The organism is Micrococcus sp. 093350064-1 (genome assembly GCF_053627955.1).
In genome coordinates, this window is record NZ_JBSEYU010000001.1 from 341,644 (window position 1) to 398,393 (window position 56,750).

Here is a 56,750-nt window from a genome sequence, read left to right on the forward strand (position 1 = left end):
GCCGGCATCGCCCCGCGTGAGGGACAGGTCCGCGATGTTGCCGGCCGCCTTGAGGTCCGCCAGGCCGCCGCGCAGCTTCTCGAGCCACTCGGCCGGCCCGGTCACCACGGCGGAGCGCACCTGGGTCCGCTGCTTCACCTTGGCCTCGGACTTCGCCTTGCGGACGCCGCCGAGGACCTGCGCCACGGTGGGCAGGACCTCGGCGTCACCGGCGGAGGCGGCGAAGGACAGGGACGCCACCTCGTCCGCGGCGCCCGGCCACGCGGCGGTGTGCACGGAGCCGGCGCGCCACCAGCTCCACACCTCCTCGGTGGCGAACGGCTGGAACGGGGCCAGCAGACGCAGCAGGGCGTCCAGGGTGGTGGCCAGCGTGGTCACCACAGAGGCCTGCTCGGCCTCGCCGTGGCCGCCGTAGGCACGGTCCTTCACGAGCTCCACGTAGTCGTCCGTGAAGGCCCAGAAGAACTGCTCGGTCACGTTGAGGGCCCGTGCGTAGTCATAGGCCTCGAACGCGCGGGTCGCCTGCTCCACGGTGGCCGCCAGGCGCGCCAGCAGGGAGGCGTCCAGCGGGTTGGTGACGGCCGCGGCGTCATCGGCCGTGCGGATGACGGCGTCCTGCGTGGCGCCCAGGTTCAGCACGAACTTGGCGGCGTTGAGCAGCTTGATGGCCAGGCGGCGGCCGATCTTCATCTGCGCCACCTCGTAGGCGGTGTCTGCGCCGAGGCGGGCCGAGGCGGCCCAGTAGCGGACGGCGTCCGAGCCGAACTGGTCCAGGATGTCGGTCGGGACCACCACGTTGCCCTTGGACTTGGACATCTTCTTGCGGTCCGGGTCGAGGATCCAGCCGGAGAGCGCGGTGTCCGTCCACGGCACGGAGCCGTTGAGGGCGTGGGCGCGCACCACGGTGGAGAACAGCCAGGTGCGGATGATGTCGTGGCCCTGCGGGCGCAGATCGAACGGGAAGACGTTGTTGAAGAACGCCTCGTCACGGGACCAGCGGCCCACGATCTGCGGGGTCAGGGAGGAGGTGGCCCAGGTGTCCAGGACGTCCGGGTCGCCGGTGAAGCCGCCGGGGACGTCGCGCTGGTCCTCGGCGTAGCCCGGGGCGGCCTCGGCGGCCGGGTCCACGGGCAGCTGCTCGTCGGCCGGGAGGATCGGGTTCTCATAGTCGGGCTCACCCTCCGCATCCAGCGGGTACCAGACCGGGATCGGCACCCCGAAGAAGCGCTGGCGGGAGACGAGCCAGTCGCCGTTGAGGCCCTCGACCCAGTTCTCGTAGCGGTGGCGCATGTGCTCCGGGTGCCAGGAGATCTCGCGGCCACGCTCGATCAGCTCCGCGCGGCGGTCGGCGTCGCGGCCGCCGTTGCGGATGTACCACTGGCGGGAGGTGACGACCTCGAGCGGCTTGTCGCCCTTCTCGTAGAAGTTCACGGCGTGCATGATCTTCTTCGGCTCCCCGTCCAGCAGGCCGGCCGCGGTGAGGGCGTCCACCACACCCTGCTTGGCGGAGAAGACGGTCCGGCCGGCCACGGTGTCCGCATAGGCCTGTCGGCCGGCGTCCGTGGTGATCCACTCGGGGGTGTCGGCGGCGAAGCGGCCGTCACGGCCGATCAGGGTGCGGGTCGGCAGCTGCAGTTCGCGCCACCAGGTGACGTCGTTGAGATCGCCGAAGGTGCAGACCATGGCGATGCCGGAGCCCTTGTCCGGCTTGGCCAGCGGGTGCGGGAAGACCTCGACCTCCACGCCGTACAGCGGGGAGGTGACGGTCGTGCCGAACAGGTGCTGGTAGCGCTCGTCGTCCGGGTGGGCGACCAGGCCGGAGCAGGAGGCCAGCAGCTCGGGGCGGGTGGTCTCGATGAAGACCTGCTCGCCGTCCGCAGCGGTGAAGGCGTAGCGGTGGTAGGCGCCGGGGACCTCGCGGTCCTCGAGCTCGGCCTGGGCCACGGCGGTGCGGAAGGTCACGTCCCACATGGTGGGGGCCTCGGCCAGATAGGCGTCGCCCGAGGCGATGCCGGCCAGGAAGGCGCGCTGGGAGACGGCGCGGGAGACGTCGTCGATGGTCCGGTAGGTCATGTCCCAGTCGACGGACAGGCCGAGACGGGTGAAGAGGTCCTCGAAGACCTTCTCGTCCTCGACGGCGAGCTCCTCGCAGAGCTCGATGAAGTTCTTGCGGGAGATCACGTCCCAGTCGCGCTGGTTCTTCGCCGGCTTCTCCGGCGGGCGGTAGCCCTCCACGTACGGCTTGGCGGGGTCGCAGCGGACGCCGTAGTAGTTCTGCACGCGGCGCTCGGTGGGCAGGCCGTTGTCGTCCCAGCCCATCGGGTAGAACACGTTCTTGCCGTTCATGCGCTGGTAGCGGGCGAGCACGTCGGTCTGCGTGTAGGAGAAGACGTGGCCCACGTGCAGCGAGCCGGAGGCGGTCGGCGGGGGAGTGTCGATCGAGTAGACCTGCTCGCGGGTGGTCTGCGTGTCGAACGCGTAGGTGCGCTCGTCGGCCCAGCGGGCGGTCAGCTTCTCCTCGAGGCCCTCGAGGGCCGGCTTGTCCGGCACGGCCACGGCGCCGGCGGCGGGGGTGGACGGGGTCGATGCGTCGATGGGCGTGTCTGTGCCCTGCGTGTTCTCAGCCATGCCCGCCATCCTCCCATGACCGGGGCGGCGGGCCGGGCCTGCGACGACGCCCGGGACGTCCCGCCCTTTCAGTCGCTCGACCTGGCGGAGGTGATCCGGGCGGTGCTCCGAACGGCGCGGCTCGGCTACGGTCGGAGGCGTGAGCCACACCCATGAACCTGCGAAGAACCCCGCCCGCGCCGCCGTCGTGACGGGGGCCACGAGCGGCATCGGCCGCGCCACGGCCCTCGAGCTCGCCCGCCGCGGCTGGCGCGTGTACGCGGTCGGCCGCCGGGCCGAGCGCCTCGAGACCCTCGCTGCCGACGCCCGGGCCGAGGGCGTGAGCGGCGACGTCGTCCCCGCCGCCCTGGACGTCACGGACGAGGCCGCCGTCGCCGCGCTGGCCTCGCGCGTCGAGGCCGACGGCGGCGCCGACACCCTCGTCAACATCGCCGGCGGCGCGCTCGGCACGGACGCGGTGGGCGACGGCGACCGCGCCGACTGGGAGTGGATGTACCGCGTCAACGTGCTCGGCACCCTCACGATGTGCCAGGCGTTCCTGCCCATGCTCCGCGCCCACGGCGAGGGCACCGTGCTCAACCTGACCTCGACCGCCGCCGTCACCGCCTACGAGGGCGGCGCCGGCTACAACGCCGCGAAGATGGGCCAGCACGGGCTCACCGGCGCGCTGCGCCTGGAGGAGGCCGAGCACAACGTGCGGGTGATCGAGGTGCTGCCGGGCATGGTCCACACCGAGGAGTTCTCCCGCAACCGCCTGGGCGGCGACCAGTCCGCCGCGGACGCCGTGTATGCGGGCGTGGAGAAGCCGCTCACCGCCGAGGACGTCGCCGAGGTGTGCGTCCACGCCGTCGAGCTGCCCCACCACGTGAACCTGGATCAGATCGTGATGCGGCCGGTCGCCCAGGCCGCCCAGCACAAGGTGATCCGCCGGTGAGCGGCGGGCCGCAGAACGTGTGGGCCGACGCGGTGGGCTCGGCATGAGCGCGCCCGTGCTGCACGTGATCGCCTGCGCCCACGGCACGCACGACGCGGCCGGCCGCGACGTGATCGACGGCCTCCGTGCCGACCTGGCGGCCCTCCTGGCCGCCGAGGGGCCGGGCGCCCAGGTCCACGAGGCCTACGTGGACGTGCAGAGCCCCTCCCTCGACGAGGTCGTGGCGGCCCTGCCCCCGGGGGAGCCGGCCGTGATCGTGCCGCTGCTGCTGTCCCTGGGCCATCACGTCCACCACGACATCCACCACGCCGCAGCCGCCCGACCCGGCACGATCGCCGCCGCACCGCTGGCCGGGGCCGGGGACGACGTCGAGCCGCGCCTGGTGACCGTTCTGGCCGAGCGGGTGGCCCGGGCGGTGCCGGCCGGTGAGGCCGCGACATCGGACGTCATCCTGGCGGCGGCCGGCACCCGCGCCGCGGACGGCCAGGCCCAGGTGCACGCCCTGGCCGGGGCCCTGGCCCGGGCCACGGGACTGCCCGTGACCGCGGCGTTCGGGGCGGCGGCGACCCCCCGTGTGCCCGACGCCGTCGCCCGGGTGCACGCCGCCGGCCGTCGCGCCGTGGTGGCCGCCCACCTGCTGGCCCCCGGGTACTTCCACGACCGGCTCGGCGAGGCCGGCGCGGACGCGGTCACCGACCCCCTGCTGCCGCATCCGCTGGTGGCGCGGATCGCCCTGGACCGGCTGCGGTCCGCCCTCGTAGAGGCCCCGAGGGGAGCCGCCGGAGGCCGCTGAGCCGTCCGTCACACGACCGGGGCCGGACCGGGTCCCCGCCGCGGCCCGGCCCCGGGAACGTGACGAACCGCGTCGACGATCTTGGGGCCGGCATGCCGGGTTCCTAGCGTGGCGGCCATGACCCAGGTGAACGAGACGTCGAGGCCGGCGCGCACTCCGCGCCGTCCCTCCGCCAAGCCGCACGGCCAGTGGAAGGTGGACGGGACCGCCCCCCTGAACCACAACGAGGAGTTCAAGCAGCAGGACGACGGCCTGAACGTCCGCGAGCGCATCGAGCAGGTCTACGCCCACGAGGGCTTCGACTCGATCCCCTCGGACGACCTGCACGGCCGCTTCCGCTGGTGGGGCCTGTACACCCAGCGTCGGCAGGGGATCGACGGCGGCAAGACCGCCACCCTGGAGCCCCACGAACTCGAGGACCGCTACTTCATGCTGCGCGTGCGCATCGACGGCGGCGACCTCACCACCGAGCAGCTGCGCGTGATCGGCGGGATCTCCACCGACTTCGGCCGTGACACCGCGGACATCACCGACCGGCAGAACGTCCAGCTGCACTGGATCCGCGTCGAGGACGTCCCCGAGATCTGGCGGCGCCTGGAGTCCGTGGGCCTGTCCACCACCGAGGCCTGCGGCGACGTGCCGCGCGTGATCCTCGGCTCACCGGTGGCCGGGATCGCCGCGGACGAGATCATCGACCCCACGCCCGTGATCCGGGAGATCGCGGACCGCTGGATCGGCGACCTCGAGATCTCCAACCTGCCCCGCAAGTTCAAGACCGCCATCACCGGACACCCCTCCCAGGACGTGGTCCACGAGATCAACGACGTCTCCCTGATCGGCGTGGTGCACCCCGAGCTGGGCCCCGGTTACGACCTGTGGGTCGGCGGCGGCCTGTCCACGAAGGCCCGCCTGGCCGACCGGATCGGTGCCTTCGTCTCGGCCGAGCGCGCCCCCGAGGTGTGGCACGCCGTCGTGAGCATCTTCCGTGACTACGGCTACCGGCGCCTGCGCAACAAGGCCCGCATGAAGTACCTGCTCGAGGACTGGGGGCCGGAGAGGTTCCGCACCGTGCTGGAGGAGGAGTACCTCGGCTACGCCCTGCCCGACGGACCCGCCCCGGCCCCGCCCACCCGTCCCGGCGACCACGTGGGGGTCCACGAGCAGAAGGACGGCCGCTTCTACATCGGCGCCGCTCCCGTCGTCGGCCGCTCCAGCGGCACCACCCTCACCGCCCTCGCGGACCTGCTCGAGGCCCACGGCTCCACGCGGCTGCGCACCACCCCCCACCAGAAGATCGTGGTGCTGGACGTGGAGCGGGACCGGGTGGACGCCGTCGTGGCCGGCTTGAAGGAGCTGGGACTGGACCCGGAGCCGTCCGTATTCCGCCGCTCCACCATCGCCTGCACGGGCCTGGAGTTCTGCAAGCTCGCCATCGTGGACACGAAGGACACCGCCACCGCCGCGATCGCCCAGCTCGAGGAGCGCCTGGCCGACCTCGCCGACCGCCTCCCCGAGCGGCTGAGCCTGCATGTGAACGGCTGCCCCAACTCCTGCGCCCGCATCCAGACCGCGGACATCGGCCTGAAGGGCCAGCTGCTCCCGGACGACGACGGCGGCCAGACGCCCGGCTTCCAGGTTCACCTGGGCGGCGGGCTGGCCTCCGTGGACCGCGCCGAGGCCGGCCTCGGACGCAGCGTCCGCGGCTTGAAGGTCCGCGCGGACGGGCTGGTCGACTACGTCGAGCGCGTCGTCCGCCGGTACGACGAGCAGCGTGAGCCGGGCGAGACCTTCGCCCGGTGGGCGCACCGAGTCGACGAGGAGGCCCTCCGATGAGCACCGTTCCCCCCACCCGTCCGACCGAGGACCTCGAGCGCCTGCAGGCGCTCGCGGAGTCCGGCGCCGCCGAGCTCGGCTGGGACGCCCCCGCCGAGGCGGTGGTCGACTGGGCCGCCCGCCATGTGGACCTCCGCCGGGCGGCCGTGGCCTGCTCCATGGCCGACGCCGTCCTGCCGCACCTGGTGGCGCAGCGGATGCCCGGCGTGGACGTCCTCTTCCTGGACACCGGCTACCACTTCACCGAGACCCTCGCGACGCGCGACGAGGTGGCCCGCCGCCTCGACGTCACCGTGGTGGACGTGCTCCCGGAGGTGACCGTGGCCGAGCAGGACGAGCGCCACGGCAAGGACCTGTTCGCCCGTGACCCGGGGCTGTGCTGCGCGATGCGCAAGGTCGAGCCCCTCAACCGGGCGCTGGCCGGATACGACCTGTGGTTCACCGGCGTCCGCCGGGACGAGGCGCCGACGCGCACGAACACCCCGCTGGTGGGCTGGGACGAGGCCCACGGCATGGTCAAGGTCAACCCCGTCGCCCCGTGGAGCTTCGACGACCTGGTCGGCTACGCCACGGACCACGACGTGCCCGTGAACCTGCTCCTGCAGAACGGCTACCCCTCGATCGGCTGCCGCCCCTGCACCCGCCCCGTCGCCCCCGGGGAGGACCCCCGTGCCGGGCGCTGGGCCGGGACCGCGAAGACCGAGTGCGGCATCCACGTCTGAGCGCCGCTCCCGAGACAGACCAAGGAGACACGATGACCCTCACCCATGCCCCCGACCCGGGGACCGTGAGCCCTGCCGGGCCCGACGTCCAGGACGCCCTGGAGGCCGAGGCGATCCACATCATCCGCGAGGTGGTGGCCGAGTTCGAGCGCCCCGCCATGCTCTTCTCGGGCGGCAAGGACTCCGTGGTGATGCTCCACCTGGCCGCGAAGGCCTTCTGGCCGGGCAGGATCCCCTTCCCGGTGGTCCACGTGGACACCGGCCACAACTTCCCCGAGGTCCTCGAGTTCCGCGACCGCACGGTGGAGCGGCTCGGCCTGCGGCTCGTGGTGGGCTCCGTGCAGGAGTACATCGACCGCGGCGAGCTGCGTGAGCGCGCCGACGGCACCCGCAACACCCTGCAGACCACCCCCCTGCTGGACACGATCCGGACCAACCGGTTCGACGCCGTCTTCGGGGGAGGCCGCCGTGACGAGGACAAGGCGCGGGCCAAGGAGCGGATCATCAGCCTGCGGGACGCGTTCGGCCAGTGGGACCCGCGCAACCAGCGCCCCGAGCTGTGGAACCTCTACAACGGCCGTCACACCCCCGGCCAGCACGTCCGCGCGTTCCCCATCAGCAACTGGACCGAGCTGGACGTGTGGCGGTACATCGCCCGCGAGGGCATCGAGCTGCCCTCCATCTACTACGCGCACGAGCGGGAGGTCTTCCGCCGCGACGGCATGTGGCGCGCCGTGGGGGAGCACTCCCGCCCGACCGAGGGCGAGGAGGTCACCACGCGGACGGTGCGCTACCGCACGGTGGGCGACATGTCCTGCACCGGCGCCGTCCTCTCGGAGGCCGCCACCGTCGAGGACGTCGTGCTCGAGGTCGCCGCCTCCACCCTGACCGAACGCGGGGCCACCCGCGCCGACGACCGCATCTCCGAGGCGGCCATGGAAGATCGCAAGAAGGACGGGTACTTCTGATGAGCACCGCACTGCTGGACCGGCACGCCCCCGCCGGGACCCTGTTCCGCCTGGCCACGGCCGGCTCGGTCGACGACGGCAAGTCCACCCTCGTGGGCCGCCTCCTGCACGACTCCAAGGCCGTCCTGGCCGACCAGCTCGAGGCCGTGGCCCGCACCTCCGCCGAGCGCGGCTTCGGCGGTGCCGAGGGCGGGCTGGACCTGGCGCTGCTGACCGACGGCCTGCGCGCCGAGCGGGAGCAGGGGATCACGATCGACGTCGCGTACCGGTACTTCGCCACGGACCGGCGCACCTTCGTGCTGGCCGACTGCCCCGGGCACGTGCAGTACACCCGGAACACCGTCACGGGCGCCTCGACGGCCGATGCGGTCGTGCTGCTCGTGGACGCCCGCAAGGGCGTGGTGGAGCAGACCCGGCGCCACCTCAGCGTGGTGGCCCTGCTGCGGGTGCCGCACGTGATCGTCGCCGTCAACAAGATCGATCTCGTGGACTACGCCGAGGAGGTCTTCACCGCGATCGCCGAGGACGTCCGGCGCGTGGCCCGGGAGCTCGGCCTCTCCGACGCGGTGAGCGTCCCGGTGTCCGCCCTGCAGGGCGACAACGTGGTCACCCGCTCCGAGCGGACGGACTGGTACACCGGCCCCACGCTCATGGAGCTGCTCGAGTCCCTGCCCGGGGCGGACGCCGAGGACGACGCCGCCGCCTCCTTCCGCTTCCCGGTGCAGCTCGTGGTGCGCCCCCAGGGCGCCCTGGCCCCCGGCCTCGACCCCGAGGTGTTCCGCGACTACCGCGGCTACGCCGGGCAGGTGGTCGCGGGCACCGTCCGGCCCGGGGACGCCGTCGCCGTCCTCACCCCGGGGCAGCCGGCGCGCACCACCACCGTGGTGGGCGTGGACGCCGCCGGGGAATCCCTCGAGGAGGCCTCCTCCCCGCAGTCGGTGGTCCTGCGCCTGGCCGACGAGGTGGACGTGGCCCGCGGGGACACGATCGCCGCCGCGGACACCGCCCCGCGCCCCACCGCGGAGGTGGCCGCCGCGCTGTGCTGGCTCTCCGCCGCACCGCTGCGCGTCGGGCAGCAGGTCCTCGTCAAGCACGGCACCGCCGTCGTCCGGGCGCTCGTCCAGGAGGTGGCCGGTCGGCTCGACCTCGACACCCTGCGGCTCGACCCGGCCGAGACCCTCGGGCTCAACGACATCGGACAGGTGCGCCTGCACCTGGCCGCGCCGCTGCCCGTGGAGCCCTACGCCGTGCATCGGCGCACCGGGGCGTTCCTCGTGATCGACCCCCACGACGGGGCCACGCTCGCCGCCGGCATGGTGCGCGGCGGCGACGAGGCCTGATCCGGATGACGACGGCGCGACGGGAGCGGTCATGACGGTGGTGATGGAGGACGTGGGCAAGAGCTTCGGCGGGCCCACGCCCGTGCTGGAGGACGTCTCCGTGCGGATCGAGCCGGGCGAGTTCGTCTGCCTGCTCGGTGCGTCCGGGTGCGGCAAGTCCACCCTGCTGAACCTCGTCGCCCGGCTCGAGGCGCCCACCGCGGGCGTCGTCAAGACCCCCCGGGAGGGGGCCGCGTTCATGTTCCAGGACGCCGCCCTCTTCCCGTGGCTCACCGCCCGCGGCAACATCGAGCTCGCCCTCCGCTTCGCCGGTGTGGCCGCGGGGGAGCGTCGGGAGCGTGCCGGGGAGCTGCTGCGCCTCGTCCACCTCGACGACGCCGCCGACCTGCGACCCCACCAGCTCTCCGGCGGCATGCGCCAGCGCGTCGCCCTGGCCCGGGCCCTCGCCCAGGACCGCCCCCTGCTGCTCATGGACGAGCCGTTCGCGGCCTTGGACGCGATCACCCGCGACCTGCTGCATGGGGAGCTCGAGCGCGTGTGGCGGCAGACCGGTCGGACGGTCGTGTTCGTCACCCACAACGTGGCCGAGGCCGTCCGCCTCGGCCAGCGGGTGCTGCTGCTGTCCTCACGTCCGGGTCGCGTCGTCGCCGAATGGGACGTGCCCGCGGCCGCCCGCCACGACGCGCCCGCCGCGGCCGCCCTCACGGCCGCCATCACCGCCCGACTCGGTCAGGAGATCCGTCGCCATGCGCACTGACACCCCCACCCTCGACGCCCCCGGCCGCGCGCCGGGGGCCGCCACCGACGACGAGCTGCGCGAGCTCGACAGCGGCCTCGACGCGCTCCAGGCCGTCGACTCGACCCGTCGGACGGGTCTGGCCGGGTGGGACTGGAGCCGGGTCCTGCTCCCGGTGGCCGCCGTCGTCCTGCTCGTGGCGATCTGGCAGGCCTTCGCGTGGCTGGCCGGTGCGCGCGGTGAGCCGATCACCGGTCCCGGCGACGTCGTCGGGGCCTTCGGGACGCTGTGGGCCCAGGGCCTCGTCCAGCAGGCAGTGGCGACGTCGGTGGGCCGCGCCGTCGTCGGCTTCGCACTCGCCGTGGTCGTCGGCGTCGGGCTGGGCCTGGTGCTCGGACAGGTCAGCGTCCTGCGGCGGGCGTTCGGCCCGCTGCTCACGGCCCTGATGGTGCTGCCGAACGTGGCCTGGGTGCCGCTCGCGGTGCTGTGGTTCGGCCTCAGCGACGCCACCGCGTACTTCGTGATGCTCACCGGCGCCGTCCCCGCCGTGGTCGCCGGCCTCACCACCGGCACGGACCAGGTGCCGCCGCAGCTGCGTCGCGCGGCCCGGGTGCTGGGCGCCTCGCGTCTCGAGACCGCCCTGCTGGTGGTCCTCCCGGCCGCCCTGCCCGCCTTCGTCTCCGGCCTGCGCCAGGGCTGGGCCTTCGCGTGGCGAGGCCTCATGGCCGCCGAGATCATCGCCGTCGGCGGGCCCATGGGCGTGGGACTCGGGACCCTGCTCCACGAGGGACGTGCCGCGTCCGACCTCGCCGTCGTCCTCTGCGCCGTCCTGACCATCCTGGCCGTCGGCGTCCTCGTCGAACTGGCCGTATTCGGCCCCGTCGAGCGGCGCATGCTGCGCCGCCGGGGGCTGCTGGAAGGGAGCACGCGATGACCGCGTCCGATCTGTACCCCACCTCCCTGCGTCTGCTCGGCCGGCCCGTCCTGATGGTGGGCGGCGGGCGCGTGGCCGGCCGCCGCATGGGCGCCCTCCTCGACGCCGGCGCGCTCGTCACCGTGGTGGCCCCGGAGCCGGGGGAGGAGGTGGAGCGGCTCGCGGCGGCCGGCCTGATCACCCTGCACCGCCGCCCCTACCGCCCGTCCGACCTCGACGGGGTCTGGTTCGCCCAGACCGCCACCGGCGACCGGGCCGTGGACGGGGCCGTGGCCTCCGACGCCGAGGCCCGCCGCGTCTGGTGCGTCGACGCCTCCGATGCCGAGTCCTCCGCCGCCTGGACGCCCGCCGTCGTCCGGGCCGGGGACGTGACCGTGGCCGTCAACGCCGGGGGAGACCCTCGCCGCGCCCGCGCCCTGAAGGATGCGATCACCCTCGCCCTGTCGACGGGGCGGCTGCCGCTGCGCCGGCGGCGCGCGTCCGCCGAGCCCGGCCGCGTGGCCCTCGTCGGCGGCGGCCCCGGCGACTCCGGGCTCATCACCGTGCGCGGCCGACAGCTGCTCGCGGAGGCCGACGTGGTGGTCGCCGACCGGCTGGGCCCGCGCGCCCTCCTGGCCGAGCTGGACCCGGCGGTGCCCGTGATCGAGGTCGGCAAGGCCCCCGGGAACCACCTGGCCACGCAGGACGAGATCAACGCCGTCCTGGTCCGGGAGGCCCGGGCCGGCCGCCTCGTCGTCCGGCTCAAGGGCGGCGACCCGTACGTGCTCGGCCGCGGCGGCGAGGAGGCAGCGCACTGCCGCGCCCATGGCGTCGACGTCGAGGTGGTCCCCGGTGTCACGAGCGCCGTCTCGGTGCCCGCCGCCGCGGGGATCCCGGTCACCCATCGCGGCGTCGCCACCGGCTTCACGCTGGTGACCGGCCACGAAGAGCTGGCCGAAGTGCCCACCCGGGCCGACCACACGCTCGTCCTGCTGATGGGCGTGCGCCGGCTCGCGGACACCGCGCGCCGACTGACGGAGCGCGGCCTCGACGGCGCGACGCCCGTGGCGATCATCGAGCGCGGCTGGATGCCGGACCAGCGGGTCACCGTGGGCACGGTGGAGACCATCGCCGCGCAGGCGGCCGCCGTCGGTGTGGAGAACCCCGCCGTGATCGTCGTGGGCGACGTCGTGCGCCTGAGCCCCTACGCCACCGGCGCGCCTGCAGCCGGTGTCCCTGCCCCGATCTTGACCCTGAACCCGACCTCCGAAGGAGCACGAGCATGACCCTGACCCCCTCGAGGCCTGACCGCCCGTTGCGCATCGCCATCATCGGTGCCGGACCCGCCGGGGTGTACACGGCGGACATCCTGACCAAGGAGGAACGGGACTTCCGTGTCAGCATCGACCTGTTCGACCGGTACCCGGCCCCGTTCGGCCTGATCCGCTACGGGGTGGCCCCGGACCATCCGCGCATCAAGGGCATCGTCACCGCGCTGCACAAGGTCATGGACCGCGGGGACATCCGTTTCCTGGGGAATGTGGACTACGGCACGGACCTGAGCCTGGCGGATCTGCGTCGGCATTACGACGCGATCGTGTTCTCCACCGGTGCGGTGCGGGACGCTGCCCTGGACGTGCCGGGGGTGGAGTTGGCCGGCTCGTTCGGTGGCGCGGACTTCGCGTCCTGGTATGACGGGCACCCGGATGTGCCGCGGCATTGGCCGTTGGAGGCCACGCAGGTGGCGGTGATCGGCAACGGGAACGTGGCCCTGGATGTGGCCCGGATCCTGTCCAAGCATGCCGAGGACCTGTTGCCCACCGAGATCCCGGACAACGTGTACCGGGATCTGGCCGCTTCCCCGGTCACGGATGTGCACGTGTTCGGCCGGCGTGGGCCGGCGCAGGTGAAGTTCACCCCGTTGGAGCTGCGGGAGCTGGCGCATTCCCGGGATGTGGACATCGTGTTGTACGAGGAGGACTTCGACTTCGATGAGGCCTCGGAGAAGGCGATCGAGGAGAACAATCAGGTCCGCACCATGGTGGGCACGTTGACGAACTGGCTCATGGAGCAGGAGGACCGTCAGCAGAGCGCCTCGCGTCGGCTGCACCTGCATTTCCTCCAGGCCCCGGAGGAGTTCCTGGACGAGGACGGCGACGGCCGGGTGGACGGCCTGCGGATGCGCCGGATGGAGTTGGACGGTTCCGGTGGGGTCCGTCCGACGGGGGAGACCGTGGACTACCCGGTGCAGGCGGTGTACCGGGCGGTGGGGTATTTCGGTTCGCCCGTGGAGGGGGTGGAGTTCGATGAGGTGCGCGGTGTGATCCCGAACGCGCAGGGCCGCGTGCTCGACGCGGACGGCGCCCCCGTCCCCGGCCTGTATGCCTCCGGCTGGATCAAGCGCGGCCCCGTGGGGTTGATCGGGCACACCAAGGGTGACTCCCTGGAGACGATCAAGCATCTGATCGAGGACGAGCCGGGGCTGTGGACGGCCCAGGAGCCCTCCGAGGAGTCGGTGATCGAGCTGCTCGAGTCCCGTGAGGTCCCGTACACCACGTGGGCCGGTTGGCATGCTCTGGATGACCATGAGAAGTCCCTGGGTGCGCGGGCCACGGAGGCCGGTCCGGTGGCGCGGGAGCGGGTGAAGGTCGTGGACCGGGAGGAGATGACCCGCATCTCCCGGGAGAGCGTCCTCCTCGGCGCCGGAGGCTGAGTCCTCCCGTCGGGCGGATTCGCGGCCGCGGCGCGGCCCACCCCTCGCCCGCGCCGCGGCCCGCTCCCTACCGTGGTGCCCATGACCACCTTCGCCGCAGCCGAACGCGCCCGTCTCGCTGACCTCCTGCTCGAGAAGGGCCCCCACGCGCCCACCCTGTGCGGCGGCTGGAGCACCCGCGACCTCGCCGCCCACCTCTGGCTGCGGGAGAGCCGGCCCGACGCCTTCGCCGCCCTGTTCATCCCGCCGCTGTCCCGCCACCTCGACCGCCTGACCGCGGACACCAAGCGCCGCGACTACGCCGAGGTCGTGCGGGAGTGGGCCGCGGGCCCGTCGGCGCTGAACCCCATGCGGGCGGCGGACAGGCACGTGAACGCGGCCGAGCACTTCATCCACCTCGAGGACGTCCGGCGCGGCGAGTCCGCGACCGGCGGCTCGCTGCCCGCCCCGCGCCCGTTCTCCCCGGACGAGGAGGACGCCCTCTACCGCTCGCTGCGTCGCATGGCCCCGCTGTTCCTGCGCACGTCCACGGCGCCGGTGGTCCTCCAGGGCCCGGGTCGCGCCCCGGTCACCGTCACCCGTGGGGCCGTGGCGCTGCGGGCGCCCGTCACGGTGACCGGCGAGGTCGGGGAGCTCCTCCTCTGGGCCTCGGGCCGGGACGCCGTGCACGTGGAGATCGACGGCGACGCGTCGGCGGCCGTGCGCACCGCCCTCTGACGCGCTCCGGCCCCGCGGCCCCGGGCCGGCGCAGCGTCCACTACACTGGCGGGCACAGGCGTCGACCCGGCCATCACCGGCGAGCCTCCGGAAGAACGGGCCGCACGGCCCCAGTAGAACCGGACGGGTAAGCCCGTCACAGCAGTCATCAAGCGGCCGGCACCCCGGGGACCTCCCGACGCCGGCAAGCAAGGTGGTACCGCGTCCGCGGCCGGCCGGAGGGTCGGGCCCTCGGGCGTCCTTGCACGGAACCGACGCCCCGGACGCAAAGGACCCCCGTGTACCCCCTCGCCTCCTCCGCCCCTGACGGCCGCACCCCCGCCTCCCCGCGCTTCCCGGAGATCGAGCGCCGCATCCTGGCGTACTGGGACGAGGACGGCACCTTCCAGGCCTCGATCGACCAGCGTCCCGCCTTCAACGAGGACGGCTCGCAGAACGAGTTCGTCTTCTACGACGGCCCGCCCTTCGCCAACGGCCTGCCGCACTACGGCCACCTGCTCACCGGGTACGTCAAGGACCTCGTGGCCCGCTACCAGACGCAGCAGGGCCGCCGCGTGGAGCGCCGCTTCGGCTGGGACACCCACGGCCTGCCCGCCGAGCTCGAGGCGATGAAGCAGCTGGGCATGACGGACAAGTCCGAGATCGAGGCCATGGGCATCGACAAGTTCAACGAGGCCTGCCGCTCCTCGGTCCTGAAGTACACGGACCAGTGGCAGGACTACGTGACCCGCCAGGCCCGCTGGGTCGACTTCGAGAACGACTACAAGACCCTCACCCCGGACTTCATGGAGTCCGTGATCTGGGCCTTCTCCGAGCTGCACCGCAAGGGCCTGACCTACCGCGGCTTCCGCGTCCTGCCCTACTGCTGGAACGACGAGACCCCGCTGTCCAACCACGAGCTGCGCATGGACGACGACGTCTACAAGATGCGCCAGGACCCCTCGGTCACCGTCACGTTCCCGATCACCGGCCTCCCGGCGGACCCCGCCCTCGTGCCCGACGGCGGCGCCGACGCGGCGCTCGCCGCGCACCTGGCCGGCGTCCACGTCCTGGCCTGGACCACCACGCCCTGGACGCTGCCGACCAACGCGGCCCTCGCCGTCGGCCCCCAGATCCAGTACGCCGTGGTGCCGGCCGGCCCCGAGGGCGCGACCGCGGACGGGGACCGCTTCCTCCTGGCCGTGGACCTCGTGGGCGCCCACGCCAAGGAGCTCGGCTACGCCGACGCCGACGCCGCCCGCGCCGCGGTCACCGAGACGATCCCCGGCGCCCGCCTCGGCGGCCTGGCCTACGCGCCGCTGTTCACGGACGTGTTCGACGCCCACCGCGGGGAGACCTTCACCGTCAACGGCCGTGACCTCGGCGTCGAGGGCGCCCACCGCATCCTCGTGGACGACTACGTCTCCACCGAGGACGGCACCGGCGTGGTCCACCAGGCGCCGGCCTACGGTGAGGACGATCAGCGCGTGTGCGAGGCCAACGGCATCCCCGTGCTGCTCTCCGTGGACTCCGGTGCCCGGTTCCTGCCGCTGTTCGCCCGCGAGGACGTCGGGCGCGGCGACCTGCGCGAGATCGCCGGCGTCCAGGTCTTCGAGGCCAACCGCACGATCATCCGCGCCCTGCGCTCGCTGGGCCGGCTCGCGCGGGAGGCCTCCTACGAGCACTCCTACCCGCACTGCTGGCGCTGCCGCACGCCGCTGATCTACCGCGCGGTGACGTCCTGGTACGTCAAGGTCACCCAGATCAAGGAGCGCATGCTCGAGCTGAACGAGGAGATCACCTGGATCCCCGGCAACGTGAAGCACGGGCAGTTCGGCACGTGGGTCGCCAACGCGCGCGACTGGTCCATCTCCCGCAACCGGTACTGGGGCTCGCCCATCCCGGTGTGGGAGTCCGACCACCCCGACTTCCCCCGCCAGGAGGTCTACGGCTCGCTCGCGGAGATCGAGGAGGCCTTCGGCCGCCTGCCGCGCAACGCCCAGGGCGAGGTGGACCTGCACCGCCCGTGGGTGGACGACCTCACCCGCCCCCACCCGGACCCCGAGGCCGCCGCGGCGGGTGCGGTCATGCGCCGGGTCGAGGACGTGCTGGACGTCTGGTTCGACTCCGGCTCCATGCCGTACGCCCAGGTGCACTACCCGTTCGAGCGCGCGGACTGGTTCCCCACGCACAACCCGGCGGACTTCATCGTGGAGTACATCGGCCAGACGCGCGGCTGGTTCTACACCATGCACATCCTGGCGACCGCCCTGTTCGACCGGCCGGCGTTCTCCAACGTGATCTCGCACGGCATCGTGCTCGGCTCGGACGGACAGAAGATGTCCAAGTCGCTGCGCAACTACCCGGACGTCACGGAGGTCCTGGACCGCGACGGCGCGGACGCCATGCGCTGGTTCCTCATGGCCAGCCCCATCCTGCGCGGCGGCAACCTGATCGTCACGGAGGAGGGCATCCGCGAGGGCGTCCGCCAGGTGCTGCTGCCGGCGTGGAACGCCTACCACTTCTTCACCCTGTACGCGAACACCGCGCACGACGGCGGCGCCCGCCCCGAGGGGTACCGCGCGCAGGAGCGGCACACCGCAGAGGACCCCCTGGACCAGTACATCCTGGCCGCCACGGGCCGCATGCTGCGGGAGGTCAAGACCAGCCTGGACGCCTACGAGGTCTCGGACGCCACGGACGCGCTGCGCGGCTTCATGGACACCCTGACCAACTGGTACATCCGCCGGTCCCGTGAGCGGTTCTTCGACGAGGACACCGTCGCCTTCGACGTCCTCTACACCGTCCTGGAGGCCTTCGCCCGGGCCGCCGCACCGCTGATGCCGCTGATCGCCGAGGAGATCTGGCGCGGTCTCACGGGCGGCCGCTCGGTCCACCTGACCGACTACCCGGACGCCGACCTGTTCCCGCACGGGCCCGAGGCGGACTCCCTCGTGGCCCGGATGGACGCGGTGCGCCGCATCAGCTCGGCCGGCTCGGCCCTGCGCAAGGGGGCCGGGCGCCGGGTGCGCCTGCCGCTGCCCCGCCTGTCCGTCGTCGTCCCGGACGCGGCGGGCCTCGAGGGCACCTACGCCCGCATCGTGGCGGACGAGCTGAACCTCAAGGACGTCGAGCTCACCGAGCTCTCGGAGGAGGCGATCGCCCGCTACGGCATCGGCACGGAGCTGAAGCTGAACTTCCGCGAGCTCGGCAAGGCGTTCGGCCGGCAGGTGCCGCTCGTGAAGCAGGCGGTCGACGCCGGCGCGTACGAGGAGACGGCCGAGGGCCTGGCGGTCACGCTCGCCGACGGCGAGACCGTGACCCTGGCCCCCGCGCTCTACGAGCTGCGCACCGTCTCCACCGGTGCCCCCGAGGGGACCGCGGTGGGCGTGCTGCCCGGCACCGCCGGCTTCCTCGTGCTGGACACCGAGGTCTCCGCGGAGCTGGCCGCCGAGGGCACCGCCCGGGACGTGGTCCGCGCCGTCCAGGCGGCCCGCAAGGCCGCCGGCCTGGACGTCTCCGACCGCGTGCGCACGCGGATCGAGGGCCCCACCACCGTCGTGGCGGCGCTCGAGGCCCACCGCGGTCTCGTCGCGGAGGAGACCCTCACGGTGGACCTGGAGCTCGTGGACTCCGGCGCGGCCGACCCGCGCAAGGACCCGGCCGACGACGCCATGAAGACCGTGGCCGTCACCGTCGCGAAGGCGGACGCGTGATGCGCGCGGACGCCCCGGGCACGGTCGAGGAGGTCTACCGGGACCTGCTCGCCCGCGCCCCGGAGAACAAGATGCAGCCGCGGCTCGAGCCGATGCGGCGCGTGCTCGCGCTGCTCGGCGACCCGCAGCACGCGGCCCCGGTGATCCACCTGACCGGCACCAACGGCAAGACGTCCACGGCGCGGATGGTCGAGGCTGTCCTGCGCGCCTACGGGCTGCGGACCGGGCGCTACACCTCGCCGCATCTGCAGCGCGTCACGGAGCGGATCAGCATCGACGGCGCCCCGGTGGCCGACGAGACCTTCGTGCGCGTGTGGGGGGAGATCCTCCCGATCGTGCAGACCGTGGACGCGGAGCTCGAAGCCGCGGGCGAGGTCCCGCTGACGTACTTCGAGGCGGTCACCACGCTGGGCTTCGCGGTGTTCGCGGACGAACCCGTCGAGGTCGTCGTCCTCGAGGTGGGCCTCGGGGGCGTGACGGACGCGACCAACGTCGCGGACGCCGTCGTCTCCGTGGTCACCCCCATCTCCCTGGACCACACGGACCTGCTGGGGGAGACCGAGGCCGAGATCGCCGAGGAGAAGGCCGGCATCATCAAGCCCGGCGGCGCCCTCGTCTCCGCCGCCCAGGAGCGCGACGCCGCCCAGGTGCTGCTCGAGGCGGCCCGAGCGGCCGACGTGCCGTTCCGCTTCGAGGGCGTCGAGTTCGGCGTGCTCGAGCGCTCCCTGGCCGTGGGCGGCCAGCAGGTGTCCGTGCGTGGCCTCGCGGCCGAGTACCGGGACCTGTTCCTGCCGCTGCTCGGGGAGCACCAGGCGCAGAACCTCGCGGTGGCCGTGGCGGCCCTGGAGATGTTCCTGGGCGGCGGCGAGCGACCGCTGGACGAGGAGCTGCTGCGCGAGGGGCTGTCCCAGGTCACCTCGCCCGGCCGGCTCGAGGTGCTGCGCACCGCCCCCACGCTCATCGTGGACGCCGCCCACAACCCGGACGGCGTGCGGGCCACGGCCCGCGCGGTGCAGGAGGCGTTCGGCTTCACCCGCCTCTCGCTGGTCGTCGGGATCCTCCAGGAGAAGGACGCGCCGGGCATGCTCGCGGCGCTCTACCGGGCGTTCGGCGACGACGTGGAGGACCTCGCGGTGACGCAGTCCTCCTCGGCCCGCGCCATCCCGGCCGGGGAGCTGGCCCGCATGGCCGTCGACGCCGGCTGGCCCGAGGATGACGTGTACGCCACCGAGTCCGTGCCGGACGCCCTGGAGTGGGCGGTCGGCCGCGCGGAGGCCCTGGAGACGAGTGCGGATGAACTGGCCTCCGGCACCGGCGGCGGCGTGCTCGTGCTCGGCTCGATCACCCTGGCCGCGGAGGTCCGCACCCTCGTGGGCGAGCCCCGCCACGCCGGCCCCGTCACCGTGGCCGCCCGCGGCCTCGACCCCGCCGACCTGCTCGACGCCGTCGGGCTGGCGGACGCCGACGAGGACGATCTGGATCCGGAGATCCTCGAGCTGCTCGAGGACCGCGACGACGCCGGCGCCCGCCGCCGGCCGGAGGAGGACCGATGACCCCCGACCAGCCGGAGACCGGAGGCGCCACGGAGCAGGGGCGCTTCGGCGACGAGTCCTGGCGCCCCGCGCGTGAGACGCGAGCCCAGCGGCAGTGGCGCCCCGGCACTCGTCGGCGCCGCCGCTCCGTGCGCGCCCTGTTCACCTCCACGATCCTCATGCTCGAGGCGGTGCTCATCTTCTTCCTCGGGCTCATGCTGTTCGGCATGCACCGGGACGAGCCGGGCGCCTGGTGGTTCGTGGCGGGCTACTCCGCGCTGGCCGTCGTCGCGGTGTTGACCTGCGCCCTGGTGCGCAGGCCCGTCGGCATCGCGATCGGCTGGGCGATCCAGGCCGTCCTGCTGGCCTCCGGCTTCTGGGAGTACTCGATGTTCGTGGTGGGGGCCCTCTTCGCGCTGACGTGGGCGTACGCCGTGATCAAGGGCGGGGCCATGGACGTCGAGAACGCCCAGCGCGACCGCCTCGAGGCCGCCTGGGAGGCCGAGCACGGACGCTGAGACCCGGGCCCCACTAGGGTGGGGCGGGAACCGGACCGCGCTCGCGGCCGTCCGACGACGCTAGGAGCACACCCCATGACGCACCAGACCGAAGAGACCCTCGTCCTCATCAAGCCGGACGGGGTGGCCCGCAACCTGGTCGGCGAGATCCTCGCGCGCATCGAGCGCAAGGGCTACGTGATCGCCGATCTGAAGATGCTCACGCCCACCCGTGCCATGCTGGAGCGCCACTACGAGGAGCACCAGGGCAAGCCGTTCTTCGAGCCGCTGGTCGCGTTCATGGCCTCCGGCCCCGTGGTGGCCGCGCGCGTCACGGGCGATTCGGTGATCGAGGGGTTCCGCTCGCTGGCCGGCAAGACCGACCCCACCGTGGCCGCCCCGGGCACCATCCGCGGCGACCTGGGCCGGGACTGGGGCGAGGCCGTCCAGAAGAACCTCGTCCACGGTTCGGACTCGACCCTTTCGGCCGAGCGCGAGCTCGCGATCTGGTTCGGCTGAGCCCGTTCCGGGCCCGCACGACGGCGGCCGGTCACCCTGGTGGGGTGACCGGCCGCCGTCGTCGTGCCCGGTGGGGGAGCGCGGGCTCAGTCGATCCCGACGACCCCGAGGCCCAGTTCCAGCAGGATCGAGGCGAACACCAGGACGTAGAGGAGCACGATCACGGGCCAGGCCAGCTCCCGGGCGAGGCGGACGAGACCGGCCGGGGCCGGCAGCGTGCCGGTCTGCAGGTTCCGGGACGTCACGAGCACGAGCTGGGCGATGACCATGGCCCACACGATCATGCAGTAGAGGCAGAGCGTGCCGATGCTGTAGACGGCCGAGTACCAGAGCCACACGCAGAACGCGAAGCCCGCCAGGATCCCCGCGTTCATCAGCAGCCAGTACCAGCGGGCGAAGCGGGCGCCGGCGAGCAGGGACATCCCCACGGTGATGAGCACGGAGAACGCGACCACGCCGATGTACGTGTTCGGGAAGCCGAAGGTGTGGGCCTGCCACGACTGCATCACCTGGCCGCAGGACACCCACGGGTTGAGGTCGCAGGACGTGCGGTGCGTCGGGTCCGCGGTGAGGAGGGCGCGCTCGACGATGATGATGATGGTGGCCGTCAGCGCCACGAGCGAGGTGATCAGGAGCAGCGCCGCCGTGCCCGCGGGCCGGGCGTACCAGGTGAGCCGGGCCTCCTCGGCGGGGATGTCGTCGGCGGGGGAGAGGCGGATGTCGTCCGTCAGCGGGGTCGCAGGCATGGACACGATTCTAGGCGCGTGCCCGGGGCGGATGTGAGACAATCGGCCCTGGCCGTCCCGTGGCCACACCGCGGGGCAGCCCGCTGCGCGCCCGACGTCGGGCCGCCGCCGAGGCGCCCCCGCGTCGAGCATCGTGCGGGAGGTGGACGCCGGGCTTCGCCCGTGCGCGTCCGTGCGCCGGCCGGCGGACGGCACGTGACGCCCAGGCCCCGATCTCGAGGGCGCAGCGGTTCCGCGCCGGGCCCTGACGGTCGACGCGGTCCACCCGATGACTTCTCGGAGTCCGCCTCCCGGCGCACCCGTGGCGCACGGCGCCCGGGGCAACGCGGCCGGCGGCGGACGCGGACACGCCGGGCGGCGGCGAGTGTGGCGTCGTCGGTCGGCGGGAGGTGCTGCCATGGCGGCCAACAACGAGGACACGACCCGCGCAGACGAACGCGTGGAGGAGACGGCCGAGCAGGCCGTGACGCAGACCGCGGCGGACACCGCCGCCGGGGCGGTTCAGCCGGAGCGGACCCCCGCGTCCGACGACGCCGCGGACGCGCCCGAGGAGCCGAGCGCGCCGACGCTGCAGGTCGACCCGACCGACCCGTTCGCCGTGCCGGCGAACCTGATCGAGGTCCTGCGCACCGAGACCACGTCCCGGCAGCGCTCCGAGGACGAGGACGCCGGAGAGTCCGAGGACCGGGCCGAGGGCGCCGTGGTCTCCCGCCGGCGCCGCCGACGCCGCCGCGGCGAGGTGGACATGGAGCTCGACGGCGGCGAGGCCGGCGATCCCGAGCACACCGTCACCCGCGTGCGCGCGCCGCGCCAGGCCGTGAGCACCGCCTCGGACACCGTCCAGAGCGTCAAGGGCTCCACCCGGCTCGAGGCGAAGCGCCAGCGCCGCCGCGACTCCCGCTCGGGCGGGCGTCGCCGCACCGTGATCACCGAGGCCGAGTTCCTGGCCCGCCGCGAGGCCGTGGACCGCAAGATGCTGGTGCGCCAGCGCGACCAGCGCATCCAGATCGCCGTGCTCGAGGACGGCGTGCTGGCCGAGCACTTCGTCTCGCACACCACGCAGGACTCGATGATCGGCAACGTGTACCTGGGCAAGGTCCAGAACGTGCTGCCGTCCATGGAGGCCGCGTTCGTGGACATCGGCCGCGGACGCAACGCCGTGCTCTACGCGGGCGAGGTCAACTGGGACGCCGCCCAGCTGGACGGCAAGCCGAGGAAGATCGAGAACGCGCTCAAGTCCGGCGACACCGTGCTCGTCCAGGTCACCAAGGACCCGGTGGGCCACAAGGGCGCCCGTCTGACCAGCCAGGTCTCCCTGCCCGGCCGCTACCTCGTGTACGTGCCGGGAGGCTCGATGACCGGCATCTCCCGCAAGCTGCCGGACGTGGAGCGCTCGCGTCTGAAGAAGATCCTCAAGGACCACCTGCCGCAGGACGCCGGCGTGATCGTGCGCACCGCGGCCGAGGGCACCTCCGAGCAGGAGCTGCAGAACGACATCAACCGTCTGCGCGCCCAGTGGGAGGGCATCCAGGAGAAGGCGTCCGGCACCAAGGTGCTCGCCCCCGAGCTGCTCTACGCCGAGCCGGACCTGACCATCAAGACGGTCCGCGACGTCTTCAACGAGGACTTCTCCGCCATGCTCGTGCAGGGCGAGGCCACGTGGGACAACATCGAGGCCTACGTGACCTACGTGGCCCCGCACCTGCTGGACCGGTTGCACCACTGGGTGCCGGAGGACCACGACGGCGAGGACCTGTACGCCACCCACCGCGTGGACGAGCAGCTCCACAAGGCGCTCGAGCGCAAGGTGTACCTGCCCTCCGGCGGCTCGCTCGTGATCGACCGCACCGAGGCCATGACCGTGGTGGACGTGAACACCGGCAAGTTCACGGGCTCCGGCGGCAACCTCGAGGAGACCGTCACCAAGAACAACCTCGAGGCCGCCGAGGAGATCGTCCGGCAGCTGCGCCTGCGGGACATCGGCGGCATCATCGTCATCGACTTCATCGACATGGTGCTCGAGGCCAACCGCGACCTCGTGCTGCGCCGTCTCGTGGAGTGCCTGGGCCGGGACCGCACGAAGCACCAGGTCGCCGAGGTGACCTCGCTCGGCCTGGTCCAGATGACGCGCAAGCGCATGGGCACCGGGCTCGTGGAGGTGTTCTCGGAGACCTGCGAGCACTGCGCCGGCCGCGGCATCATCATCAAGGACACCCCCGTCGAGCGGGGCCGCTCCGGCGGTGAGCAGCGCGGCGAAGCGGAGGGCCGCCGTCGTCGCCGGCGCCGGGGCAACGGCGAGGGCGAGCACGCCCACGCCGCCGCGGCCACGACGACGGGCGCCGAGCACGTCGACTCCGAGGACGAGCGGCAGCGCCGTGAGCGGGCCGAGGCCGCCCGGGTCGCCCTGCACTCGATCGCGAAGGCCTCCGGCAAGGTGGCCGAGGACGAGACCCCCGCGCAGGAGCCCGCCCCCGCCGAGCAGGCGGCGGACGCCGCCGAGGACTCAGTGGCCGAGGCCGTCGAGGCTGCGTCGGCCGGGCCCGCGAAGGCCGGGCAGCCGGCCGGGGCGGACGAGGAGGAGACGCCGCGTCGCCGGCGCCGTCGGGGCCGCCGCCGCGGCCGGGGCCGCACCGAGGAGTCGGGGGACACCGGCGCCGAGGTCGCGGGCTCTGAGGATGCCGCGCGGTCACACGACGACGGCCCCGCCGAGTCCGCCGATCAGCCCCGTCAGACGGAGGAGGAGGCCGAGCCGGCCGCCGCCGAGGCCCCCGAGCACCAGGACCCGGTCGCGCAGGCCGAGGAGGCCGAGTCCCCGGAGGACGCGGACGCGCAGGACGACCGTCCCCGCCGGTCCCGGCGTCGTCGGGGTGGCCGTGGGCGGTCCCGGCGGGACGGCGAGGCGGCCTCGACCGAGACCGACGCCGAGGACCAGGGCGCGGAGCGCGCGACGCCGTCGCGGCACGACGCCGCGGACGCCGAGTCCTCGGCGGCCGCGCCCGCGGAGGACGCATCGGAGCCGGTCGAGGATGCCTCGGCGCCCGTGCCCGCCGAGGATGCCCTGGCGCCCCGGCGCCGCCGGTCCCGCCGGGCCTCGAGCGACGGCGTCGTCCGTCCGGCCGCCGGTGCGGACGCGTCCGCCGAGCGGACGGCCGACCGCACGGACGCGGCTCCGGTGGAGGCCACCGAGCCCTCGCCCGAGGAGTCCACGGACGCCACCGAGGTCCACGAGCAGCCCGCCGCCCCGGCCGCCGTCGAGGAGGCCGTGATGGTGGAGCCTGCGGCGACCGAGCCGACGGCGGAGCCCACGGCGGACGCGGACCAGGCGTCCGCCGCGGACGCCCCGACCGAGGCCCAGGCGGCCCCGGCGCCCGGATCGCCGCGCCGGCGCTCGCGTCGTGCCGTGTCGTCCGACGGCGTCCACGTCCAGGTCCAGGCCGCGCCCAGCGGCGCCCAGGGCGGCCGCTTCACGGCGGCCGTGGCCGAGGCGTCCACCCCCGCCGAGCCGCAGGGTGCCGCCCCGGTGATGCTCGGCGTCGGCGTGAAGGCCGCCGACCTGGCCCGTCGCGGCCGCTGACCGTCGTCGGTGCCGCCGCCCCGGGCCTGCCCCGGGCGGCGGCGACGCGCCGACACGCCTCTGTTTGGTCCGGATGCCCGGCAGCGAGTATGCTGGACCATCGGTGTTCACCGCCCGCACGCTCCCGCATGTCCCGGTGAGGGACCGCCGGACCCGGACGCAGCCGCGGTCGAGGTGCGGGCGAGCAGAACCCGATCTGATCCATTGAAACGTCGAGAGAAGTGAGTCCCAAGTGGTGTACGCGATTGTCCGCGCTGGCGGCCGCCAGGAGAAGGTTTCCGTCGGAGACCTCGTTACCCTTGACCGCGTTCCCGCTGAGACCGGTGGCTCCGTCGAGCTGCCCGCTCTGATGCTGGTGGACGGGGACGAGGTCAAGGCTGGCGCCGATGCCGCCGGTGTGAAGGTGACCGCCGAGGTCGTCTCCCACTCCCGTGGCAAGAAGGTCGTCATCATGAAGTACAAGAACAAGACCGGCTACAAGAAGCGCCAGGGCCACCGCTCTGAGCTGTCCACGGTCAAGATCACCGGGATCGCCTGAGCCGTCACCGGCACCGGCGAAACCGAGCATCCGAGAGGTTAGGCAACAGCAATGGCACATAAGAAGGCCGGCAGTTCCTCGAAGAACGGCCGCGACTCGAACCCGCAGTACCTCGGCGTCAAGCGCTACGGCGGCGAGGACGTCAACGCCGGCGAGATCATCGTCCGCCAGCGTGGCACCAAGTTCCACCCGGGCCGCAACGTCGGCCGCGGCAAGGACGACACCCTCTTCGCGCTGTCCGCGGGCTCCGTGGCCTTCGGCCAGCGCCGCGGCCGCAAGGTCGTGGACATCGTCCCCGCCGCGGAGTGATCTGACACTCGTGCGGTCTGCGTGCGGACCCTCGCCCGGCGAGGACACCCGCACCCCCTGACGCCCCGGCGGGGGCGGGCCCGGCATCCACCGGACCCGCCCCCGCCGTCGGCGTCTCCGGCCCCTGGGCCGTCTGAGTCCGATCCCTCCAGCCCCTAGGAGCACTCCCATGGCAGCCTTCGTGGACCGCGTGGTCCTCCACCTCACCGCCGGCAACGGCGGGCACGGGTGCGTCTCCGTGCATCGCGAGAAGTTCAAGCCCCTGGGTGGCCCCGACGGCGGCGACGGGGGCGACGGCGGCGACATCACCCTCGTGGTGGACTCGCAGACCACCACGCTGCTGGACTACCACCACGCCCCGCACCGGTCCGCTGAGAACGGCCAGCCGGGCATGGGCGACCACCGCGAGGGCAAGAAAGGCCAGTCGCTCGTGCTGCCCGTGCCGGACGGCACGGTGGTCAAGGATGAGCAGGGCAACATCGTGGCCGATCTCGTGGGGGAGGGCGCGACCTACGTCGCCGCCGCCGGCGGTCAGGGCGGCCTCGGCAACGCGGCTCTGGCCTCCGTGAAGCGCAAGGCGCCCGGCTTCGCGCTGCTCGGCCTGCCGGGGGAGAGCCGGGACCTGACGCTCGAGATCAAGACCGTGGCGGACGTCGCGCTCGTGGGCTTCCCCTCGGCCGGCAAGTCCTCCCTCATCGCTGCCCTGTCTGCGGCCCGTCCCAAGATCGCGGACTACCCGTTCACCACGCTCGTGCCCAACCTCGGGGTCGTGCAGGCCGGCGACGTGCGCTTCACCGTGGCCGACGTCCCGGGCCTGATCCCCGGTGCCTCGGAGGGCCGCGGCCTCGGCCTGGAGTTCCTGCGCCACGTCGAGCGCTGCGCCGCGCTCGTGCACGTCCTCGACTGCGGCAGCCTCGAGTCCGACCGCGACCCGATCGCCGACTTCGAGGCCATCGAGGCCGAGCTCGAGGCCTACGCGGTGGAGCCCGTCTTCTCCCAGGGCGGGGAGGGCGTCGTACCGCTGAACGAGCGGCCCCGCCTCATCGCCCTGAACAAGACCGACCTGCCCGACGGCGCCGCGATGGCGGACATGGTCCGCGACGAGCTCGAGGGCCGTGGCCTGCGGGTCTTCGACATCTCCGCGCTGGCCCGCGAGGGCCTGGACGCCCTCAAGTACGCCATGGCCGAGCTCGTGGCGGAGGCCCGTTCCCGGGTGGTCGAGCCCGCGCCGGCCGCGCCCGTCGAGGTGCCGCGCCGGCATCGCCGCCGTGGCGAGCGGGCCGAATTCACGATCCGCCGCGAGGAACGCAACCTCGAGCCGCTGTTCCGCGTGCGCGGCGAGAAGCCCGAGCGGTGGGTCGCCCAGACGGACTTCCAGAACGACGAGGCGATCGGCTACCTTGCGGACCGGCTCCAGCGGGCCGGCGTCGAGGACGGCCTGTTCAAGGCCGGTGCGAGGCCGGGCGACGCCGTCGTGATCGGCGACGACGTCACGGGCGTGGTCTTCGACTGGGAGCCCACGCTGTCCGCGGGAGCCGAGCTGCTCGCCGGGCCCCGTGGCACCGACCTGCGGCTCGACGAGCGCACCCGCGCGACCCGCGCGGAGAAGCGCGCCGAGCAGGATGCCCGCCGGGCCGCCCGTGCGGCGACCCGGGCCGAGATGGAGGCCGAGCGACGCTCCGGCCTGTGGACCGACACCGACGATCGAGAGGGATGATCCATGTCCGTGCGGCGCACCGTCGTCACCCGCTATCCGACCCCCGCCACGCGCGGCTCTGAGGACCCGCGGGCCAACCCCGTGACCTCGCGGGAGACGATGCAGGCCGCACGCCGAGTGGTCGTGAAGATCGGCTCGTCCTCGTTGACCACCCCGGACGGCCTGGACGTGGAGGCCATCGACCGGCTCGTGGACGTCCTCGCCGCCGAGCGGCAGAAGGGCACCCAGGTGGTGCTCGTGTCCTCCGGTGCCGTCGCGGCCGGCTTCCCCCACCTCGGGCTGGGCCGACGCCCCAAGGACACCGCCACCCAGCAGGCCTCGGCGGCGGTCGGCCAGAGCAAGCTCATGGCGCACTACACCACGAGCTTCGGCCGGCACGACACGGAGGTGGCGCAGGTGCTCCTCACCGCCGAGGAGCTCATGCGGCGCACCCAGTACACGAACGCGCACCGCGCCCTGTCGCGGCTGCTCACGCTCGACGTGATGCCGATCGTGAACGAGAACGACGCCGTGGCCACGCGCGAGATCCGCTTCGGCGACAACGACCGCCTCGCGGCCCTCACCGCCAACCTCTGCAAGGCGGACCTGCTGGTCCTGCTCTCGGACGTGGACGCCCTCTACACGGGCCACCCCTCGAACCCGGACGCACGGCGCATCCCGGAGGTCACCTCGGACGACGATCTGGCCGGCGTCGACGTGCGCGTGCCCGGTTCCGCGGGCGTGGGCACGGGCGGCATGGTGACCAAGGTGGACGCGGCCGGCATCGCGGCCACCACCGGCATCCCGACCCTGCTCACCTCGGCCGCGAACGCGGGCGCCGCGTTCGCGGGGGAGGACGTGGGCACGTGGTTCTCCGCCACCGGCCGCCGCCGGTCCGCGCGCGCGGCGTGGCTCGGCCTCACGGCGGAGGTCCGGGGCCGGCTCGTCATCGACGACGGCGCGGTGGCCGGGGCGATCGACCGCGGCCGCTCCCTGCTGGCCGCGGGCATCACCGGCTGCACGGGCGACTTCACGCCGGGCGACGTCGTCGAGATCGTGGACGCGCACGGCCGGGTGCGGGCGCGCGGCCTCGTGCAGTACTCCTCGTCGCAGCTGCCCGCCATGCTCGGGCGGACGACCGCCGACCTCCGCGAGGACCTGGGCGCGGGCTACGACGGCGTCGTCGTGCACGCCGACGACTGGGTGCGCCTGGCTCCGCCGCAGCGCTGACCGGCACGGGCTCCGGCCGCGGCGACGGACCGGGGCCTCGTGCCTCGTCCGGGGCGCTCGATAGGCTGGGGGCATGCAGACCACCGAGAGCACCGCACCCCAGGATCAGTCCGGCCGCCAGGACGCCGAGGCGCCGACGCCCGAGGTCGAGGAGGCCGTCCGCCAACGGGCCGAGTGGGCGCGTCAGGCCGTGCCCGAGCTGGCCACCGCCGGCCGCGTCCGCAAGGACGCCGTCCTGCGCCACATGGCCGAGGCCCTGCGCGCCAACGCGGCCGCGATCATCACGGCCAACCGCGAGGACCGCAGCCGCGGCCGCGAGGCCGGCACCTCGGCGGCCATGCTGGACCGCCTCAAGCTGGACGAGGCGCGCGTCGAGGCGCTGGCCCTCGCCCTGGAGACCCTGGCCGGCCTGCCGGACCCCGTGGGCACCGTGGTCCGCGGCGGCCCGCTGCCCAACGGCGTGCGGATGAGCCAGGTGCGGGTGCCCCTGGGCGTCGTGGGCGCCGTGTACGAGGCCCGTCCGAACGTCACGGTGGACATCGCCGGCATCGCCCTGAAGTCGGGCAACGGCGTGATCCTGCGCGGCGGCTCGGCCGCGGAGTCCACCAATGCGGTCCTGATCCAGGTGCTGCGGGAGGCGCTCGTGGACCAGGGCTTCGACCCCAACATCATCCAGGGCATCGACGACCTCGGACGTCCTGGCGTCGCCGCCCTGATGGCCGCCCGTGGCGCGGTGGACGTCCTCGTCCCGCGCGGCGGCCGTGAGCTGATCCAGCGCGTGGTCCGTGAGGCCCGGGTGCCCGTGATCGAGACGGGTGAGGGCAACGTGCACCTGTACGTGGACGCCTCCGCACCCAAGCAGATGGCGGTGGACATCGTGCTCAACTCGAAGACCCACCGCACCTCCGTGTGCAATGCGGCCGAGACCCTGCTGCTCCACCGGGACGCGGAGGAGGTGGGCCGAGAAGTGCTGCGCGCCCTCACCCGTGCCGGCGTGCTGCTGCACGTGGACGAGGCCGCGCGGGCCTGGCTGCCCACGCTCGCCGACCGCGGCGACCACGCCCGGGACGCCGTGGACGCCACCGAGGAGGACTGGGGCACCGAGTACCTGGACATGGAGATGGCCGTGCGCGTCGTGGACTCCCTCGACCAGGCGATCGAGCACATCGGCCGGTGGTCCACGGGCCACACCGAGGCCATCGTCACGAACGACCTGGCCGCGGCCGAGCGGTTCATCACCGAGGTGGACGCCGCGGCCGTCATCGTGAACGCGTCCACGCGCTTCACCGACGGCGGCGAGCTCGGCCTCGGCGCCGAAGTGGGCATCTCCACCCAGAAGATGCACGCCCGCGGGCCCATGGGCCTGGAGGAGCTCACGACCACCAAGTGGATCCTGCGCGGCGACGGGCAGATCCGCCGCTGAGCCGGGCTACGATGGACACCAGGACCCCTTCGGCCCGGCCCCGGCCCGGCCGTCTGACCCGCTGCACCGAGGAGCATCCATGCTGAACACCTCCCTGATCCTGGCCGCCGCCGAGGAGGGCCACCACGTCGTCAACGAGCTGCCGATGGACCCCATCTGGTACGGCCTGCTCGTCTTCGCGCTGCTGATGGCCGCCCTGGCCGCCACCATGTCCATGCGCTCCCGCGCGCTGCGCCTGCCCGAGCCCACCACCGCGGTCCAGCACCACGGCACCGGCCGCGGCTCGCACACCTCCGGTCACTGACGTCTCACCGGCCCGCCGCGTCGCCGCCTCCGCCGGGGGCGACGCGGCGGGCCGTCCGTTCGTCTCCTGAGCGCATGACCGTCGCCTCCCGCACACCCGTCCCCGCGCCCACCGCCGGGGGCGCGCACCGTCGTCGCCTCGGCATCATGGGCGGCACCTTCGACCCGATCCACCACGGGCACCTCGTGGCCGCCTCCGAGGTGGCCGCCGAGTTCGAGCTGGACGAGGTCGTCTTCGTCCCCACGGGTCAGCCGTGGCAGAAGTCGGACCGGCAGGTCTCCCCGGCCGAGGACCGCTACCTCATGACCGTGGTGGCCACCGCCTCCAACCCCCGGTTCACCGTCTCCCGCGTGGACATCGACCGCCCCGGCGTGACCTACACCGTGGACACGCTGCGGGACCTGCGCCGCCTGCACCCGGACGCCGAGCTGTTCTTCATCACCGGCGCGGACGCGATGGGCCAGATCCTCACGTGGAAGGACGTGCACGAACTCTGGGACCTGGCGCACTTCGTCGGTGTCACCCGTCCCGGCCACGACCTCTCGGACATGGGCCTGGGCGCCGACGTCTCCCTGATGGAGATCCCCGCCATGGCGATCTCCTCCACGGACTGCCGGGAGCGCGTCCGCCGGGGCCGGCCCGTCTGGTATCTCGTCCCGGACGGCGTCGTCCAATACATCGCCAAGCACCACCTCTACGTCTCGGAAGAGGAGACCTCGTGACCGTTCCCCAGACCACCCTGGACGCCCTCACCACCGCCGCGGCCGCCGCCGCGGACAAGCTCGGCACGCACATCGTCGCGTTCGACGTCGCCGAGCGGCTCGGCCTGACCGACGCCTTCCTGATCGCCTCCGGCGCCTCGGAGCGTCAGGTCAACGCGATCGTCGACGGCGTCGAGGAGGCGCTGTTGAAGGACGAGCAGCTCAAGCCGTTGCGTCGCGAGGGCCGGTCCGACGGCCACTGGGTGCTGCTCGACTACGGACACTTCGTGGTGCACGTCCAGCATCGCGAGGACCGCGAGTTCTACGCGCTGGACCGCCTGTGGAAGGACACCCCGGCGATCGACCTCGGCCTGCCGGAGGAGAGCACCCGACCGGACGCGGCCACCCAGGACGACGGCGCCTCCGCCTCGCACGCCTCCTGAGCGGGCCGGGAGATGCGCCTGATCCTGCTGCGTCACGGCGAGACCGACTGGAACGTCCTGGACCGCTACCAGGGGCACACGGACATCGAGCTGAACGCCGAGGGGGAGCGCCAGGCCCGCCGCGCCGCCGGCGGGCCCGTGGGTGACCTGGTCGAGGACGCGGAGGAGCTCGTGGCCGTGTGCTCCCCGCTGGCCCGGGCGCGCCGCACGGCCGAGATCGTCCTCGAGGCCCGGGTGGGCGCGGCGTCCGTGGCCGTCGACCCGGAGCTGATGGAGCTGGCCGGGGGAGAGTGGGAGGGCCTGGAGCTCAGTGCCATCGCGGAACGCTGGCCGGACGAGCACCGCCTTTGGCGGGCCGAGCCGGCGCTCGACGCCGGCCCCGTGGGCGGGGAGACCCTGCGCGGGGGCGGCGAGCGGGCCCTGCGTGCGCTGCGCGGACACGTTCCCCCGCACTGGGCGGACACCCCGCGCGACGGTGGTGCCCAGACCCTGCTCGCCGTGGCCCACGGTGCGCTGATCCGCGCGGCCACGGGGCTGCTCCTGCGTCACGAGGGCGAGGCCTTCGCGGCGATGGAACGGATCGGCAACGCCCGCGCCGCCGTACTGCAGGGCGCGTTCACTGCCAACACCGGGGCCGAGGGCTGGGGCGACTGGACCCTCGAGGGCTACAACATCTGAGGGCGCCCCGGCCAGGACGCCGATTTGGCGCCCGCGCGGGGACCGTGTACGCTGGTCGAGTTGCCAGCGAGGCGAACGGGCCGGAAACGGCGCGTGGACATCGCGGGTGACGCCCACATCTGGGGGTATGGCGCAGTTGGTAGCGCGTCTGCATGGCATGCAGAAGGTCAGGGGTTCGAATCCCCTTACCTCCACCAGTCAGGAGGCCCGGTCCGTACGGACCGGGCCTTCGTCGTCGTCGGACTCCCGTGCGGGGCCGGGAGGCGACCGCCGCCCCGCGACATCACCGCGGTTCTGCACTGCGGTGATGTCGCTCCGCCGCGGTCGGTGCGGGGGACACGCCGGGGTACGCTGCGCGCTCCGCCGCCGTGAGTGCGGGTTCCACCGCACGGCCCTCCCGCGCCGAGGCGACGGCGGCCTCGAGCACCGCCATCACGGCGACGGCCTGGTCGGGGGTGGCGGCGTCGCTGCTCGCGCGGCCCAGGATCGCGTCGCGCACGCCCGCGTAGGACCGCTGCTGGGCTCCGATCGGCGCGGGGACGCGCTCGGTGTTCCCCTCCCCGTCGTGCAGGAGGATCGGGTCCGGATCGACGCCCCAGCCCTCGGCGCCGGGGAGCAGACCAGCGCGCAGCTGAACCTCCTGCCGATCCGGCAGTTCCTTCACCGCGGAGCCACGCGTGCCGTGGACCGCGAAGCGCGGGCTGCCGCCGGCCACGAGCATCGACGCCTGCAGGACCACGCGCCGGCCCGGGTACTGCAGCACGCAGTGCGCCCAGTCCTCGACCGGGGCGCCCGGACGCAGGGCCGCGAGGTCGGCGTCTACGCGTTCGGGGACACCGAAGAGCAGGAGCGCCTGGTCGACCAGGTGCGGTCCGAGGTCGAACCAGATGCCGCCCCCGGGCACCGCGGCTTCCCGCCAGCGGTCCCGGACGGTCGGGCGGAAGCGGTCGATCCGGGACTCGAGGTGGACGACGTCCCCGAGCCGGCCGGAGCGGACCAGCTCGGCGATGCCCAGGAAGTCGCTGTCGAAGCGGCGGTTCTGGAACACCCGCAGCACCCGCCCGGTCTCGACCGCGAGGTCGCGAAGCTCCCGCGCCTCGGCGAGACTCAGCGTGAAGGGCTTGTCCACCACCACGTGCCTACCCGCCCTCAGGGCCGTGCGCGCGAGCGGCGCGTGTTGGTCGTTCGGGGCGGCGATCACCACGAGGTCCACGTCGTGGCGAGCCAGGAGCTTGTCCACGTCAGGCACCACGACGACGTCCGGCAGGTCCGCGTGCACCGCGTCCGGGCGGCTCGAGACGACATGGGTGAGAGCGAGTCCCTCCGTGGCGTGGAGCAGGGGGACGTGGAACGTCTTCCCGGCGAACCCGTAGCCGATCAGGGCGGTGCGGATCGGTGCGTCGGTGGGGGGCATGCAGGACCTCCTGGTCTGGCGGCGGGCATGGGGGCGTCCCCTGCACGCTAGGCCGTGGGGCCGCGGCGGTCCATCGACGCCGCTCGGCCGGTTTGCGCGGTTGCCGCGGGCCGGGTATTCTATTCAGGTGCTCCGGCCGGTCCGCCGGAAACGGGGGCATCACCCACCTGGGGGTATGGCGCAGTTGGTAGCGCGTCTGCATGGCATGCAGAAGGTCAGGGGTTCGAATCCCCTTACCTCCACCAGGCAGAAGGCCCGGTCCATACGGACCGGGCCTTCGTCGTCGTAACGGCCAGCTCGCCGTCGAGACCCGCCGGTCACGACCGGGTTGCGGTCCAGCGTCGATCACGCATCGACGTCGCACAGCCCTTTCACGGCAGGCTCTCGGCGGACAGACTCGAGGCGACCCCGCCCATCGAGCCCGGACCACCGGTGCTGCAGGGGCGGGGGCCGCCGGCCCTGTCCGGCCGACTCAGTGAGGAGCTGCCATGTCCGTCATCCGTACCCGTCGTCCCTCCCTCCGTCACCTGCCCGCCGCCGTCGCCGCCGCCGGCCTCATCACCACCGTCGCCCTCGCCGGCCCCGCCGCGGCCTGGGACGACGCCCATGGCCCCCAGGCCGGCTACTTCCAGGCCGTCGACCACGAGAACGTCACCGCCGCCTTCTTCCAGACCTACGACGGCTACGACCCGGAGGACCTCACGCTCACGCTCACCCCGGTGGCCGAGGACGGCACCCGCCTGGAGGGCGGCCAGGAGGTGGAGTTCACCGCCCTGGACGTCATCGACGGCGGCGCGGTGGACGTCCTGGAGACCCGCCGCGCGCTCGGCGCGGCCGGTGAAGGCCTCGTGCGGTACGACGTGGAGGTGGACGGGCAGATGCTGAACATGGGCATCACGCTCCAGGCGGACGCCGACCTCGCCGACGATCAGGGGGCGGCCGTGCACGCCGTCGACGGCCCGCAGACGGCCGACCTCGGGGACCGGCCCCTGGTCTGGGACTCGGCCATGCAGTTGGCTCCCGGGGTGGCGGGCGCTGAGATCGTCCACCTGGTCGCCGCGCCGACGATGGAGGACGCCTACGCGGCGGTCGTGGCCGAGCCGGCCCACGGTGAGGTCTTCGCGTTCCGTGACTCGGAGCACTCCGAGCTCCGTGCCTGGTACATCCCCGACGAGGGCTTCGTCGGTACGGACACCTTCACCGTCGACTTCCACAGCGACCACGTCGCCCACGTCCAGACCGTCACCGTGCATGTCGGCGAGGAGATCTCCGCCGCGTACGACGGCTTCCTCGATGCCGAGGACGGCGTCCTCAACGGGAAGCCGCTCGACCTGACCGACCCGGACACCGCAGCGGCGCTCGCCGCGTTCCGGGGCGACGAGGCCGCCCCGGCTCCGGAGGATGAGGAGGAACAGCCCGCTCCGGTCGAGGACGACGCCGACGAGCAGCACACGACCCCGGACACCGTCGAGACGGGGCAGTCCACCGGCTGGTGGCTGGCCGGCCTCGGCGCCGCCGCCGCGGGGGTGCTGGTCGCGGCCCGCCGTCGTCTCGGCCTGACCCGCTGACGGCCCGCCGCACACGGCCCCGTCGACGCGCCGCCCCTCTCACACACAGGGGCGGCGCGTCCGTGCCGGCCTGACACGCGGCCGGCAGTCCGCGGGTCAGTCGCCGAGGCCCGCCAGCAGCAGGTCCAGTCCCTCCTCGAAGGGTGCGTCCGCATAGGGGTTCCGCGCCCCCGTCGCGCGCGTGCCCCCGCCCGCCCGGAAGGCCTCGGCGGCCGCGCCAAGCGCGGGCAGGCGCTCCTGCGCCCCCGCCACCTCGAAGATGTCGGCCGGAGCGTCGACGTCGTACGCAGACCCGTAGATGAACGACTCGAGCGCGATCACCCGGGCCAGCACCTGCTCCGGCGCCAGACCGGTCCGGGCCAGCACCGCGCACACCGTCTCGTAGACCCGCTGCGTCGACGGGGCTCCCTCGATCGGCAGGGTCGCGATGAGCGGGATCAGCGGCGGATGGGCCGCGAAGACGTCGCGGTAGGAGCGCGCCCACGCCCGCAGGGCGGCGACGACGGGCACCTCGCCCCGGATCGCGGCCTCCAGCTCGACGAGCGAGACCTCGCCCATCACGGCGTCCTGCAGCAGGACGAGCAGCTCATGCTTGCCGCTGATGTGGTTGTAGAGCGCGCTCGGCGCCACGCCCAGGCGACGGCCGACCGCCGCCATGGTGAGCCCTTCGTATCCCTCGGTGCGGGCGACCGCGAGCGCCGCGTCCGCGATCGCTTCGCGGCTCAGAGCGGGGGAGAGAGGTCGTCCGCGGCGTCGGCGCGCCCGGGGCGGTTCAGTGGTCTCGTCCATCCGGCCATTCTGACCCGTCGGACGGGCAGGAGGTGTCAGGCCGGCTACGGACCAGCCTTCCCTTCCCGGCGCGCGGCCCGTACAGTGAGCGCCGACACTCTAAATGAACGGCATTCACCCGGGCCCCGCCCGATGCCCCGTCCCCGCCAGAGGAGCACCCCATGACCACCGCCCCCGCCACCGCCGGCCGCGAGCGCCGGACGAGCGACGTCGTCGTGATCGGCGCCGGCCCGGCCGGCCTCATGGCCGCCCGCACCGCGAAGGCCCAGGGCCTGTCCGTCACCGTCCTGGAGGCTCGCCGGCGCGTCGGCGGCCGCACCTGGAACGGCCTGGTCGAGGGCGCCGACGGCAAGGACCACTTCATCGAGATCGGCGGCCAGTGGATCTCCCCGGACCAGACCCGCCTCATCTCCCTGGTGGAGGAGCTCGGCCTGCCGACGTTCTCCCGCTTCCGCGACGGTCGCAACGTCTACGTGGACCCGCGCGGAGAACGCCACGTCTACGACGGCCTCGACTTCCCGGTGGCCGAGAAGACGGACCGGGAGATGGATCGCCTGATCGCCAAGATCGACGAACTGACCGCCGAGATCGACGCCGCCGCCCCGTGGGAGCACCCGCGGGCCGCCGAGCTGGACAAGATCTCCTTCCGGCACTGGCTGGAGCAGCAGTCCGACGACCCGGAGGCCATCGACAACGTCTCCATCTACATCGCCTCCGGCATGCTGACCAAGCCCTCCCACACCTTCTCCCTGCTCCAGGCGCTGCTCATGTCCGCCTCGGCGGGGTCGTTCCGCAACCTGGTGGACGAGGACTTCATCCTGGACAAGCGCGTCGAGGGCGGCATGCAGTCCGTGTCCCTGGCCATGGCCGCCGAGCTGGGCGACGACGTCGTCCTCGGCCAGCCGGTGCGCACCCTGCGCTGGGCCGAGCCGGACCCGTCCACCGCGGACGAGAAGAACGGTGTGGCCGCAGACGTGCGCAACGGCGTGGCGCACGACGGCGCCGCCGGCGACGTCGTGGCGCTCACTGACGACTACGAGGTGCACGCCCGCTACGCGGTCCTGGCCGTCCCGCCGAACCTCTACAGCCGCATCTCCTTCGAGCCGCCGATGCCGCGCGAGCAGCAGATCGCGCACCAGCACATCTCCATGGGCCTGGTCATCAAGGTGCACGCCGTGTACGAGACCCCGTTCTGGCGCGAGGAGGGCCTGTCCGGCACGTGCTTCGGCGGCGGCCGTCTCGTCCAGGAGATCTATGACAACACCAATCGCGGCGAGAACCCGGCCGGCGGCGCCCCGGGCGAGGAGGACCCGCACGGCACCCTCGTCGGCTTCGTGTCCGACGTGTATGCGGAGCAGATGTGGGCCCTGCCGGAGGAGGAGCGCAAGGCCGCGATCCTCGGCGCCATGGCCGAGTACCTCGGCCCCCGGACTCTCGAGCCGATCGCGTTCTTCCTCTCGGACATGGCCGCCGAGGAGTGGACCCGAGGTGCCTACGCCACCAGCTACGACCTCGGGGGGCTCTCCCGCTGGGGCCACCTCCAGAACCGCCCGACCGGCCCCATCCACTACGCGTGCTCGGACATCGCCGCCGAGGGCTACCAGCACGTGGACGGCGCGATCCGCATGGGCGAGGCCGCCGCCCTGGCCATCTCCGAGCGGGAAGCCACCGACGCGGGGCAGCCCACCGGCTGACCGGCCCGACGGACAGGGACATCCTCATGAGCGCATCCACCCCACGACGCCGCGTCGTCGACGATGAGGGACACGAGCACGTATACCCGACCACCTCCGCCATCGAGCAGGTCAACCTGCTCAACCCGGGCGGGGTGAGCAACAAGGGGCTCCAGGCAGGCAAGGTCGGCCTGCTCGGGGCCGTGGTGATCGGCGTCTCCGTCGTCGCCCCCGCCTACACGTTGACCTCGGGCCTCGGGCCGACCATCAGCACCGTCGGCACCCACGTGCCCGCGATCCTGCTGCTCGGCTTCATCCCGATGCTCCTGGTGGCCCTCGGCTACCGGGCGCTGAACACGCGGGTGCCGGACTCCGGCACGTCCTTCACCTGGGCCACGCACGCCTTCGGGCCGTATGTCGGGTGGATGGGCGGCTGGGGGCTCATCGCCGCCTCCGTGATCGTGCTGTCCAACCTGGCGGCCGTCGCCGTCGACTTCACGTTCCTGCTGCTCGCCCAGATCACCGGGAGCCAGGCCATCGCGGACCTGGCCGGCAACCTGTGGGTCAACATCCCCCTGACCCTGGTGTACCTGGCCCTGGCCGGATGGATCTCGCACCGCGGCATGGAGACCACCAAGCACCTGCAGTACATCCTGGTGGTCTTCCAGATCCTGGCCCTCGGCGCGTTCGCCGTCGCCGCCCTGACGCAGTCCTCCCGTGGTGCGGGCTTCGACCCCACTCCGGTGCAGCTGGACTGGTTCAACCCGTTCACTGCAGGCGACTTCAGTGTGGTCGCGGCCGGCGTCTCCCTGTCCATCTTCCTGTTCTGGGGCTGGGACGTGACCCTCACGATGAACGAGGAGACCAAGGACCCCGAGCGCACGCCCGGCCGGGCCGCCGCCGTCACCGTGTTCGTCATCATCGCCGTCTACATCCTGTCCGCCCTGGCCGTGATCTCCTGGGCGGGCATCGGCTCCGAGGGCCTGGCCGCGGGCAACCCGGACAACCAGGAGTCGATCTTCGCGGTCCTCGCCGGCCCGATCCTGGGCCCCTTCGCCGTGATCATGTCCAGCGCGATCCTCGTCAGCTCCCTGGCCTCCCTGCAGTCCACCATGATCTCCCCGGCCCGCACCCTGCTGGCGATGGGCTTCTACCGGGCCGTGCCCGCGCGCTTCGCCGAGCTGAGCCCCCGGTTCAACAGCCCTGCCTTCGCGACTTGGGTGTGTGCGGGCTTCGCCGGCCTCTTCTACGTCGTCACGCGGCTGCTCTCCGAGAACGCCCTGTGGGACACCATCACCGCTCTGGGCCTGATGATCTGCTTCTACTACGGCATCACCGCCCTGGCCTGCGTCTGGTACTTCCGCCGCGAGTGGTTCACCTCGGTGGGCAACGCCCTCACCACCTTCCTGTTCCCGCTGATCGGCGGCCTCGTGCTGCTGGTGATGTTCTGCGTGACCGCGCTGGACTCCACCGACCCCGACTACGGCTCCGGCTCCTCCGTGTTCGGTGTCGGCACCGTGTTCATCCTGGGCATGGGCGTGCTGGCCATCGGCGTGGTACTGATGATGTGGACGCGGTTGCGCCACCCGGCCTACTTCCGAGGCGAAACCCTGCCGCAGACGGACTCGACCCGACCCATCCCGATCATCCGTCCGGACGACGACGGCACTGCCGTGGTCCGGGACCCCAACGAGAGGACCCACTCATGAGCACCCCCACCGGCTATCGCGTGCAGGACCCCAGCACCGACCAGGTTGTGGAGACGTTCCCCGCCCTCGCAGACGGTGAGGTCGACCAGGTGCTGGCCGCCGCCGAGACCGCCCAGCGCGCGTGGGCCGCCCGCCCCATCGAGGAGCGCGCCACCATCGTGCAGAAGGTCGCGGACCTCTTCGAGGAACGCAAGGACGAGCTCGCGCAGATCATCGCCACCGAGATGGGCAAGCGCGTGACCGAGGGCGTCGAGGAGGCGGAGTTCAGCTCGGCCATCTTCGGCTACTTCGCAGAGAAGGGCCCCACCCTCGCTGCGGACCGCCCCATCGAGACCTTCGAGGGCGGCCGCGCCATGATCCGCCACCTCCCCCTGGGTGTGCTGCTGGGCGTCATGCCGTGGAACTTCCCGTACTACCAGATCGCCCGTTTCGCTGCGCCGAACCTCATGCTCGGCAACGCGATCGTCCTCAAGCACGCCGAGATCTGCCCGCGCTCGGCCCTGGCCGTGCAGCAGATCATGGACGACGCCGGCGTGCCGGCCGGCGTGTACACCAACGTCTTCGCCACGCACGACCAGATCGCCGAGTTCATCGCCGACCCGCGCGTGGCCGGCGTCTCCCTGACCGGCTCCGAGCGGGCCGGCTCCGTGATCGGCGCGCTCGCGGGCCAGCACCTCAAGAAGGCCGTCCTCGAGCTCGGCGGGTCGGACCCGTACATCGTGCTCGACGCCGAGGACCCGGCCGAGGCTGCCCGCACCGCGTGGGCGACCCGCATGTACAACATGGGCCAGGCCTGCAACTCCAACAAGCGCATGATCGTCTCGGCGGACATCCATGACGCCTTCGTGGCCGAGCTGGTGTCCCTGGCCGAGGCCATGAAGCCCGGGGAGGCCACCGACGAGGACCCGACGGTCTTCACCCCGCTGTCCTCGCGCGGTGCCGCCGAGGGCCTGGCCGAGCAGGTGGAGCGGGCCCGTCAGCAGGGGGCGACCGTCCACGTCGGCGGGACCGTCACGGACGAGGCGGGCGCCCGCTTCGCCCCGGCCGTGATCACGGGCGTCACCTCCGAGATGGACGCCTACCGTGAGGAGCTCTTCGGCCCCGTCGCCGTCGTCTACAAGGTGGAGTCCGCGGACGAGGCGCTCGCCCTCGCCAACGACTCCCAGTACGGCCTGGGCGGCGCCGTGTTCTCCCAGGACGAGGCCCAGGCCGAGCGGATCGCCCGGCAGCTCGAGGTCGGCATGGCCAACGTCAACACGCCGGCGGGCGAGGGGGCGGAGATCCCGTTCGGCGGCGTCAAGCGCTCCGGCTTCGGCCGCGAGCTCGGCCCGCTCGGCATGGACGAGTTCGTCAACAAGCAGATGTACTTCGTCCAGGACTGACACCCCACGACGACGACGGGCCCGCCTCCGGTGACCGGAGGCGGGCCCGTCCGCGTCCCGCCGGCGTGGCGGGAGCGATGGGTCAGCGACGCGCCTGTCACACAGCGGGTTCTAGGCTGGCGCGCCCTTGTCCCTTCATCCGGGGCGTGGCCATCATGGACCGGATCCCCGTCGAGAACTGCAGAATCGAGAATGTCTGATGTACCCCACCCCGATTACCTTCGACGTGGCGCGCGCCGGCCGCGCTCTCGCCCAGGTCAGTGTCCGCACCCTGGCCACCGCGGCCGGTCTCGAGAAGGAGCAGCTGCGCCGCTTCGAGAAGGGGCTGGCCGACCTGCGGGTGGACGAGCGTCTGCGTCTGGAGAAGGCCCTGCTGAAGTACGGCGTCGGGCTGGTCCCGGAGGACGAGTTCGGCGGCACGGGGGTCCGCCGGATCTTCACCGCCGAGAAGTCCCGGCGCATCGAGGCCATGGAGAACGAAGGCGGCCCCGCGTACGAGGACGACATCTGAGTCCTCCGCCGACAGGCGGACGGCCCCGCATCCCGGGCAGGGATGCGGGGCCGTCGTCGTCGGTCCGCCGGTGGCGGGGGCTCAGGCGGACTGCAGCGCGTTCGTGACCTCGCTCAGGCCCTCCTTGAGGAGGTCTTCACCGATGGTCAGCGGCGGCAGGAAGCGTACGACGTTGCCGTAGGTGCCGCAGGTGAGCAGGATGACGCCGGCGGCGCGCACGGCCGCGGCCACGGTGGCGGTCAGCGTCGCGTCCGGCTCGCCGGTGGCGGGGTCCACGAACTCGATCGCCATCATCGCGCCGCGGCCGCGGACCTCGGCGATGCGGTCGTCGGCGTTCTGCGCGAAGTGCTCGCGGATGACCTGCTCGATCCGGCGGGCCTTCTCCAGGAGACCGTCCTCCTCGACGGCCTCGAACACGGCGAGCGCCGCCGCCGTGGCGACGGGGTTGCCGCCGTAGGTGCCCCCGAGGCCGCCCGGGTGCACGGAGTCCATCACCTCGGCGCGGCCGGTGACGCCGGAGAGCGGCATGCCGCCGGCGATGCCCTTGGCGGTCGCCATCAGGTCCGGCTCGATGCCCTCGGTCTCGGAGGCGAACCAGGCGCCGGTGCGGGCGATGCCGGACTGGACCTCGTCCGCGATGAACAGGACGTCGTTGGCCTTGCACCACTCGACCACGGCCGGCAGGAAGCCCTCGGCCGGGACGATGAAGCCGCCCTCGCCCTGGATCGGCTCCATGATCACGGCGGCCAGGTTGTCGGCACCGATCTGCTTCTCCAGCGCGGAGATGGCGCGCTGCGCGGCCTCGGCGCCGGACAGGCCGTCCCGCAGCGGGTAGGAGCCGGGCACGCGGTAGATCTCGGGGGCGAACGGTCCGAAGCTGTGCTTGTAGGGCATGGACTTGGCGGTCAGCGCCATCGTCAGGGTGGTGCGGCCGTGATAGGCGTGGTCGAACGCGGCCACGGCCTGCCTGCCGGTGTAGGCGCGGGCCACCTTGACGGCGTTCTCCACGGCCTCGGCGCCGGAGTTGAACAGGGCGGTGCGGGTCTCGCCGGGGATCGGGCTGGTGCGGTCCAGCTGCTCGGCCACGGCCACGTAGCCCTCGTAGGGGGTGATCATGAACGAGGTGTGGGTGAACTGCGCGACCTGCTCCTGGACGGCGGCCACGACGCGCGGGTGGGAGGCGCCCACGGAGGTGACGGCGATGCCGGAGGCCAGATCGATCAGGCGGTTGCCGTCCACGTCCTCGAGGATGCCGCCCGCGGCGCGGGCCGCGTACACCGGCATCGTGGTGGCCACGCCGGCTGGGACGGCGCGCTTCTGGCGCTCGGCGAGCTCACGGGAGCGTGGGCCGGGCAGCTCGGTGGCCAGGTGGCGGGTCTGCTCGAGGTCGGGGGTGGCGGTCATGGGGATGCCTCCTGGGGACGGCTCACGGGGAGCGGGGACGACGGGTGGGCACGACGACGACGCGTCGGGCCGCGTCCTCCCATGGTGGGGCGTCGAGGCCATGCCGTCCAGTGATGATCCGGCATGGAGGCTATGCTTATCCGGCATGGAGGAGAAACTGCTCAGGGCCTTCGTCACGGTGGCCGAGGTCGGCACGGTCTCGGGGGCCGCGATCCGCCTGGATCTCCTGCAGTCCGCGCTCAGTCGGCAGCTGCAGCGGCTTCAGCGTGAGCTGCGCCTGCCACTGTTCGCCCGGGTCGGCGGCCGGCTCGAGCTGACGACGGCCGGCGAGGCGTTCCTCCCGGTGGCGCGCGAGGTCCTCGTCGCCCATCGCCGGGCGGAGCAGGCGGCCCGCACGCTCGCCTCCGGTCGGCTCACGGACGTGGCCGTGGCCGCACCGGGCACCACCCTCATCGACGTCGTGCTGCCGTTCGTGGCCACCTTCGGGGAGGAGGACCCGCGCCCGCGCGTCGCGGAGACCCAGCTGGACGACTCGCTGCTCGACGCCGTCGCGCGGCACGACCTCGTGGTGATGCCGACGGTGCCGCCGCCCTCCGTCGCGTCGCTGCCGCTGATGGACCTGCCGGTCTGGGCGTACGTCGCCCCGGGCCACCCCTGGGCGGGCCGGACGCGAGTGTCCCTCAACGAGCTCGTGGCCCAACCCGTCGTCGCGCCCGCCCGCACCTTCATGGCGCGGCGCGTCCTCGACGGCGCCGTGGCCGTGGCGGGCCTCACGCCGCCGGCCCTCACCGAGGCGAACTCCGGGCGGGTGGCCCAGGCCCTGGTCGCGACGGGGGCGGGCGTCGCCGTCGTCACCGAGGACCCGGCCTTCGGGCTGACGCCGGTGCGGGTCATCGCGCAGGGGCGGACGCTCGCGGTACGACTGCACGCGGCGTGGCGGGAGGACCACTTCGCCGCCGAGACGCTGCAGGCGCTCGCCCGTCGCCTGCAGGCCTTCGTCCGGGACCGCTATGCCGAGCCCGGGGATGTGGCGTCTCACATGAAGAGTGAGTGAACTCGGCGGCTGTGGACAGGCGGAGCTCAACAGATGCACATGTGACAGATAGGGTCGAGATGTCCGTGACCCCCATCACCTGCACCCGCCCCGGGTGACCCACGCCCGCGCCGCCGAACCGGAGGACCCCATGTCCCTGCAGTTCCCCGCCCGCCTGTCCGCCGCCGCCCTCGGTGCCGCCGTCCTCGTCGGCGTCGCCGCCGCCCCGGCCCACGCCGCCACCTGGACGCCCGAGCACGGCACCCCGTCCGGCACGTTCGTCAGCGCCGACGGCGACCTGATGGAGTTCGTCCTCTACGACAACTTCGCGACCGAGGACATCCGCGCCGTCGTCGTCACCGCGTCGGGGGAGGAGACCGAGATCCAGGTCGACTTCATCACCGAGGACGACATGGGCGCCGTGTTCCTGCACGACATCGAGCAGGCCCTCGGCGGCGACCTGGCGCAGCCCTACGAGGTGCATGTCTACGGCGCCGGCCAGCTCGCCTTCGGCGCGGCCTTCGCCGCCGACGGCACCATGACCCCGATCGAGGCCGAGGAGTTCATCCCGTTCGAGGACTGGGCCGAGGTCGCCACGTGGCGCGTCTACACGGACCAGAACGCGACCGTCGTCGAGTCCCTCGTGACCGAGGACGGCGGCGTGCCGAGCCCGATCGACGCCGAGCTCACCGTGGCGCCGCAGCACGGCACCGTCGAGATCGGCGGGACCTCCTTCGGCTACACCCCGGAGAAGGACTTCCTCGGGACCGACACCTTCACCGTGGTGATGACCGCGAACGGCGTCACCCGCACGGTCGAGTTCACGGTCGAGGTGCTCGACCTGCCGGGCGACTCCACGCCCACCCCGATCGACCCGGCGCCCGCCCCCGAGCCGCAGCCCGAGCCCGAGCCCGAGCCGGCTCCGGAACCCGAGCCGGCTCCGGAACCCGAGCCGGCTCCGGAACCCGAGCCGGCTCCGGAACCCGAGCCCGCCCCGGAGGAGCCGGTCGATCCGGCCCCCGCCCCCGAGGAGCCCGCCGAGCCCGAGCAGCCGGCCGAACCGGTCGTCGACGAGGGCGAGCCCGCGGCCCCGGCTCCCGAGTAGCCGGCCGAGGACGGCCACACCGTCCCGGACACGGTCGAGACCGGCAACGGCTCCGCGTGGGGCCTGGCCGCCATCGGCGCCCTGGCCGCCGGCGTTCTGGTGCGCCTGCGCCGCACCTTCGGCCTGGCCTGAGCCCGCACCGAGGCGGCCGGGGCGCACCCGCGTCCCGGTCGCCTCGGCCATCCCGAACGGACGACGCGCCGGGCCGAGGCCGGAGCGCGTGAGACCATGCCGTCGTCGGACGCGGCCCCGGGCGGGCCGCGTCGATGCACACGAGGGGAGAACCCGGATGAACACCACCGTCCGACGCGCCCTGTGGGTGGTCCTGGTGCTGCTGTGCCTGGGACTCGTGTTCCTCGCGCTGCGCGGGGTGCTGGCGGTCGGCGCCGTGCCGATCAGCGCCGCCCCCACCCTCAGCGCCACGGCGTCCGCGACCCCGTCGCCGTCGCCGTCGCCGTCCTCGGCACGCTTCACGCCCAGCCCCGCAACGACGGCCACCCCGACCCCGACGCCGAGCCCGTCCTCGGCGTCACCCACGCGGGAGGCGGCGGTTCCCGTCGAGACCCAGGAGCTCGCCGGCACACCCACGCCGTCCGAGGAGCCGACCCCCACCGAGGAGCCGGCGCCGTCCGAGGAGCCGGCACCGTCCGAGGAGCCGACCCCCGCCGCGGCCGCCCACCTCTCCGGCCCCGCCGCCCCGTGGGACGAGGTCACGGCGACGCCCGTGCACGTGGACGTCCACCAGGACGGCGAGCAGATCGTCGGAGCGGGGATCGACCTCACGCAGTTGGATGAGGGCGGCGACCTGGACCCGGAGCCACAGACGGTCGGCTGGTACGGCCCGCCGCAGTGGGGCACCACGCCGGGGGAGCGGTCCCGGTACGCGGGGGTCCTGGCCGGGCACGTCGTCTACCACGGCGTGCGGGACGTGTTCTGGAACCTGGGCGACGTGCGCGCGGGTGCCGTCGTCGTGGTGACATACGACGACGGCACGCAGGCCGCCTTCGAGGCGGACGCGGACGCGGTCTCGGTGGAGAAGGAGGCGCTCACCCAGGATCCGTCGCACCGCTGGGCATGGGAGCCCGGGGGCGACGACGCGAAGGTCACGCTGATCACGTGCGACCTCGTGCCGGGCACCGGGATGGCCGGGAACGCCTTCAACAACTGGGTGGTGCAGGCCACCCGCGTCGCCTGAGGCCGCGGCGACCCCGGGGCCGGGAGGCCGGAGGGGTACCCTGGGGAGGCCGGGGCGGCCGACCGCGTCGGACCGCCCTTGACCCCGTGACCGGGTGACGACCGCCGAGAGGACCTGCGCCCATGAGCCGAGCCGACATCGCCCCCGCCCGCGTGCGCCCCCGCCGCTGGAGCGTGGCCGTCGGAGGGGCGCTCCTGAGCATCACCCTGGCCACCGGCGGCTGCAGCGTCGCCGAGGAGCCCGGACAGACCGGTGGCACGGAGGCGGGGAACACCTACCTGGAGGGCGTGCTGGCCAGCCCCAGCCAGACGTCCGCCGACCCGCTCGCGGCGGACATCCAGTTCGCGGGTCTGCTGCTGCGCAACCACCGCGACGCGATCCAGCAGTCCGATGAGGTGCTGGGCAAGGACGGCGTGGACCAGGAGATCCGGGCCACCGCCGAACGGATGAAGTCCGAGCACGAGGAGCGGGCGCGCCGGCTCGAGTCGATGCTCGAGGGCTGGGGCGTCCCCTCGGATGACGTGCGCGGTGCGGGTGCCGAGTCGACCCCGTCTGCGCAGCCCGAGTCCACGGAGGACGCGGAGCCGACCCAGATCGTGGGCGACGAGTTGCGCGCCGGACTCCTGTCCGACCGGGAGAAGAACGTGCTGGCCGCCGCCGAGCCGGAGGAGGCAGGACGGATCTACCTGCTCCAGATGCGCCGCCTCTATCAGGGCGCGCTGACGATCTCCGCCACGGAGGCGGAGGACGGCTCGGACGACGCGGCGAAGGAGCTGGCCTCCAGCGTGGTCGAGGGCCATCGCAAGGAGCTGGAGAGTTTGGCCGCGACGCTCGGGGAGATGGGCGTGATCGGGTCGAGCGGGGCGCGCACGGCGGAACCGTCCGGGTTCACCGGCCCCATCAAGATCGAGGGCACCGGCGCCGACGGCGGCTCCGTCCCCTCGGACTTCGTCCCGGAGCCGGTGCAGCGGGTGCGCAACTTCCGCGCCACCCAGAAGCCGGTGCTGCCGTCGTCGAGCTCGCCCAGTTCCTCCAGCGCTTCGGGCTCCGCCAGCGCGTCCGGCCGGGACGCCGAGGACCAGCGGGGGCGGGACGCCGCATCGGCGAGCCCGTCGCCCAGCCCGGCCGACACGGCGCAGGCCACCCCGCGCCCCTCCTCCGGGGCAAGCCCCTCGCCCAGCGCGTCCCGCTGACGCGCCGCGTCGGCAGGCCGGCCCGATCCGCATCGGGCGTCGCCGTGACCGAGTCGATAGCGCTTCGTCACCGGACGGTGACCCGCATCACGTCCGTGCGGCGTAGATTCGTGCCGACGCGGCGAGTGCGGCATCCGGTCGACCTCGGGCGTCCGAGCCGGGGAACCCTTCGGCCCGTCGCAGCACCGCACCCCTGGAGGAGCACGATGCGCACCGCCCGACCAACCCGCCTCGCCGCCGCCCTGGGCGCCGGCGTCCTTCTCGTGGGGGCGACCCCCGCCCTCGCCTCACCCGCCCACCCCGCCGGATGGACCGCCGAGCACGGCCTGCCTGGCGGATCCTTCCTCGTGGCCAGCGCGGAGGGTGAGACCGGCGCCTCCTTCGGCACCGAGTTCGAGGTGGACGAGTCCGACGTCCGCCTGACGGTGGCTCCGGTGCTGGAGGGGGAGGCCCGCGGCGCCGAGACCGAGGTCCCGTTCACGTACGACGACGAGCTGGAGCGCGGTGACTTCGACGTCGCCGCGGCCCGGCGGAGCCTGGGCGAGTCGGGGACCGGCCCCGTCGTCTACGCCCTCTACGTCCTGGGCGGCGAGGTGGCCGCCCTCACCTACGGTCCGGACGCCGACCTCACCGATGCTGACCCGGGCGAGCCACTGCGCGCCGACCAGCGTCATGAGCTCGGCTTCCACATGCTCCCCACCGTCTGGGACACCACCCTGCTCGCGGCGCCGGGGGAGCGATACGTGTTCATCTCCTCGAACACGGGCGATGAGGCAGCGCCGCTGACGCTCGTCGCGGGCCCGGCCGAGGGCCGGGCCGTCGAGGTGACGGAGGAGGAGACCGGCGGTCCGCGCGGCTACGTCTACCAGGCGCCCGAGGGCTTCACCGGATCCGACACCGTCACCCCGCGGGCCACGAGGGACGGCGTGACGACGACGCGGACGGTGACCGTGCGGTTCGGCGACCCCCGCGTGGACCTTTACGACTGGGAGAACGGGCGGATCCCGGGGTTCGTGACCTTCCCCGTGGCCGGTCTGTTCGACGACGCTCTGGCTCCGGGTCAGCCGGCCGATCCCGACACCCCCACCTCGCCGGCGGGGCCCGAGACCCCCGCGGAGCCGGCCGAGGGCGAGCACACGGTGCCGGACGCGGTCGAGACCGGGCGTGGTCTCGGGGCGTGGCCCGCCGCCGTCGCGGTGCTGGCCGCCGGCGTCCTGGCCGTGGTGCGCCGGCACCGCGTCGCGGCCTGACCGCTCCGGTCAGCGGGGCGCGAGCAGCGCGCTCTTCTCCGGGTGCTCGTCGAACCACTGGGCGACGTACCAGCACATCGGCACGATGCGGCGGCCCCCTGCGGGGCCGCCGTTCGTCGCGATGTCCTCGACGGCGCCCGCGGTCAGCGCGGCGGCGTGGCCCCGGCCGCGGTGCACCGGGATGGTGAACGCGCGGTTCAGGGAGACGGCCGCGCCGTTGTCCCGGAAGTCGAGGACGGCGAGCAGTGTGCCGCCGTCGTGGAGCTCGTAGCGGGACTCGGCGTCATTGCGGGTGACGGTGGGGGAGGTGCTCATGCCGGGGCAACCCCCGGTGGTCACGGGGTATTCCGACGCCGGCCGGCGGCGGGCTCCTACATGTAGTGGTCCGCGGGGGCCGGACACGCCGCTCGCGGACGTGGCGAACCCGACTTTCCGGCTGTGGGAACCCGGCCCCGAGATCTCCACCGGCTGTGGACAGTCGACCTCGGTCCCGGCGTGTCCCGCATGTCCGCGCGGATCGTCTCGCACAGCAGGGTGTGGACAGGATGGGCAGAGGGTGGGGATACGTAACTACAGCGGTGTGACTACTACATGTAGGGATGGTTCCCGGCTGTGATCACTAGATGTAGTATCGACGCAGATGTTCGGCACGCCCCGTGATTCACCTCGCGGGCGCCGCGCCGACACCCGCAGACCACCAGAGACCACGAAGGAACAGGGATCGCCATGACCGTCACCGTGTACACCAAGCCGGCCTGCGTGCAGTGCAACGCCACCTACCGTGCACTGGACAAGAAGGGCATCGCCTACGAGGTCGTGGACATGTCCCAGGACCCCGCCGCCCTCGAGCGCGTCCGTGCCCTCGGCTTCATGCAGGCCCCCGTCGTCGTCACCGAGACCGACTCCTGGTCCGGCTTCCGCCCGGACAAGATCGCCGAGCTCGCCGAGTCCGCCGCGGCATCGGTGGCCTGACCGGAGTCGACATGACCGTCGCCGCGGACCCGAGCCACATCCGCTCGGCCGAGGCGCAGGGGCTCGTCCCCACCGACGCGGGACTGATCTACTTCTCCTCCGCCTCCAACTACACGCACCGCTTCGTCGAGAAGCTCGAGCTGCCCGAGGACCGGGTGGCTCGACTGCCGTTGATCACCCGGGAGCCCACCCTCGGGGCCACCGCCCCGTACGTCCTGATGACCCCCACCTACGGCGGGGGCAGCGGGCCGGGCGCGGTCCCGAAGCAGGTGATCAAGTTCCTCAACGTCCCGGAGAACCGTCACTGGATTCGGGGTGTGATCGCGTCCGGGAACACCAACTTCCATGAGGGCTACTGCCTGGCCGGCTACATCATCTCCCGCAAGTGCCAGGTGCCCCTCATGTACAAATTCGAGCTGATGGGCACGCCCGACGACGTCGAACGCGTCCGCGGCGGCCTGGAAGGACTGTGGACATGACCACCACCGCACCCACCGAGGCGGACCTCATCCGCCAGGCGAAGAACATGCCCGCCGAGTGGCAGAACCTCGGCTACCACGAGCTCAACGCCATGCTGAACCTCTACGGCGCCGACGGTCGCATCCAGTTCGAGGCCGACCACGCGGCCGCGCGCCAGTACTTCCTGCAGCATGTCAACACCAACACGGTGTTCTTCCACGACCTGGAGGAGAAGCTCGACTACCTGCAGAAGAACGACTACTACGAGACCGAGACGTTCGAGCAGTACCCCTTCGAGTTCATCCGAGGCCTGTTCGACCGTGCCTACAAGGCCAAGTTCCGCTTCCCGACCTTCCTCGGCGCGTTCAAGTTCTACACCTCGTACGCCCTGAAGACCTTCGACGGCAAGCGCTACCTCGAGCGCTACGAGGACCGCGTCGCCGTCGTCGCCCTCCACCTGGCCCGGGGCGACCAGGAGCTGGCCACCCACCTGGTGGACGAGATGATCGCCGGCCGCTTCCAGCCGGCCACCCCCACGTTCCTCAACTCGGGCAAGAAGCAGCGCGGTGAGCTCGTCTCCTGCTTCCTGCTGCGCATCGAGGACAACATGGAGTCGATCGCCCGCGGCATCAACTCCGCCCTGCAGCTGTCCAAGCGCGGCGGCGGGGTGGCCCTCTCGCTGACCAACATCCGCGAGCACGGCGCGCCCATCAAGCAGATCGAGAACCAGTCCTCCGGCGTCATCCCCGTGATGAAGCTCCTCGAGGACTCCTTCTCCTACGCCAACCAGCTCGGCGCGCGTCAGGGCGCCGGCGCGGTGTACCTCAACGCGCACCACCCGGACATCCACCGCTTCCTCGACACCAAGCGCGAGAACGCGGACGAGAAGATCCGCATCAAGACCCTCTCCCTCGGCGTCGTGATCCCGGACATCACGTTCCAGCTGGCGAAGAAGAACGAGGACATGTACCTGTTCTCGCCGTACGATGTCGAGCGCGTCTACGGGGTGCCGTTCTCCGAGATCTCCGTGACCGAGAAGTACTACGAGATGGTCGACGACGCGCGGATCAAGAAGACCAAGATCAACGCGCGCGAGTTCTTCCAGACCATCGCCGAGATCCAGTTCGAGTCCGGCTACCCGTACGTCGTGTTCGAGGACACCGTGAACGCCGCGAACCCGATCAAGGGCCGCATCACCATGTCCAACCTGTGCTCCGAGATCCTGCAGGTCTCCGAGGCCTCCGAGTACAACGAGGACCTGAGCTACGCCCACGTGGGCCAGGACATCTCCTGCAACCTCGGCTCGATGAACATCGCCAAGACCATGGACTCGCCGGACTTCGGCCGGTCCGTGGAGACCGCGATCCGTGCGCTGACGGCCGTGTCGGTCATGTCCGACATCCAGTCGGTGCCGTCCATCGCCAAGGGCAACGCCGCCTCCCACGCCATCGGCCTGGGGCAGATGAACCTCCACGGCTACCTGGCGCGCGAGCGCGTCCACTACGGCTCGGAGGAGGGCATCGACTTCACGAACATGTACTTCTACGCGGTGCTGTTCCACGCGCTGCGGGCCTCGAACCGGATCGCCATCGAGACCGGTCAGCGGTTCGGCGGGTTCGAGGACTCGAAGTACGCCTCCGGGGAGTTCTTCGACAAGTACACGGACCAGGAGTGGGCGCCCGCCACCGAGCGCGTCGCCGAGCTGTTCGCCGAGGCCGGGATCGCCCTGCCCACGCAGGACGACTGGCGTGAGCTGAAGGCCTCCGTCATGGAGCACGGCATCTTCAACCGCAACCTGCAGGCCGTCCCGCCGACGGGCTCGATCTCCTACATCAACAACTCGACCTCCTCGATCCACCCGGTGGCCTCGAAGATCGAGATCCGCAAGGAGGGCAAGCTCGGCCGCGTCTACTACCCGGCGCCGTACCTCACCAACGAGAACCTCGAGTACTACGAGGACGCGTACGAGATCGGCTACGAGAAGATCATCGACACGTACGCCGCGGCGACGCAGCACGTGGACCAGGGCCTGTCCCTGACGCTGTTCTTCAAGGACACGGCCACCACCCGTGACCTGAACCGCGCGCAGATCTACGCGTGGACGAAGGGCATCAAGACGATCTACTACATCCGCCTGCGCCAGCTCGCGCTGGAGGGCACCGAGGTCGAGGGCTGCGTGAGCTGCATGCTCTGACAGCCGACCCTTCGAGGCGGGAAATCCCGCGTATTCCGCGCTTCTGAGCGCGGGTGCGCTCGATTTCCCGCCGCGAAGTGGGGCGGCGCGCCTGGCCGGGCGGGGCGGGCCCACGACGTCGTGAGCCCGGACCTGCCCGAGTGGCTGCCGCTGCCCCTGCGGGCCTAGACTGTCCCGGACCCGCGCCCCGCTGACCGTGCTCTCGAGAGCCCCCGGAATCCGCGGATTCTCAACGAATTCTTCTGAAGGATGTGCCCTGCCGTGACCGAGACCCAGCAGTCCCACCTCGTCGAGGCGATCAACTGGAACCGCATTCAGGACGAGAAGGACGTGGAGGTGTGGAACCGCCTCGTCAACAACTTCTGGCTGCCGGAGAAGGTGCCGCTGTCCAACGACGTCCAGTCCTGGTCCCACCTCACGGATGAGGAGCGACTGCTCTCCATGCGCGTGTTCACGGGCCTGACGCTGCTGGACACGATCCAGGGCACCGTGGGCGCCGTCTCCCTCATCCCGGACGCCATGACCCCGCACGAGGAGGCCGTCCTCACGAACATCGCGTTCATGGAGTCGGTGCACGCGAAGTCGTACTCCTCGATCTTCTCCACGCTGGCCTCCACCCCGGAGATCGACGAGGCGTTCCGCTGGTCCCGTGAGAACCGGAACCTGCAGGCCAAGGCCGGCCTGATCGTGGAGCGCTATGACGGCCAGGACCCGTACAAGAAGAAGATCGCCTCCACCCTGCTCGAGTCCTTCCTCTTCTACTCGGGCTTCTACTGGCCCATGTACCTCTCCGCGCACGCCCGCCTCACCAACACCGCCGACCTGATCCGCCTGATCATCCGCGACGAGGCCGTGCACGGGTACTACATCGGCTACAAGTACCAGCGGAGCATCGAGACCCTGCCGGAGGAGAAGCGGGAGGAGCTCAAGGCCTTCACCTTCGAGCTGCTGTTCGAGCTGTACGAGAACGAAGTGGAGTACACCCATGACCTCTACGACGCCGTCGGCCTGGCCGAGGACGTGAAGAAGTTCCTGCACTACAACGCGAACAAGGCGCTGATGAACCTGGGCTACGAGCCCATGTTCCCGGCCGAGACCACGAACGTGAACCCCGCCATCCTCTCCGCGCTCTCCCCGAACTCGGACGAGAACCACGACTTCTTCTCCGGCTCCGGCTCCTCCTACGTGATCGGCAAGGCCGAGAACACCGAGGACGAGGACTGGGACTTCTGATCCCGTCCGCCTGAGCCCCGTCCCGACGACGGCCGGTCGCCTCCCCGCGGAGGCGCCCGGCCGTCGTCGTCTCGCGGGGGCATCACACGTCGACACCCGGGCCCGCAGTATGACGCTGCGCGTCACCGCCCTGCCCGATGGAGCGCACACGCTGCGATACGCTTGGGCCCAGCTTCAGGAGAAGCGGCTGTGGACCCCGCCTCGGCGGGTCCACGTGGTCCCACGACGAGCCGCTCGCCAACCCCATGTTCACGGGTGGCAACGGACCGAGAAGCGGCCTGCCTCCGCTGCGTGCAGACCCCTCGAGGGGAGCCCGCGGTGACTGGGGGACGGGCAAGAGCAGCGTTCGAAAGGATCCCGGCCTCCGGCTCGGGGCGTCTCTCGCCCCCCGCCCGCCGTGCTGTGCCCCGCGGGGAATCACCCACCGCACGGCCCACCCCGCACCGTTCCGCACCCGCCGTGCCCACCCGCGCCGGCGACGTCGCACCGTCCTCCAAGGAGAACCCCATGACGACCCCCTCGAACATCTCCCGCCGCTCCTTCGCCGGCCTGTCCCTGGCCGCCGTCGGCGCGTTCGCCCTGACCGCCTGCAACTCGCAGGCCGAGGAGAAGAGCGACGACGGCGCCCAGACCGTGCGCATCGGCGTCGTGTCCGAGAACGAGTCGCACCGCGCCCTGGTGAAGCTCGCGAAGGAGAAGCACGGCATCGACGTCGAGATCCGCAACTTCACCGAGTACACGCAGCCGAACCCGGCGCTGGACAACGGCGACATCGACATGAACTGGTTCCAGCACATCGCCTACTTGGCCGACTACAACCAGGCCTCCGGCAAGGACCTGACGATGATCGGGACCACCGAGATCATCCCGCTGCCCCTGTACTCCAAGAAGTACACGGACGTCTCCGAGTTCAAGAAGGGCGACACCGTCGCCATCCCGAACGACACCGTGAATCAGGCCCGTGCCATCAATGTGCTCGTCGCCGCCGGCCTGTTGAAGCTGTCCAATGAGACCATCCGCCCGGAGGTCCGCGACATCGACGAGGCCGCCTCCACCGTGACGGTGCAGCCCGTGGCCGCGCAGCAGACCGTGAACGCGCTCGAGTCCGTGCAGGGCGCGGTCATCAACAACACCTTCTCGGCGGACGCCGGCATCGACACGAACACCGCCCTGTTCAAGGACGACCCCGAGGACGACTCCGCCAAGCCGTACGTCAACGGCTTCGCCGTGCGTCGCGAGGACCGCGACAACGAGACCTACAAGAAGATCGCGGCCCTGTACCACGAGCAGCCCGTGCTGGATGAGTCCGCGAAGCTCTCCTCCGGCACGAGCGTGCCGGTGCAGCTCGACACCGCCCAGATCGACGAGACCCTGAAGCAGTACCAGGACGCGATCGCGAAGCAGGGCGCCTGATCCATGGCAGGTTCCCATACGTCCGACCGTGACGCGGTCACCCCGGGGCGCCCCTCCGCGGGCGCCCCGGGGGAGCCGGTCATCGTCTTCGACCACGTCAGCCGCGTCTACGCCGCCAAGAAGGGTGCCGGTGTGAAGGCCGTGGACGACGTCTCGCTCGCCGTGAACCGCGGCGAGGTCTTCGGCGTCATCGGCTTCTCCGGCGCCGGCAAGTCCACCCTGATCCGCATGATCAACGGGCTGGAGAAGCCGACGTCGGGCACCGTCACGGTGCTGGGCCAGCAGGTCTCCCATCTCTCCGAAGCGAAGCTGCGTCCGCTGCGCACCCGCATCGGCATGGTGTTCCAGCAGTTCAACCTGCTGACCTCCCGCACGGTGGCCGGGAACATCGAGTTCGCTCTGGACACGGCCGGCTGGCCGCGGTCCAAACGCCGCGCTCGCGTGGCGGAGCTGCTCGAGTTCGTCGGCCTGGCGGACAAGGCCAAGCACTACCCGGAGCAGCTCTCGGGCGGCCAGAAGCAGCGCGTCGGCATCGCCCGCGCCCTGGCCGCCGAGCCGGAGATCCTGCTCGCAGACGAGGCCACCAGCGCCCTGGATCCCTCGACGACGCACGAGGTGCTCTCCGTGCTGCGCCGCGTCAACGAGGAGCTCGGGGTCACGATCGTGGCCATCACCCACGAGATGGAGGTCATCCGCTCGATCGCCGACCGCGTCGCCGTGATGGACAGCGGCCGCGTGGTGGAGTCCGGCAAGGTCTACGACCTCTTCTCTCGGCCCGCCCACTCCGCCGACGCCGCGTCCTTCGTGGCCACGGCGCTCAAGGACCGGCCGAATGCCGAGGAGGTGGCCCGCATCCGGGCGCGCACCGAGGGTCGGCTGATCATGGTCTCGCTCAAGGACTCCGCCGCGGTCTCGGCGGTGCTCGGCACCGCATCGACGCGCGGCGTGGGCTTCGAGATCGTCCACGGCGGCATGTCCGCCACCAAGGACTCCGCGTACGGCCTGCTCACCGTGGCGCTCACGGGCGAGGCCGCCGCGGTGGACGCGTTTGTCGCGGACCTGGCCGGCGCCGGAGACGTGCAGGAGGTGCACCAGTGATCGACCGATTCCAGAACCTCGACTGGGGGTACTACGGCCCCGAGCTGATGACCGCCGTGGGGGACACCCTCTACATGGTCGGCTGGTCCTTCATCCTCGGCGGCATCCTCGGCCTGCTGGTCGGGCTCGTCCTCTACACCACGCGCCCGGGCGGCATCTTCGCCAACCGTGCCGTCTACCTGGTCACGAACTTCATCGTGAACCTCATCCGGCCCATCCCGTTCGTCATCCTCATCGCCGCCCTGCAGCCGCTGACCATCGCGGTGCTCGGCACCGGCATCGGCAACACCGCCGTGGTGTTCTGCATGATCTGGGCGTCCACGTTCGGCATCGCCCGCATCGTGGAGCAGAACCTCGTCTCGCTGGACCCCGGCGTGATCGAGGCCGCCCGCGCGATGGGCGCCTCCCGCATGCGGATCGTGCGCGCCGTGGTGCTGCCCGAGGCCCTCGGCCCGCTGATCCTCGGCTTCACGTTCGTGATCATCTCGCTCGTGGACATGTCCGCGATGGCGGGCATCATCGGCGGCGGCGGCGTCGGCAACTTCGCCATCGTGGAGGGCTACAACCGGTTCCGTCCGGAGGTCACCTGGCTGGCCGTGATCGTGGTGATCGTGTTCGTCCAGGCGCTGCAGCTGATCGGCAACGGCATCGCCCGCAAGGTCATGCGCCGCTGAACCCCGGCTCGGTCCGCACGACGACGGCCGGTGACATCCCCGCGGGGACGTCACCGGCCGTCGTCGTTCTGGCAGACTTCGGCCCATGACCGACATCACCTCCACCCCCGCGACCTCCGTCGCCGACGATCCCCTGGCCTTCTACGTCCGCCTCGGCGAGCCCACCGTGGACGCCGACGGCGTCCGCACCTCCCGCGTGCGCTCCACCGTGCACGCCCAGGGCGCATGGCGGGAAGAGGAGATGCACATGGCCGCCGTCTCGGGCCTGCTGCTGCACGAGGTCGCCGCGCACGAGACCA

General features: G+C 72.4%; 49 protein-coding genes and 2 tRNA genes (2 of these 51 only partly in view). 45 read left to right on the forward strand and 6 right to left on the reverse strand.

Translation table 11 applies throughout. The features are described 5' to 3' along the window. Positions 1–2,628, reverse strand: the 5' portion of a protein-coding gene (valS, locus tag ACUW6W_RS01610; RefSeq protein WP_454179672.1) for a valine--tRNA ligase. 57 nt of this gene lie to the left of the window's left edge; only the first 2,628 of its 2,685 coding nucleotides appear in the window; its start codon is at positions 2,626–2,628; its stop codon lies off the left edge, out of view. A 139-nt stretch (positions 2,629–2,767) separates the two neighbouring features. Between valS and ACUW6W_RS01615 the strand changes: the two genes are divergently transcribed. The 15 genes from ACUW6W_RS01615 to ndk all read left to right on the forward strand — a co-directional run bounded on the left by ACUW6W_RS01615 (position 2,768) and on the right by ndk (position 20,540). Beyond that, complete coding sequence (locus ACUW6W_RS01615; RefSeq protein ID WP_036316887.1) at positions 2,768–3,562, forward strand: SDR family oxidoreductase; 795 nt, start codon at positions 2,768–2,770, stop codon at positions 3,560–3,562. Between the two features lie 43 nt (positions 3,563–3,605). Further along, entirely contained in the window at positions 3,606–4,355 is a 750-nt protein-coding gene (locus ACUW6W_RS01620) for a sirohydrochlorin chelatase (protein ID WP_036316890.1), read from the forward strand. 117 nt (positions 4,356–4,472) lie between these two features. Then, positions 4,473–6,188, forward strand: a complete 1,716-nt coding sequence (locus ACUW6W_RS01625) for a nitrite/sulfite reductase (RefSeq protein WP_036316987.1) — start codon at positions 4,473–4,475, stop codon at positions 6,186–6,188. Next, positions 6,185–6,910, forward strand: a complete 726-nt coding sequence (locus ACUW6W_RS01630) for a phosphoadenylyl-sulfate reductase (RefSeq protein WP_454179674.1) — start codon at positions 6,185–6,187, stop codon at positions 6,908–6,910. Before ACUW6W_RS01625 ends, ACUW6W_RS01630 begins: the two co-directional genes overlap by 4 nt. A gap of 32 nt (positions 6,911–6,942) precedes the next feature. Next, positions 6,943–7,878: a sulfate adenylyltransferase subunit CysD gene (cysD, locus tag ACUW6W_RS01635; protein WP_095353784.1), complete on the forward strand. Its 936-nt coding sequence runs from the start codon at positions 6,943–6,945 to the stop codon at positions 7,876–7,878. Further along, entirely contained in the window at positions 7,878–9,218 is a 1,341-nt protein-coding gene (locus ACUW6W_RS01640) for a sulfate adenylyltransferase subunit 1 (protein WP_036316896.1), read from the forward strand. The genes cysD and ACUW6W_RS01640 overlap by 1 nt, the downstream gene beginning before the upstream one ends. Positions 9,219–9,249: 31 nt before the next feature. Continuing rightward, positions 9,250–9,975, forward strand: a complete 726-nt coding sequence (locus ACUW6W_RS01645) for an ABC transporter ATP-binding protein (RefSeq protein WP_036316899.1) — start codon at positions 9,250–9,252, stop codon at positions 9,973–9,975. Next, positions 9,965–10,888: an ABC transporter permease gene (locus ACUW6W_RS01650; protein WP_041104780.1), complete on the forward strand. Its 924-nt coding sequence runs from the start codon at positions 9,965–9,967 to the stop codon at positions 10,886–10,888. The genes ACUW6W_RS01645 and ACUW6W_RS01650 overlap by 11 nt, the downstream gene beginning before the upstream one ends. Beyond that, a complete protein-coding gene (gene cobA, locus ACUW6W_RS01655; protein ID WP_113914188.1) occupies positions 10,885–12,153 on the forward strand; it encodes a uroporphyrinogen-III C-methyltransferase in 1,269 nt (422 codons plus the stop codon). The genes ACUW6W_RS01650 and cobA overlap by 4 nt, the downstream gene beginning before the upstream one ends. Continuing rightward, positions 12,150–13,580 (forward strand): FAD-dependent oxidoreductase, encoded by a 1,431-nt coding sequence (locus ACUW6W_RS01660; protein ID WP_454179678.1) that lies wholly within the window; start codon positions 12,150–12,152, stop codon positions 13,578–13,580. Before cobA ends, ACUW6W_RS01660 begins: the two co-directional genes overlap by 4 nt. Before the next feature lie 81 nt (positions 13,581–13,661). Then, positions 13,662–14,297: a TIGR03085 family metal-binding protein gene (locus tag ACUW6W_RS01665; RefSeq protein WP_101965499.1), complete on the forward strand. Its 636-nt coding sequence runs from the start codon at positions 13,662–13,664 to the stop codon at positions 14,295–14,297. Between the two features lie 278 nt (positions 14,298–14,575). Beyond that, positions 14,576–17,992, forward strand: coding sequence for an isoleucine--tRNA ligase (ileS, locus tag ACUW6W_RS01670; protein ID WP_454179680.1), 3,417 nt, complete (start codon positions 14,576–14,578; stop codon positions 17,990–17,992). After that, positions 17,992–19,545 (forward strand): bifunctional folylpolyglutamate synthase/dihydrofolate synthase, encoded by a 1,554-nt coding sequence (locus tag ACUW6W_RS01675; RefSeq protein WP_060973659.1) that lies wholly within the window; start codon positions 17,992–17,994, stop codon positions 19,543–19,545. The genes ileS and ACUW6W_RS01675 overlap by 1 nt, the downstream gene beginning before the upstream one ends. Next, positions 19,542–20,042, forward strand: a complete 501-nt coding sequence (locus ACUW6W_RS01680; RefSeq protein WP_044659084.1) for a DUF4233 domain-containing protein — start codon at positions 19,542–19,544, stop codon at positions 20,040–20,042. The genes ACUW6W_RS01675 and ACUW6W_RS01680 overlap by 4 nt, the downstream gene beginning before the upstream one ends. Before the next feature lie 75 nt (positions 20,043–20,117). Further along, positions 20,118–20,540, forward strand: a complete 423-nt coding sequence (gene ndk, locus ACUW6W_RS01685) for a nucleoside-diphosphate kinase (protein ID WP_044659083.1) — start codon at positions 20,118–20,120, stop codon at positions 20,538–20,540. Between the two features lie 86 nt (positions 20,541–20,626). On the opposite strand, the gene ACUW6W_RS01690 is transcribed toward ndk, so the two are convergent. Continuing rightward, positions 20,627–21,286: a vitamin K epoxide reductase family protein gene (locus ACUW6W_RS01690; RefSeq protein WP_041104903.1), complete on the reverse strand. Its 660-nt coding sequence runs from the start codon at positions 21,284–21,286 to the stop codon at positions 20,627–20,629. A gap of 397 nt (positions 21,287–21,683) precedes the next feature. Between ACUW6W_RS01690 and ACUW6W_RS01695 the strand changes: the two genes are divergently transcribed. From ACUW6W_RS01695 to ACUW6W_RS01745, 11 genes are all read left to right on the forward strand, one after another. Beyond that, complete coding sequence (locus ACUW6W_RS01695) at positions 21,684–24,860, forward strand: Rne/Rng family ribonuclease (protein ID WP_230956201.1); 3,177 nt, start codon at positions 21,684–21,686, stop codon at positions 24,858–24,860. 232 nt (positions 24,861–25,092) lie between these two features. Continuing rightward, a complete protein-coding gene (gene rplU / locus ACUW6W_RS01700; protein WP_002853919.1) occupies positions 25,093–25,398 on the forward strand; it encodes a 50S ribosomal protein L21 in 306 nt (101 codons plus the stop codon). Between the two features lie 51 nt (positions 25,399–25,449). Then, positions 25,450–25,707: a 50S ribosomal protein L27 gene (gene rpmA, locus ACUW6W_RS01705; protein ID WP_002853915.1), complete on the forward strand. Its 258-nt coding sequence runs from the start codon at positions 25,450–25,452 to the stop codon at positions 25,705–25,707. A gap of 169 nt (positions 25,708–25,876) precedes the next feature. Then, positions 25,877–27,424: a GTPase ObgE gene (obgE, locus tag ACUW6W_RS01710; protein WP_060973657.1), complete on the forward strand. Its 1,548-nt coding sequence runs from the start codon at positions 25,877–25,879 to the stop codon at positions 27,422–27,424. A gap of 3 nt (positions 27,425–27,427) precedes the next feature. After that, on the forward strand, positions 27,428–28,633 hold the full coding sequence (gene proB, locus ACUW6W_RS01715; RefSeq protein WP_036316929.1) for a glutamate 5-kinase: 1,206 nt from the start codon (positions 27,428–27,430) through the stop codon (positions 28,631–28,633). A gap of 73 nt (positions 28,634–28,706) precedes the next feature. Then, positions 28,707–30,056, forward strand: coding sequence for a glutamate-5-semialdehyde dehydrogenase (locus tag ACUW6W_RS01720; RefSeq protein WP_036316932.1), 1,350 nt, complete (start codon positions 28,707–28,709; stop codon positions 30,054–30,056). A 79-nt stretch (positions 30,057–30,135) separates the two neighbouring features. After that, the gene (locus ACUW6W_RS01725) at positions 30,136–30,360 is read left to right on the forward strand and encodes a hypothetical protein (RefSeq protein WP_036316935.1); all 225 of its coding nucleotides are present in this window, start codon (positions 30,136–30,138) and stop codon (positions 30,358–30,360) included. Between the two features lie 74 nt (positions 30,361–30,434). Beyond that, positions 30,435–31,082: a nicotinate-nucleotide adenylyltransferase gene (gene nadD / locus ACUW6W_RS01730; RefSeq protein ID WP_454179685.1), complete on the forward strand. Its 648-nt coding sequence runs from the start codon at positions 30,435–30,437 to the stop codon at positions 31,080–31,082. Then, entirely contained in the window at positions 31,079–31,504 is a 426-nt protein-coding gene (gene rsfS / locus ACUW6W_RS01735) for a ribosome silencing factor (RefSeq protein ID WP_036316941.1), read from the forward strand. Before nadD ends, rsfS begins: the two co-directional genes overlap by 4 nt. A 12-nt stretch (positions 31,505–31,516) precedes the next feature. Beyond that, positions 31,517–32,182, forward strand: coding sequence for a histidine phosphatase family protein (locus ACUW6W_RS01740; protein WP_041104888.1), 666 nt, complete (start codon positions 31,517–31,519; stop codon positions 32,180–32,182). A gap of 121 nt (positions 32,183–32,303) precedes the next feature. Then, a tRNA-Ala gene (locus ACUW6W_RS01745) sits at positions 32,304–32,379 on the forward strand. Positions 32,380–32,465: 86 nt separating this feature from the next. Here the strand turns inward: ACUW6W_RS01745 and ACUW6W_RS01750 are convergent. After that, positions 32,466–33,596, reverse strand: a complete 1,131-nt coding sequence (locus ACUW6W_RS01750; RefSeq protein ID WP_135101373.1) for an oxidoreductase — start codon at positions 33,594–33,596, stop codon at positions 32,466–32,468. A 169-nt stretch (positions 33,597–33,765) separates the two neighbouring features. Between ACUW6W_RS01750 and ACUW6W_RS01755 the strand changes: the two genes are divergently transcribed. Both ACUW6W_RS01755 and ACUW6W_RS01760 read left to right on the forward strand, forming a co-directional pair. After that, a tRNA-Ala gene (locus ACUW6W_RS01755) sits at positions 33,766–33,841 on the forward strand. Positions 33,842–34,084: 243 nt separating this feature from the next. Then, positions 34,085–35,164 carry a hypothetical protein gene (locus tag ACUW6W_RS01760; RefSeq protein ID WP_036381595.1) on the forward strand — a complete coding sequence of 360 codons (1,080 nt, stop codon included), beginning with the start codon at positions 34,085–34,087 and terminating at the stop codon, positions 35,162–35,164. Positions 35,165–35,260: 96 nt separating this feature from the next. Here the strand turns inward: ACUW6W_RS01760 and ACUW6W_RS01765 are convergent, their stop codons facing one another. After that, complete coding sequence (locus ACUW6W_RS01765) at positions 35,261–35,953, reverse strand: TetR/AcrR family transcriptional regulator (protein ID WP_036381598.1); 693 nt, start codon at positions 35,951–35,953, stop codon at positions 35,261–35,263. A gap of 161 nt (positions 35,954–36,114) precedes the next feature. Here ACUW6W_RS01765 and ACUW6W_RS01770 point away from each other — a divergent pair, with 161 nt between their 5' ends. The 4 genes from ACUW6W_RS01770 to ACUW6W_RS01785 all read left to right on the forward strand — a co-directional run bounded on the left by ACUW6W_RS01770 (position 36,115) and on the right by ACUW6W_RS01785 (position 41,228). Further along, on the forward strand, positions 36,115–37,647 hold the full coding sequence (locus ACUW6W_RS01770) for an FAD-dependent oxidoreductase (protein WP_434783818.1): 1,533 nt from the start codon (positions 36,115–36,117) through the stop codon (positions 37,645–37,647). A 26-nt stretch (positions 37,648–37,673) separates the two neighbouring features. Continuing rightward, on the forward strand, positions 37,674–39,335 hold the full coding sequence (locus tag ACUW6W_RS01775) for an APC family permease (protein WP_354403029.1): 1,662 nt from the start codon (positions 37,674–37,676) through the stop codon (positions 39,333–39,335). Then, on the forward strand, positions 39,332–40,717 hold the full coding sequence (locus ACUW6W_RS01780) for an NAD-dependent succinate-semialdehyde dehydrogenase (protein WP_454179689.1): 1,386 nt from the start codon (positions 39,332–39,334) through the stop codon (positions 40,715–40,717). Before ACUW6W_RS01775 ends, ACUW6W_RS01780 begins: the two co-directional genes overlap by 4 nt. Before the next feature lie 199 nt (positions 40,718–40,916). Next, complete coding sequence (locus tag ACUW6W_RS01785) at positions 40,917–41,228, forward strand: hypothetical protein (protein WP_036340936.1); 312 nt, start codon at positions 40,917–40,919, stop codon at positions 41,226–41,228. Positions 41,229–41,309: 81 nt separating this feature from the next. Here the strand turns inward: ACUW6W_RS01785 and gabT are convergent, their stop codons facing one another. Beyond that, complete coding sequence (gene gabT / locus ACUW6W_RS01790; protein ID WP_136939773.1) at positions 41,310–42,632, reverse strand: 4-aminobutyrate--2-oxoglutarate transaminase; 1,323 nt, start codon at positions 42,630–42,632, stop codon at positions 41,310–41,312. Positions 42,633–42,777: 145 nt separating this feature from the next. Between gabT and ACUW6W_RS01795 the strand changes: the two genes are divergently transcribed. From ACUW6W_RS01795 to ACUW6W_RS01815, 5 genes are all read left to right on the forward strand, one after another. Further along, positions 42,778–43,686 carry a LysR family transcriptional regulator gene (locus tag ACUW6W_RS01795; protein WP_144818438.1) on the forward strand — a complete coding sequence of 303 codons (909 nt, stop codon included), beginning with the start codon at positions 42,778–42,780 and terminating at the stop codon, positions 43,684–43,686. A gap of 130 nt (positions 43,687–43,816) precedes the next feature. Next, the gene (locus tag ACUW6W_RS01800) at positions 43,817–44,770 is read left to right on the forward strand and encodes an Ig-like domain-containing protein (protein WP_186299582.1); all 954 of its coding nucleotides are present in this window, start codon (positions 43,817–43,819) and stop codon (positions 44,768–44,770) included. A gap of 289 nt (positions 44,771–45,059) precedes the next feature. Continuing rightward, a complete protein-coding gene (locus ACUW6W_RS01805; protein ID WP_063189606.1) occupies positions 45,060–45,965 on the forward strand; it encodes a class F sortase in 906 nt (301 codons plus the stop codon). A 122-nt stretch (positions 45,966–46,087) separates the two neighbouring features. Further along, a complete protein-coding gene (locus ACUW6W_RS01810; protein ID WP_063189608.1) occupies positions 46,088–47,158 on the forward strand; it encodes a DUF305 domain-containing protein in 1,071 nt (356 codons plus the stop codon). A 206-nt stretch (positions 47,159–47,364) separates the two neighbouring features. Further along, entirely contained in the window at positions 47,365–48,408 is a 1,044-nt protein-coding gene (locus tag ACUW6W_RS01815; RefSeq protein WP_454179692.1) for a hypothetical protein, read from the forward strand. 9 nt (positions 48,409–48,417) lie between these two features. Here ACUW6W_RS01815 and ACUW6W_RS01820 read toward each other — a convergent pair whose 3' ends face one another. Continuing rightward, the gene (locus ACUW6W_RS01820; protein ID WP_036338933.1) at positions 48,418–48,723 is read right to left on the reverse strand and encodes a GNAT family N-acetyltransferase; all 306 of its coding nucleotides are present in this window, start codon (positions 48,721–48,723) and stop codon (positions 48,418–48,420) included. A gap of 411 nt (positions 48,724–49,134) precedes the next feature. Here ACUW6W_RS01820 and nrdH point away from each other — a divergent pair, with 411 nt between their 5' ends. The 8 genes from nrdH to ACUW6W_RS01860 all read left to right on the forward strand — a co-directional run. After that, positions 49,135–49,380, forward strand: coding sequence for a glutaredoxin-like protein NrdH (gene nrdH / locus ACUW6W_RS01825; RefSeq protein ID WP_036313172.1), 246 nt, complete (start codon positions 49,135–49,137; stop codon positions 49,378–49,380). A gap of 11 nt (positions 49,381–49,391) precedes the next feature. Then, on the forward strand, positions 49,392–49,859 hold the full coding sequence (gene nrdI, locus ACUW6W_RS01830; protein ID WP_004167610.1) for a class Ib ribonucleoside-diphosphate reductase assembly flavoprotein NrdI: 468 nt from the start codon (positions 49,392–49,394) through the stop codon (positions 49,857–49,859). 47 nt (positions 49,860–49,906) lie between these two features. After that, complete coding sequence (gene nrdE / locus ACUW6W_RS01835) at positions 49,907–52,033, forward strand: class 1b ribonucleoside-diphosphate reductase subunit alpha (RefSeq protein WP_180537555.1); 2,127 nt, start codon at positions 49,907–49,909, stop codon at positions 52,031–52,033. Positions 52,034–52,282: 249 nt separating this feature from the next. Further along, positions 52,283–53,266: a class 1b ribonucleoside-diphosphate reductase subunit beta gene (gene nrdF, locus ACUW6W_RS01840; protein WP_205810588.1), complete on the forward strand. Its 984-nt coding sequence runs from the start codon at positions 52,283–52,285 to the stop codon at positions 53,264–53,266. Positions 53,267–53,773: 507 nt separating this feature from the next. Next, positions 53,774–54,679 carry a MetQ/NlpA family ABC transporter substrate-binding protein gene (locus ACUW6W_RS01845; protein ID WP_073115374.1) on the forward strand — a complete coding sequence of 302 codons (906 nt, stop codon included), beginning with the start codon at positions 53,774–53,776 and terminating at the stop codon, positions 54,677–54,679. Positions 54,680–54,682: 3 nt separating this feature from the next. Then, the gene (locus ACUW6W_RS01850) at positions 54,683–55,777 is read left to right on the forward strand and encodes a methionine ABC transporter ATP-binding protein (RefSeq protein ID WP_078026103.1); all 1,095 of its coding nucleotides are present in this window, start codon (positions 54,683–54,685) and stop codon (positions 55,775–55,777) included. Then, complete coding sequence (locus tag ACUW6W_RS01855) at positions 55,774–56,451, forward strand: methionine ABC transporter permease (protein WP_036313181.1); 678 nt, start codon at positions 55,774–55,776, stop codon at positions 56,449–56,451. The genes ACUW6W_RS01850 and ACUW6W_RS01855 overlap by 4 nt, the downstream gene beginning before the upstream one ends. A gap of 85 nt (positions 56,452–56,536) precedes the next feature. Continuing rightward, positions 56,537–56,750, forward strand: the 5' portion of a protein-coding gene (locus ACUW6W_RS01860; protein ID WP_036381633.1) for a thioesterase family protein. 653 nt of this gene lie beyond the right edge of the window; only the first 214 of its 867 coding nucleotides appear in the window; it begins with the start codon at positions 56,537–56,539; its stop codon lies beyond the right edge, outside the window.

What these genes read in the sequence shown, in the direction of transcription:
- nrdI (WP_004167610.1), top strand. Translation starts at nt 49,392, where the DNA reads ATGACCGTCGCCGCGGACCCGAGCCACATCCGCTCGGCCGAGGCGCAG.
- ACUW6W_RS01630 (WP_454179674.1), top strand. Translation starts at nt 6,185, where the DNA reads ATGAGCACCGTTCCCCCCACCCGTCCGACCGAGGACCTCGAGCGCCTG.
- ACUW6W_RS01725 (WP_036316935.1), top strand. Translation starts at nt 30,136, where the DNA reads ATGCTGAACACCTCCCTGATCCTGGCCGCCGCCGAGGAGGGCCACCAC.
- obgE (WP_060973657.1), top strand. Translation starts at nt 25,877, where the DNA reads ATGGCAGCCTTCGTGGACCGCGTGGTCCTCCACCTCACCGCCGGCAAC.
- ACUW6W_RS01625 (WP_036316987.1), top strand. Translation starts at nt 4,473, where the DNA reads ATGACCCAGGTGAACGAGACGTCGAGGCCGGCGCGCACTCCGCGCCGT.
- ACUW6W_RS01780 (WP_454179689.1), top strand. Translation starts at nt 39,332, where the DNA reads ATGAGCACCCCCACCGGCTATCGCGTGCAGGACCCCAGCACCGACCAG.
- ACUW6W_RS01660 (WP_454179678.1), top strand. Translation starts at nt 12,150, where the DNA reads ATGACCCTGACCCCCTCGAGGCCTGACCGCCCGTTGCGCATCGCCATC.
- gabT (WP_136939773.1), bottom strand. Translation starts at nt 42,632, where the DNA reads ATGACCGCCACCCCCGACCTCGAGCAGACCCGCCACCTGGCCACCGAG.
- ACUW6W_RS01770 (WP_434783818.1), top strand. Translation starts at nt 36,115, where the DNA reads ATGACCACCGCCCCCGCCACCGCCGGCCGCGAGCGCCGGACGAGCGAC.
- ACUW6W_RS01805 (WP_063189606.1), top strand. Translation starts at nt 45,060, where the DNA reads ATGAACACCACCGTCCGACGCGCCCTGTGGGTGGTCCTGGTGCTGCTG.
- ACUW6W_RS01650 (WP_041104780.1), top strand. Translation starts at nt 9,965, where the DNA reads ATGCGCACTGACACCCCCACCCTCGACGCCCCCGGCCGCGCGCCGGGG.
- nrdE (WP_180537555.1), top strand. Translation starts at nt 49,907, where the DNA reads ATGCCCGCCGAGTGGCAGAACCTCGGCTACCACGAGCTCAACGCCATG.
- ndk (WP_044659083.1), top strand. Translation starts at nt 20,118, where the DNA reads ATGACGCACCAGACCGAAGAGACCCTCGTCCTCATCAAGCCGGACGGG.
- ACUW6W_RS01795 (WP_144818438.1), top strand. Translation starts at nt 42,778, where the DNA reads ATGGAGGAGAAACTGCTCAGGGCCTTCGTCACGGTGGCCGAGGTCGGC.
- ACUW6W_RS01810 (WP_063189608.1), top strand. Translation starts at nt 46,088, where the DNA reads ATGAGCCGAGCCGACATCGCCCCCGCCCGCGTGCGCCCCCGCCGCTGG.
- ACUW6W_RS01695 (WP_230956201.1), top strand. Translation starts at nt 21,684, where the DNA reads ATGGCGGCCAACAACGAGGACACGACCCGCGCAGACGAACGCGTGGAG.
- ACUW6W_RS01740 (WP_041104888.1), top strand. Translation starts at nt 31,517, where the DNA reads ATGCGCCTGATCCTGCTGCGTCACGGCGAGACCGACTGGAACGTCCTG.
- ACUW6W_RS01675 (WP_060973659.1), top strand. Translation starts at nt 17,992, where the DNA reads ATGCGCGCGGACGCCCCGGGCACGGTCGAGGAGGTCTACCGGGACCTG.
- ACUW6W_RS01750 (WP_135101373.1), bottom strand. Translation starts at nt 33,596, where the DNA reads ATGCCCCCCACCGACGCACCGATCCGCACCGCCCTGATCGGCTACGGG.
- nadD (WP_454179685.1), top strand. Translation starts at nt 30,435, where the DNA reads ATGACCGTCGCCTCCCGCACACCCGTCCCCGCGCCCACCGCCGGGGGC.
- ACUW6W_RS01775 (WP_354403029.1), top strand. Translation starts at nt 37,674, where the DNA reads ATGAGCGCATCCACCCCACGACGCCGCGTCGTCGACGATGAGGGACAC.
- ACUW6W_RS01765 (WP_036381598.1), bottom strand. Translation starts at nt 35,953, where the DNA reads ATGGACGAGACCACTGAACCGCCCCGGGCGCGCCGACGCCGCGGACGA.
- proB (WP_036316929.1), top strand. Translation starts at nt 27,428, where the DNA reads ATGTCCGTGCGGCGCACCGTCGTCACCCGCTATCCGACCCCCGCCACG.
- ACUW6W_RS01820 (WP_036338933.1), bottom strand. Translation starts at nt 48,723, where the DNA reads ATGAGCACCTCCCCCACCGTCACCCGCAATGACGCCGAGTCCCGCTAC.
- nrdF (WP_205810588.1), top strand. Translation starts at nt 52,283, where the DNA reads ATGTGCCCTGCCGTGACCGAGACCCAGCAGTCCCACCTCGTCGAGGCG.
- nrdH (WP_036313172.1), top strand. Translation starts at nt 49,135, where the DNA reads ATGACCGTCACCGTGTACACCAAGCCGGCCTGCGTGCAGTGCAACGCC.
- ACUW6W_RS01800 (WP_186299582.1), top strand. Translation starts at nt 43,817, where the DNA reads ATGTCCCTGCAGTTCCCCGCCCGCCTGTCCGCCGCCGCCCTCGGTGCC.
- ACUW6W_RS01815 (WP_454179692.1), top strand. Translation starts at nt 47,365, where the DNA reads ATGCGCACCGCCCGACCAACCCGCCTCGCCGCCGCCCTGGGCGCCGGC.
- ACUW6W_RS01785 (WP_036340936.1), top strand. Translation starts at nt 40,917, where the DNA reads ATGTACCCCACCCCGATTACCTTCGACGTGGCGCGCGCCGGCCGCGCT.
- rpmA (WP_002853915.1), top strand. Translation starts at nt 25,450, where the DNA reads ATGGCACATAAGAAGGCCGGCAGTTCCTCGAAGAACGGCCGCGACTCG.
- ACUW6W_RS01690 (WP_041104903.1), bottom strand. Translation starts at nt 21,286, where the DNA reads ATGCCTGCGACCCCGCTGACGGACGACATCCGCCTCTCCCCCGCCGAC.
- ACUW6W_RS01850 (WP_078026103.1), top strand. Translation starts at nt 54,683, where the DNA reads ATGGCAGGTTCCCATACGTCCGACCGTGACGCGGTCACCCCGGGGCGC.
- ACUW6W_RS01620 (WP_036316890.1), top strand. Translation starts at nt 3,606, where the DNA reads ATGAGCGCGCCCGTGCTGCACGTGATCGCCTGCGCCCACGGCACGCAC.
- ACUW6W_RS01680 (WP_044659084.1), top strand. Translation starts at nt 19,542, where the DNA reads ATGACCCCCGACCAGCCGGAGACCGGAGGCGCCACGGAGCAGGGGCGC.
- cysD (WP_095353784.1), top strand. Translation starts at nt 6,943, where the DNA reads ATGACCCTCACCCATGCCCCCGACCCGGGGACCGTGAGCCCTGCCGGG.
- ACUW6W_RS01760 (WP_036381595.1), top strand. Translation starts at nt 34,085, where the DNA reads ATGTCCGTCATCCGTACCCGTCGTCCCTCCCTCCGTCACCTGCCCGCC.
- ACUW6W_RS01665 (WP_101965499.1), top strand. Translation starts at nt 13,662, where the DNA reads ATGACCACCTTCGCCGCAGCCGAACGCGCCCGTCTCGCTGACCTCCTG.
- cobA (WP_113914188.1), top strand. Translation starts at nt 10,885, where the DNA reads ATGACCGCGTCCGATCTGTACCCCACCTCCCTGCGTCTGCTCGGCCGG.
- ACUW6W_RS01640 (WP_036316896.1), top strand. Translation starts at nt 7,878, where the DNA reads ATGAGCACCGCACTGCTGGACCGGCACGCCCCCGCCGGGACCCTGTTC.
- ACUW6W_RS01720 (WP_036316932.1), top strand. Translation starts at nt 28,707, where the DNA reads ATGCAGACCACCGAGAGCACCGCACCCCAGGATCAGTCCGGCCGCCAG.
- ACUW6W_RS01845 (WP_073115374.1), top strand. Translation starts at nt 53,774, where the DNA reads ATGACGACCCCCTCGAACATCTCCCGCCGCTCCTTCGCCGGCCTGTCC.
- ACUW6W_RS01645 (WP_036316899.1), top strand. Translation starts at nt 9,250, where the DNA reads ATGACGGTGGTGATGGAGGACGTGGGCAAGAGCTTCGGCGGGCCCACG.